Genomic DNA, 43,859 nt, shown 5'->3' on the forward strand with positions numbered 1-43,859 from the left:
TTCTTGAAGAAGGCGGGCCCCGGCCCATTGGTCCATCCGTGCCTACTTCTTGCGGCCGCGCTTCTCGCGCACCCGCACCGAGATGTGGATCGGCGTGCCGTCGAAGCCGAACTCCTCACGGAGCCTGCGCTCCACGAAGCGGCGGTAGCCGTGCTCGATGAAGCCGGAGGAGAAGAGCACGAACCGCGGCGGCTTCGTGCCCGCCTGCGTGCCGAAGAGGATGCGGGGCTGCTTGCCGCCGCGGATCGGGTGCGGGTGGGAGGCCACGAGCTCACCGAGGAAGGCGTTGAGCCGCCCGGTCGGTACGCGCGTCTCCCAGCCCGCGAGGGCCGTCTCGATCGCCGGGACGAGCTTCTCCATGTGGCGGCCGGTCTCGGCGGAGACGTTGACCCGCGGGGCCCACGCGACCTGGAGGAGCTCGGTCTCGATCTCCCGCTCCAGGTAGTAGCGGCGCTCCTCGTCGAGGGTGTCCCACTTGTTGTACGCCATGACGATGGCGCGGCCCGCCTCGACGGCCATCGTGACGATGCGCTGGTCCTGGACGCTGATCGACTCGCTCGCGTCGATCAGGATGACCGCGACCTCCGCCTTCTCGACGGCGGCGGCCGTGCGCAGCGAGGCGTAGTAGTCGGCGCCCTGCTGGAGGTGGACGCGCTTGCGGATGCCGGCGGTGTCCACGAACTTCCAGACGACGCCGCCGAGCTCGATCAGCTCGTCGACCGGGTCGCGGGTGGTGCCCGCGATCTCGTTGACGACCACGCGGTCCTCGTTCGCCACCTTGTTGAGCAGGGACGACTTGCCGACGTTCGGGCGGCCGATCAGCGCGATGCGGCGCGGGCCGCCGATGGCGGTGCCGAAGCTCGCCGCGGGCGCCTCGGGCAGGGCGTCGATGACGGCGTCCAGCATGTCGCCGGTGCCGCGGCCGTGCAGCGCGGAGACGGGGTACGGCTCGCCGAGGCCCAGGGCCCACAGGGCGGTGGCATCGGCCTCGCCGGACTGGCCGTCGACCTTGTTGGCGCACAGGACGACCGGCTTGCCGGACTTGCGGAGCAGCCGTACGACCGCTTCGTCGGTGTCGGTGGCGCCGACCGTGGCGTCCACGACGAAGACGACCGCGTCGGCCGCCTCGATCGCGTACTCCGCCTGCGCGGCCACGGACGCGTCGATGCCGAGGACGTCCTGCTCCCAGCCGCCCGTGTCGACGAGCCTGAAGCGGCGGCCCGCCCACTCGGCCTCGTACGTCACGCGGTCGCGGGTGACGCCCGGCTTGTCCTCGACGACGGCCTCGCGGCGGCCGATGATGCGGTTGACGAGGGTCGACTTGCCGACGTTCGGGCGGCCGACCACCGCGAGGGCGGGCAGCGGGCCGTGGCCGGCCTCTCCGATCGCGCCTTCGACGTCCTCGGCGTCGAAGCCTTCCTCCGCGGCGAGCTCCATGAACTCCGCGTACTCGGCATCGCCAAGCGCCCCGTGCTCGTGTGCAGCCGAGCCTTCGGGCTGGATCTGGTCGTTCATGAAGTCCGTACCTCTGTCGTATTCGTGATCGGTGGACCGCCTCGCGACGGGCCACTACTGAAAGTCTCGCTCAGTGCCCGGTCAGGCGCCTGGCGTCGTCCAGGTGAGCGGTGAGCCGCTCCTGGATGCGCACGGTCGCCTCGTCGAGCGCCTTGCGCGTGCGCCGTCCGCTGCCGTCGCCCGCTTCGAAGGGGTCTCCGAAGACGACGTCGACCCTGCTGCGCAGCGGGGGCAGCCCCTTTATCAACCGTCCGCGCTTCTCCGTGCTTCCCAGCACGGCGACCGGCACGATCGGCGCTCCGCTGCGTACGGCGAAGTAGGCGAGGCCGGAGCGCAGCGAGGCGAAGTCTCCCTCGCCCCTGGTGCCCTCGGGGAAGATCCCGAGAACGCCGCCGTCGGCGAGCACGCCGAGGGCCTTGGTGATCGCCGTGCGGTCGGCGATGTCCCGGTCCACCTTCACCTGCCCGATGCCGTGCAGGAAGCGGTCGAGGGGCCCGATGAACGCTTCCTTCTTGATGAGGAAGTGCGTCGGCCTGGGTGCCGTCCCCATCACCATCGGGCCGTCGACGTTGTGGGAGTGGTTCACGGCCAGGATCACCGGGCCGGTCGCGGGGACCTTCCAGGCGCCGAGGACGCGGGGCTTCCACAGGCCGTACATGAGGCCGACGCCGATGCGGCGGCCGACCTCCGCACCCCGTTCCGACGGCGCCGCGGTCACTTCGCCGCCCGCTTCTCCTCGACGAGGGTGACGACGCACTCGATGACCTGCTGCAGCGTGAGCTCGGTGGTGTCCACCTCGACGGCGTCGCCGGCCTTGGCCAGCGGGGACGTCTTGCGGCTCGAGTCGGCGGTGTCCCGCTTGATGAGCGCCTCACGGGTGGCGGCGACGTCCGCGCCCTTGAGCTCGCCGCTGCGGCGGGCCGCGCGGGCCTCGGGCGAGGCCGTGAGGAAGATCTTCAGGTCGGCGTCGGGCAGGACGGTCGTACCGATGTCACGCCCCTCGACGACGATGCCCTTCTCGGCGGAGGCGGCGATGGTGCGCTGCAGCTCCGTGATCCGGGAACGCACCTCGGGGACGGCGCTGACGGCGCTGACCTTCGAGGTGACCTCGGTGGTGCGGATCGGCCCGGCGACGTCCGTGCCGTCGACCGTGATGGTCGGGGCGAGCGGGTCGGTGCCGGAGATGATCTCGGGCTTGCCCGCGACCGCGGCGATGGCGGTGGGGTCCGAAAGCTCTATGCCGTTGTGGACCATCCACCAGGTGATCGCGCGGTACTGGGCGCCGGTGTCCAGGTAGCTGAGGCCGAGCTGGGCGGCGACGGCCTTCGAGGTGCTCGACTTGCCCGTGCCGGAGGGCCCGTCGATGGCGACGATCACTGCTGCGGGCGCCGAACCGGCGGTTTCCACGGTTTCCACGGGGTGCGGACACCTTTCTCAGGACGCGGGGCAGGGAAGCGGGGCGCAGACACGCCCCGCACAAGGTTACTGGCTCCCGCGCGCACCTCTTACTGCCGGATGCCCCGGGCCTTTACTGCCGGATCGCCCAGCCCCGCTCCTGCAGCGCCGCGGTGAGCACCGGGACCGCCTTCGGCTCCACCATCAGCTGCATGAGGCCCATCTGCTGGCCCGTCGCGTGCTCGATGCGCACGTCCTCGATGTTCACCCCGGCCCGGTCCGCGTCGGCGAAGATCCTCGCCAGCTGACCCGGCTGGTCGTCGATGAGCACCGCGACGACCTCGTACGTCGTCGGGGCGGCGCCGTGCTTGCCGGGCACCCGGATCTGGCCCGCGTTCCCGCGGCGCAGCATGCTCTCGACGCCCTCGGCGCCCTCGCGCCGCTTGACCTCGTCCGCCGACTGCAGGGCCCGCAGTGCCGTCACCGTCTCGTCGAGGTCGGTGGCGACGGCGGCCAGCAGGTCGGCGACGGGGCCGGGGTTGGCCGACAGGATGTCGATCCACATGCCGGGGTCCGACGCGGCGATGCGCGTGACGTCGCGGATGCCCTGTCCGCACAGGCGCACCGCCGTCTCCTCGGCGTTCTCCAGGCGGGCGGCGACCATGCTGGAGACCAGGTGCGGCATGTGCGAGACGAGCGCGACGGCGCGGTCGTGCGCGTCGGCGTCCATGACGACCGGCACGCCGCGGCAGAGGGCAACCAGCTCCAGGGCGAGGTTGAGGACCTCGGTGTCGGTGTCGCGGGTGGGCGTGAGGACCCAGGGCCGTCCCTCGAAGAGGTCGGCGGTGCCGGCGAGGGGGCCGCTGCGCTCGCGCCCGGACATGGGGTGCGTGCCGATGTACGGGGTGAGGTCGATGCCGAGGGCTTCGAGCTCCCGGCGCGGACTGCCCTTGACGCTCGCCACGTCGAGGTAGCCGCGGGCCACGTCGCGCCGCATGACGTCGGCCAGGGTCGCGGCGACATGCGCGGGCGGCACGGCGACGACGCACAGGTCGACCCGTCCCTCGGGCGCCTCGTCGGTGCCCGCGCCGAGCCCGGCCGCCGTGCGGGCCTGGTCGGGGTCGTGGTCGGCGAGGTGCACGGCCACGCCGCGCGAGGCCAGGGCCAGGGCGGCGGAGGTGCCGATCAGGCCGGTGCCGATGACGAGGGCGGTTCTCACTGGGCGATGTCCTTGCGCAGGGTGGCCGCGGCGCCGAGGTAGACGTGCGTGATCTCGGAGCGGGGCTTCTCGGACTCTATGTGCGCGAGGACGCGGACGACCCGCGGCATGGCGCCCTCGATCTGGAGCTCCTGGGCGCAGATCAGCGGGACGTCCACGATGCCGAGCCTGCGGGCCGCCGCCGCGGGGAAGTCGCTGTGCAGATCGGGCGTCGCGGTGAACCAGATGCTGATCAGGTCCTCCTGACTCAGCCCGTTCCGCTCGATGATGGCGGTGAGCAGCTCGCTGACCTGCTCGTCCATGTGGTCGGCCGCGTCCCGCTCCAGTTGGACTGCGCCCCGGACCGCTCGTACCGCCACAGTGCTGCTCCTCGCTCGCGTACGTACGACTGATGTACCGACAAGGGTAATCAGGCCCCCGGGGACGAGTGCGCGGCGCCCGCCTGCCGAGACGGACGCCGCGTGCCGCACCGTGGCGGGGTCACGGAGGGGTCAGAGCCGCTGGTCCTTGATGATGTCCTCCAGCGAGCCGGACGGGACCTGCCCTTCCGGAGTCAGCTGGTCGACGGCCTGCGGCAGCTGCTGCGCGATCTGGTCGGCGGCCTCGTCACGGCTGATGCCCGCCTCGTTCGCGACCTTGTCCAGGGTCTCGTCGGGGACGGCCTGTTTGACGTGGTCCGGGCTCAGCGACTGGTTGTCGCCCTTGCCGACCCAGGAGTCGAGCTGGTCCTGGTTGACCAGGCCCGACTTCGTGATCATGTCAAGGAGACCGCCCAGCGGATTGCTGCCGGCCGAGCCGCCCTGGCCGCTGTTCGCGCCGCCGCCGAGGAGGCCGCCCAGGAGCGAGCCGAGGATGTTGCCGCCCGCGGAGTTCCCCAGGTCTCCCTGGCCCTTCTGGCCGCCGCCGAGGAGACCGCCGAGAAGGCTTCCCAGATCGTTACCCGCCATGGTCGCGCCTTTCGAGTGAGTGGCCGGGCCGGCGCATCGGGGGCGCGGGCCTCAGACCCTGTCAATGTCACCCGAATCGCCCCCTGTCGCCACTTGGGCCGATTGGTGGGCGTTCAACTATGGACGCCGGGGCACGGGTCCGCTTGCATGGAGGGGCCGTCACGGCCCACGCCTCGGGGGAGGCCGCATGAAGCGCTCGGGACCGCTGTACACGCTTCTGGGGGGACTGCTGCTCGCCCTGTTCATGCTGTCGCTCAACGCGACGACAGGGGAGGGCAATTCGTCGTACGGGAAGGACTCGCCCGGCGCCGCGTCGCCGGCGCCGGAGCCCTCGTCCGCGAAGCCCGGCAAGAGCACGCCCGCGCCCACCGAGAGCCCGTCCGAGAGCCCGTCCAAGAGGCCGGCCGGGAAATCCGAGTACGCGGGCCGCACGGCCGACGACGCCGCCGCGGTCTCCGTCTCGATCCGTGACGACAAGGCCATCGCCTACTACTGCAACGGCCGTGACGCCGAGTCCTGGCTCAAGGGCAACGTCGAGGACGACGGCTCCATGCGCCTGACCGGCAAGAACGGCGCGAAGCTGGACGCGACCCTCGCCGACAACGCCGTCACCGGCAAGGTCGAGATCAACAAGCAGCCGCGGGACTTCACCGCCGCCAGGGCGAAGAAGCCCTCCGGCCTGTACCGCGCGACCACCGAGGTGCGCGGCGCCGAGATCGACGGCGGCTGGATCGTCCTGCCCGACGGCCGGCAGGTCGGAATCCTCAAGGAGGACGGCAAGGCGCAGCCGGCCCCCCGCCTCGACCCGGAGACCGGCGCCGTCCCGTTCGACGGCGGCGAGCTTACCGCCCGCCCCGTCGTGCCCTGACCCCGCTCCGCCCCGACCAGGGAGCCGCCATGAGCGTCGACCCGAACGCCGCAACGCAGGGCGCCTTCGGCCCGCCACCCGGTGCGGGTGACCACGGCCGCCCGCACCCCGCCCGCTACCTCGTCCCCGCTCTGGTCGCCGCGGCCGTCGCGGTGGGCCTTGGGGTGTACGGCAAGACGCACGACCCCGAGGGCACGGCCTTCAACCTCGCCGGGTTCAGCAGCACGAGCGCGGTCAAGGCCTGGCTGGGCACGACGGCGTTCGCCTTCGCCCTGGTCCAGATCGTCTCGGCGCTCATGGTGTACGGACGCCTGCCGGGACGGTCCTGGGCCTCGGTGCTGCACCGCTGGTCGGGCCGGATCGCGTTCCTGGTGTCGGTCCCCGTGGCGGTCCACTGTCTCTACGCCCTCGGCTACCAGACGTACTCGACGCGGGTGATGTGGCACTCGCTGCTCGGCTGCTTCTTCTTCGGCGCGTTCAGCGCCAAGATGCTGCTGCTGCGCTCGGAGAAGCTGCCCGGCTGGCTGCTCCCGGTCGTCGGCGGCCTGGTCTTCGTGGTCCTCACCGTCGTCTGGTGGACGTCGGCGCTGTGGTTCTTCCGTACGTTCGGGGTGACGACATGAGCGGCACACGGCCTTCCCGGCGCGTCATCCTCGCCGCGGGCGGCGCGGTCGCGCTGACCGCCGGATGCAGCAAGTACGGCGACGAGGGCGCGGACCCCGAGCCGCCGAAGTCGCAGCCGCCCGCGGCCACGTCCTCGCCGTCGAAGTCGGGCGGGAAGGACAAGGCGCCCCCCGAGGCGGAGGAGCTGGCCAGGACCTCCGACATCCCGGTCGGCGGCGGCAAGGTCATCAAGGAGAAGAAGATCGTCGTGACCCAGCCGGAGAAGGGCGAGTTCAAGGCCTTCTCGGCGGTCTGCACCCACCAGGGGTGCACGGTCAACGAAGTCGCGGACGGCACGATCAACTGTCCCTGCCACGGCAGCAAGTACAACGTGGCGGACGCTTCGGTGGCGGGCGGCCCCGCGCCACGCCCGCTCCCCCCGCAGAAGATCGCGGTCACCGGAAATTCGATCACCCTCGCCTAGTCCGTGGCCGTACGCTCCCCGCATGCACAGCCCCAGTGACCCGGACCTCGATCTCGTACGCGACCACACCGTCTATGCCTGCGTGATGGGCTCGCGCGCCTTCGGCCTGGCCACGGACGACAGCGACACCGACCGCAGGGGCGTCTTCCTGGCCCCCACCCCGCTTTTCTGGCGCTTCGAGAAGCCGCCCACGCACGTGGAAGGGCCGGCGGAGGAGCAGTTCAGCTGGGAGCTTGAGCGCTTCTGCGAGCTGGCCCTGCGCGCCAACCCGAACATCCTGGAGTGCCTGCACTCCCCTTTGGTGGAACACGTCACGGACACCGGCCGCGAACTCCTCGCCCTGCGGGACGCGTTCCTCTCCCGCCACGCGCACGACACGTTCGCCCGCTACGCGCTGGGCCAGCACAAGAAGCTCGAAGCGGACGTACGCCTGCACGGCGCGCCCCGCTGGAAGCACGCCATGCACCTTTTGCGCCTCCTGACGAGCTGCCGCGACCTCCTGCGCACCGGCAGCCTGACGATCGACGTCGGCGACGACCGCGAGCCGCTGCTCGCGGTCAGGCGGGGCGAGGTGTCCTGGCGGGAGGTCGAGTCCTGGATGCGACGCCTCGCGCAGGAGGCGGACAAGGCGGCCGCCCGCAGTCCGCTGCCCGCCGAGCCGGACCGGCAGCGGGTGGCGGACTTCCTGTTCCGCGCGCGCCGGGCGTCAGCCCTTGAGCCGCACCCGGACGACGAGATCGTGCAGGGCGTCGAACGCGCGGTGGGCCCCGGGAAGCCCTGAGCCCGCCTGCGCCTCGTCGAGGCCGGTGTGCAGCCGCTCCACGTCGGCGGCCACGCGCGCGTGCTCCACGTCGGCGCCGCCGTGCTCGGCATCGCGCTTGGCCGTGACGAGGTCCGGCAGATACGCGGGGGCCACCGAGCCGCCCGTCTCCCCCACGAGCGTGGGCAGATGGGCGATCACACGGCCGCTGCGCATCAGGTGGATCCCGGTCAGCAGTGCGCGGAAGGTGTAGAGCAGCGGCTTGAGCTCGCCGTTCTTCTCGAAGAGCCGCCACTGGGTCCTGGCGAAGCCCCGGTAGTGGTGGGCGTGATGGCTGGTGAGGACGGTGGGCGCGAGCGAGACGAGCTCCGCGTGGACGTCCGTCGTGTGCGCCACCAGGGGCGAGAGGAGCTGCTCAAGGACGTAGCCGTTGTGCCGCAGCATCAGCCGCACGAACTTGCGCAGGTCGTGCGTGACGAGGTCCATCTCCACGCCCTTGTGGTCCCACATCTGCGAGCGGGTCTCCTCCGGCTCCCCCAGTCCCACCAGGTCGTCCACCGGCAGCAGATGCACCCCGCGCAGGTCCACGTCGGAGTCGCGGGACGGGAATCCGTAGAGGTGCGCCCCGGAGACCGTCGCGAACAGCAGCGGGTCCGCCTGCTCCGCCGCGACGGAAGCGAGTTCGGCGTAGAGGTCCGGGCCCAGGTCGACAGTCATGGCCTAAGAATCCCAGAGCGCCCCGAGTTCAAGGAGCTCCGGCCGGTACTCGATCCGCTCGGCCCACTCGGCGGGCCAGACGTCGGCGCCCAGATGGGCACCCGCGAACGCGCCGGCCAGGCAGGCGATCGAGTCGGAGTCGCCCGAGGTACAGGCCGCCCGGCGCAGGGCGGTGACGGGCTCGTCGGGGAACATCAGGAAGCACAGCAGACCGGTGGCGAGCGCCTCTTCGGCTATCCAGCCCGCGCCGGTGGCCAGGCAGGGATCGGTCTCCGGGTTGGCGTCGCGCACCGCTGCCGCCAGGCGTTCCAGGATCGCGAGGCATTCGTCCCAGCCGCGCGTGATGAAGTGCTCGGGCGTCGGGTCCTGGGAGCGGGTCCACAGGTCGCCGAGCCAGTCGTGGCGGTAGCGGGTGCGGTTCTCGATGGCGTACGAGCGGAGCAGGCCGACCAGTCCCATCGGCTCCGCGCCTTCGGCGAGCAGCTTGACCGCGTACGCGGTGAGGTCGCTCGCGGCGAGCGCGGTGGGGTGGCCGTGGGTGAGGGCGGACTGCAGCTGGGCGGCGCCGGACCGCTGGTCGTCGCCGAGGCCGGGGACGAGCCCGACGGGCGCGACGCGCATGTTGGCGCCGCATCCCTTGGAGTGCACCTGGCTGGCCTCCTCCCACGGCTTGCCCGTCTTGAGGAGATAGCAGGCCTTCATGCAGGTGTTGCCGGGCGCGCGGTTGTTCTCCGGCGACTGGTACCACTCCACGAACTCCTCGCGCACCGGCCGCTCCAGCCGCTTGGGCACGAGCAGCCCTCGCCCCATGGCGGTACGCAGGCCGCGGCCGAGCGCCAGCGTCATCTGGGTGTCGTCCGTGACGATCGCGGGCCGGGGCAGCTCCATCTCGCGCCAGGGCCCGCACTTGGCGAGGATCGACGGCACGTCGTTGAACTCGGTCGGGAAACCGAGCGCGTCCCCGAGGGCGAGACCGATCAGGGATCCGGTGGCGGCACGCTTCATGAGGGCTGTCCTTCCGAGGAGGGCTTCGAGACGGCTGCGGGGCGGAGCAGGGGCGGGTGCAGGGCGGTGGCCGGGCCCGCCCGGTAGAGGGCCGCCGGTTTGCCCCGGCCGCCGGTCAGGCGCGCGGCGCCGGGGATCGCCTCGACGAAGCCGGGGGTGCCGAGCACCTTGCGCCGGAAGTTGGCCGGGTCGAGATCGGCGGCCCACACCGTCTCGTAGACCTGCCGGAGCTCGCCGAGCGTGAACTCGGGCGGGCAGAAGGCAGTGGCCAGGCCGGTGTACTCGAACTTGGCGCAGACCCGGTCGTGGGCGTCGGCCAGGATCAGGTCGTGGTCGAAGGCGAGCGGCCCCCGGCTGCCGTACGGCAGCCACTCCGCGCGGGCGGCGTCACTGCCGGCGTGCACCGCGGGCGGATCGGGGACGAGCGCGGCGAAGGCGACCGAGACGACGCGCATCCGCGGATCGCGGTCCGGTGCGCTGTAGGTGCGCAGCTGCTCCAGGTGGAGCCCCGCGCTGTCCGTGAGCCCGGTCTCCTCGGCGAGCTCGCGTCCCGCCGCGGTCTCGGCGGACTCGTCGGGCAGCACGAATCCGCCGGGCAGCGCCCAGTGTCCCGCGTACGGCTCCTGGCCGCGCTCGACGAGCAGCACGTGCAGGCGGCCCGCGCGGACGGTGAAGACGGCCAGGTCGACGGTGACGGCGAACGGCTCGAACGCGTACTTGTCGTAGCCCTGCATGACCCCCCCTCCCTTTATGGTCAGCACGACTATAAATGTGGCGGGACGAGCTCCGCAAGGCGCAAAAAGGCGGCCGGCCCCTGCGGAAACAGGGACCGGCCGCCTTCGCCGGGCTCAGACCCGGACTTGAAACTCGGACTCGCCTAGAGGTCGACTTCCTGCATCAGCATGCCGACCTCGGTGTTGGACAGCCTGCGCAGCCATCCCGACTTCTGGTCGCCCAGCGTGATCGGCCCGAAGGACGTCCGCACCAGCTTGTCGACCGGGAAACCGGCCTCGGCGAGCATGCGGCGCACGATGTGCTTGCGGCCCTCGTGCAGCGTCACCTCGACCAGGTAGTTCTTGCCGGTCTGCTCGACGACGCGGAAGTGGTCCGCGCGGGCGTACCCGTCCTCGAGCTGGATGCCGTCCTTGAGCTGCTTGCCCAGGTCACGCGGGATCGGGCCGACGATGTGCGCGAGGTAGACCTTCTTCACGCCGTACTTCGGGTGCGTGAGGCGGTGGGCCAGCTCACCGTGGTTGGTGAGCAGGATGACGCCCTCGGTCTCGGTGTCCAGACGCCCCACGTGGAAGAGCCGCGTCTCGCGGTTGGTCACGTAGTCGCCCAGGCACTGGCGTCCCTCGTTGTCCTCCATGGTGGAGACGACACCGGCGGGCTTGTTCAGCGAGAAGAACTGGTACGACTGGGTGGCGACCGTCAGGCCGTCGACCTTGATCTCGTCCTTCTCGGGGTCGACACGCAGCCCCTGCTCCATGACGATCTCGCCGTTGACCTCGACACGCGCCTCGTCGACCAGCTCCTCGCAGGCGCGGCGCGAGCCGTAGCCCGCACGGGCGAGGATCTTCTGCAGGCGCTCGCCCTCCTGCTCGGCGCCGGGGAAGGTCTTGGGCGTGCTCACCTTCGGCTTGCCCGCGTAACGCTCGCGGTTGCGCTCTTCCTGCCGCGCGTCGTACTCACGGGACGTCGCGGGAGCTCCCGCACCGCGCCGGGCGCCCTTGGCCTGACCCTGGGGCGCCCTGGGGCCGCCCTTGGCACCGCCGCGCGCGGAGGCGCCGCGTCCGGACTTCGGGCCGTCCTGGTTGCCGCCGGGGCCCACGTCGTAGCGACGCTCCTCGGGGCGCGGATTCTTCGGCCTGCTCGGCCTGTCGTCGCGCTTGTCGTCGCGCCGGTCGTCGCGCCGGTCGTCCCGGCTGTTGCCGGAACCCCGGTAGTCGCGGCCACCGCCGCTGCCGCGACCGCCGCCGCTGCCACGACCACCGCTGCCGCTGCGACCACCGCTGCTGCCACGGCTGCCGCTGTTGCCACCACGGCTCCCGCCGTTGTTTCCGCTGCTGTTCCTGCCGTTGCTGCTTCGCATCAAATTTCCGTTAGTCGGCTGTGTCCTGTGTGTACTCGTAACCCGGCGCATCGGGTGCGTCCGGATCGAACGACGGTACGCCTTCCAGCGTGTCGGCCTCGATCGCCTCCGCCTCGGGGAGGAAGGGCGCGAGCTCCGGGAGCTCGTCCAGGCCGCGCAGGCCCATCCGCTCCAGAAAGTAGTTCGTCGTCCTGTACAGGATCGCACCTGTTTCGGGTTCCGCGCCCGCCTCCTCCACCAGACCCCTCTGGAGAAGCGTCCGCATCACCCCGTCACAGTTCACTCCGCGCACCGCGGAGACCCGCGACCGGCTGACCGGCTGGCGGTACGAGACGACCGCGAGGGTCTCCAGGGCCGCCTGGGTGAGGCGCGCCTGCTGCCCGTCGAGGACGAAGCGCTCGACGGCGGCGGAGTACTCGGGCCGCGTGTAGAACCGCCAGCCGCCCGCCACGAGCCGCAGCTCGAAGCCCCTGCGCTGCACGGTGTACTCGTCGGCCAGCTCCCGCACGGCGTCGGCGATCTGCCGCCGGGGCCGGTCGAGGATCTTGGCGAGGTGCTCCTCGGTCGCCGGTTCGTCGACGACCATGAGGACGGCCTCCAGGGCGGGCCGCAGCTCCAGATCGGCGACGGCGCCCGCCAGGTCTCCCGCAGGGCTCTCCACGCTCATGTGGCCTTCTCCTCACTCACCGGCTCCGGGGCGCGGTCGAACTCGTCGGTCACCGTCGGCTGCCCGTCACCGTCCGCGCCGGTCCACCGCACCATGAGCTCGCCCAGGGCCTCGTCCTGGTCCAGCTCCACGGCCTTCTCGCGGTACAGCTCCAGGAGCGCCAGGAAGCGGGCGACGACGGTGAGGGTGTCCCCCGCGTCCTCGACGAGCACCTGGAAGCTGGCCTCGCCCCGCTCCCGGAGCCGGGCCACGACCACCCCGGCCTGCTCCTGCACGGAGACCAGCGGGGCATGGATGTGATCGACGTACACCTGGGGCTTGGCCCGCGGCTGCATCGCCTTCACGGCGAGCGCGGCGAACCCCGCGGCGCCGATGCTGATGACGACCTCGGGAAGGAGTTCGGCGTGGTGGGCCTCCAGGCCCACCGTGCGCGGATAGCGCCGCGCCTCCTCGTCGAGCCGCCCGCTGAAGATGTCGGCGATCTGCTTGTACGCGCGGTACTGCAGCAGCCGCGCGAAGAGCAGGTCCCGCGCTTCGAGCAGCGCCAGATCCGCCTCGTCCTCGACCTCGGCGGAGGGCAGGAGCCGGGCCGCCTTGAGGTCGAGCAGGGTGGCGGCGACCACGAGGAACTCGGTGGTCTGATCCAGGTCCCAGTCGGGCCCCATGGCGCGGATGTGCGCCATGAACTCGTCGGTCACCGTGGACAGCGCGACTTCGGTGACGTCCATCTTGTGCTTCGAGATGAGCTGGAGCAGCAGATCGAAGGGGCCTTCGAAGTTCGCGAGACGGACCTTGAACCTGCCGTCGTCAGCTTCGGGCGGCGCCTCGGCCCCGGACGGCGACTCCGCCTCGGGCTCAGGGTCGCGGACCGGTTCCGGTTCCGGTTCCGGCTCACGGATCGGCTCCGGTTCCGGCTCGCGGATCGGCTCCGGCTCCGGCGCGGGCTCCGCGCCGGGCCCGCGCCCCAGCGCACGCCGACGGGCGGCCGGTGCGGAATCGTCGTTCAGGGGCATCGGCGGGAACGCTACCGCTACCGCCCGCGCAGCCGTCGTACGAGAATGCTCGCGTCCCCGCGGGACTCAAGATCCGCGAGTACGACGGCCACCGCCTCGCGGACGATGCGTCCTCGGTCGACCGCGAGACCGTGCTCGCCCCGCAGGACGAGACGCGCGTGCTCGAGGTCCATCAGCTCCTCGGCGGAGACGTACACGGTGATCTTCTCGTCGTGCCGCTCGCGCCCGCTGGGCCGCCGGTTGGCCGCCCGCGCGCGCCGCCGTGCCTGTGCCGTGGAGGAGGAGTTCGCGGACCGGCCGCCGCCGCTCTGTGCCGCGGCGCCTTCCTGGCCCCGGCCGGGACCGCGCCCGTCCTTCTCCGCGTCGGCGGCGGCCGACCGGCTGCGGGACTCGCCCGACTCCGCGTCGGCGGCGCCGTGTTCGGCGGTGTCCCCGCCGTCCTGCGGCGTGACTTTGCCGTGCGCGTCGACGGCGGCGGCGTCGTCGCTCTCACCCGCGGGCGCGGGCACCCGTGCCTCGCCGTTGGTCTGGCGTCGCGGGGACGACGACTGCAGCGCCATCCCCCCGGTCGTACGGAACAGTTCGTCGGCCCCCGGCAGACTCACTCGGCGTGACACCGGGCGAGCACCTCCCTGGCGAGCTGGCGATAAGCGGCAGCGCCGACCGAGTTCGATGCGTACGTCGTGATCGGCTCACCGGCGACCGTGGTCTCCGGGAAGCGGACCGTGCGTCCGATCACCGTGTGGTAGACGTGATCGTCGAAGGCCTCGACCACCCGCGCGAGCACCTCACGGCTGTGCACCGTGCGGGAGTCGTACATGGTGGCCAGGATGCCGTCGAGCTCCAGGTCGGGGTTGAGCCGCTCCTGGACCTTCTCGATGGTCTCCGTCAGCAGGGCCACACCGCGCAGCGCGAAGAACTCGCACTCGAGCGGCACTATCACCTTGTGAGCCGCCGTCAGGGCGTTCACGGTGAGCAGGCCGAGCGAGGGCTGACAGTCGATCACGATGTAGTCGTAGTCCTGCATCAGCGGCTTCAGCGCCCGCTGCAGCGTGGACTCGCGCGCGACCTCGCTCACCAGCTGCACCTCGGCGGCCGACAAGTCGATGTTGCTGGGCAGCAGGTCCATGTTCGGGACCGCCGTCTTCAGCAGCACCTCGTCCGCGGACATGCCCCGCTCCATGAGCAGGTTGTAGACCGTGAGGTCCAGCTCCATCGGGTTCACCCCGAGGCCCACGGAAAGGGCGCCCTGCGGGTCGAAGTCGACGAGCAGGACCCGGCGTCCGTACTCCGCGAGCGCGGCACCCAGGTTGATGGTCGACGTCGTCTTGCCCACGCCGCCCTTCTGGTTGCACATCGCGATGATCTTCGCGGGACCGTGATCGGTCAGCGGACCCGGGATCGGGAAGTACGGCAGCGGGCGTCCCGTGGGACCGATGCGCTCACGGCGCTGACGGGCCGCGTCCGGGGCCAGCGTGGCCGCGTACTCGGGATCGGGCTCGTACTCGGCGTCAGGGTCGTAGAAGTGCCCCTGGGGCAGTTCCTCGTAGTCGGCGAGTTGGGTGTGGGTGGTGTTCTCGCCACTCCGGTCGCCGGCCATGGCGTTCACGTGATGGCCATCCATGCTCTGGGGTGCAGACGTTGTCGGCTGTGTCTGCGGGGGGTTCTGGCGGGCTGCGAAGGTGCGGACAGCGACGGAGCCGACGGCCTCGAGCCCCACGGGTCCTTGGCCGCGCTCAGACATTCCTGGTTGACCACCCCCGGGAGCAAATGTCGACTCATTCACAAGTCGTCTTACCTCCTTGGTGACCAGGAAATTTCTCGATAGGTCAGCGTGGCACCATGCCGACGATTGGCGACTCTATGGCGTGTCACCGCTCCGCAGCAACACAATCCGCCGGACCCGGCCCGATGTGTCGGCAATCGAACGCCCCCATGTCAAGGGTGTCCGAGGTGCCGTCGGCATAATTCAGGGGGGCGCGAATCGGTTAAAGGGTTACGTTCAAGGCGAGTTGACCATGTCCACGGACATACACATACGGCCGGACCTCTCTCAAGGTCCGGCCGTGGGCGTGAGATTGACGACTTTCGTTGACGAAAGCGGTCGGGATCAGCCGATGAGCGCCTCGAGCTCGACGTGCTCCAGGCCGTGCGACTCGGCGACCTCCTTGTAAACGACCTTGCCGTCATGGGTGTTGAGACCCAGGGCGAGCGCCTTGTCACGGCGCAGCGCCTCGGCCCAGCCGCGGTTCGCCAGCTCGACGATGTACGGCATGGTCGCGTTGGTCAGCGCGAACGTCGAGGTGTTGGGCACCGCGCCGGGCATGTTGGCGACGCAGTAGAACACGGAGTTGTGGACCGGGAAGGTCGGCTCGGCGTGCGTCGTCGGGTGCGAGTCCTCGAAGCAGCCGCCCTGGTCGATCGCGATGTCGACAAGGACACTTCCCGGCTTCATCCGCGAGACGAGCTCGTTGGTGACCAGCTTGGGGGCCTTGGCACCCGGGATGAGGACGGCGCCGATGACGAGGTCGGCCTCGATGCAGGCCTTCTCGAGCTCGAAGGCGTTGGAGACGACGGTCTGGATCTTCGTGCCGAAGATCTTGTCCGCCTCCTTGAGCTTGTTGATGTCCTTGTCGAGCAGGGTCACGTGGAAGCCCATGCCGATGGCGATCTGCATGGCGTTCCAGCCGGAGACGCCGCCGCCGATGACGACGGCCTTGCCGGCCGCGACACCGGGGACACCGCCGGGCAGGACACCGCGGCCGCCGTTGGCGGCCATCAGGTGGTAGGCGCCGACCTGCGGGGCGAGGCGGCCCGCGACCTCGGACATCGGGGCGAGCAGCGGGAGCGCGCGGTTGGCGGTCTCGACGGTCTCGTACGCGATGGCGGTGGTGCCGGACTCCAGGAGCGCGTCCGTGCACTCCTTGGAGGCGGCCAGGTGCAGGTAGGTGAAGAGGGTCTGGTCCTTGCGGAGGCGGTGGTACTCCTCCGCGATGGGCTCCTTGACCTTCAGGAGGAGGTCGGCGGTGGCCCAGACCTCGTCGGCGGTGTCCAGGATGACGGCGCCCGCGGAGACGTACTCCGCGTCCGTGATCGAGGAGCCGACACCGGCATCACGCTCGATGACGACCTGGTGGCCGTGGCGCACCAGCTCGTGCACACCGGCGGGGGTGATGGCCACCCGGAACTCGTTGTTCTTGACCTCGCGGGGGATGCCGACCTTCACGTCGATCACGGTCCTCTTGGCTCAGGGATTTTACGGGCAATGCGTTACATACCGATACACAAGAGGGCGCATCGGAGACACCACGGAAGTACGCGGCGGAGCCAGTCTAATGAAGGACTTCTCGCTGTCTAGCCTTTCAATGCATCAATCTTCTGCGGAAGCGCTACGGATTTCGCAGGCGGAAGACCCTGCTCCATCTTTCGATGCCAGCCCTGTGACCTCGGCGAGCTCCGTTCCCAGCATCCGCTCGGCGGCGCTGCGGTGCAGCCGGGCGGCCACCGGGTCGCCGAGCCGGTCCAGGGTGTCGGCAAGCCTGAGCTGCAGCGCCGCCTGGAGACGTACGTCATCGGCCTGCCGCGCCAACTCGACGGCCTCCTGGCAGGTGCGCAGCGACTCCTCCGGCCGCCCCGCGTACTCCTGCACCCGCGCCAGTTCGCTCAACGCCCTTGCCCGGCCCGCCACATCACCGGCCTTGCGGTGCCCGGTGACGGCCGAGCTCCAGTTGCGCAGCGCCTCGCCGTAGCGGCCCGCGTAGGTGTGCACCATGGCGATGCGGCCGTAGAGGCGGGCGGCGTCGGTGCGCTCGTCGCGAGCGAGCCGGTGGGCGAGGGCCCGCCCGAACCAGTCGGAGGCCCGCGACCAGTCCCCGAGCTCCTGGTAGGCGCCGCCTACGGATTCCATCGCGCGGCCGGTCGCGTAGGGATCATTTGCTTCCCGTCCGGCGTCCAGAGCGAGGCGGTATCGCACCAGCGCCCCTTGCGTGCGTCCCGTCCTGGCGTCCAGATCGGCGAGGTTCAGGAGGGCCGCCGCCTTCTCGCGGGGCAGCTTCCTGCGCTCGGCCACGTCCAGGACGAGGCGGTGGATGCCGTACAGGTCGACGGCCGCGTCCTCCGTGCCCCGGTGCGCGACCAGGGCCCGCGTCAGGGCCGCCATCAGGCGCCGGGCGAGGGTGTCGAGCTCACCGTCGGCCACCGCGAGGCGGGCGGAGGCGAGCAGGGCGGTCCTGCGGATGTGCAGCCACTCGGAGGCGGCGCCGGGGTTGGGGAAGCGCAGGGCGCGCGGCATCCCGGCGAGCTTCTTGCGGGACGCCGATCCGTCCGGCTCCGTGATCGCCCGGCAGGACTGCAGGAGGCGTACGGTCCGCTCCAGCATCCTGGCCCGCGCCAGCTGGATCTCCGCGGGCCGGTCCTGGCTCTCGGTGCGGGCGCGAAGGAGCGGCACCAGGCAGGCGGGCAGCTCGTACTGCGGAAGCGGCGACTGCACGGCCCTGATCAGGCCGAGCTTCACGAAGTCGTCCAGGGTCGTGCGGGCGGCGGAGACCGAGCAGCCCGCGAGCGCGGACGCGGTGTGCGGGTCGACGTGCCCGGCGGGGGCCAGGGAAAGGAGTCGCAGTATCCGGGCGGCGGCCCCCGGCAGCGAGGTGTACGAGAGCTCGAACATCCGCGAGAGGGCGCCGGAGGCGGACTCGTCCCCTGGCCGGTCGTGCACCTGCTTGGCCAGGTCGGCGACGGCCGCCTTGGGCCGCCCGCAGAGCCAGCCGCCGGCCAGGACGAGCGCGGCGGGATGCGCGGCGCACGCCTCGACCAGGCTCTCCGCGGACCGCGGGTCGACGGTGATGCGCACCGGGCCCGCGGCCCGGGAGAGCAGTTCGACGGCGGCCGGGGTGTCCAGGCCGCCCAGCGTGCACGGCCGCACGTCCGGGATGCCGGTGAGCGGGCCCTCGGAGACGGCGACGGCCAGGCAGTCCGGCGCGTCCGGGATCAGCGGGTCGACCTGCTCGGCGTCCGCGGCACCGTCCAGGAGCAGCAGGGCCCTGCGTTCCGAGAGTGCGTCCCGGAGCACTTCGGCGAGCTCGTCCTCGTCGGCCCCCGCGGGTGCCGCGACGCCGAGGGCGTCCAGAAGTTCACGGGCGGTGCGTTCGGTGGGCACGCGCGTGCCGTCGGGTTCGGTGAGGTGGGCGCGGAGCACCCCGTCGGGGTAGTCGGCGGCGACCTGCCGTGCGAGTTCCTCGGCGAGCGAGGTGCGGCCCGATCCGGGGCGGCCCGCGATGAGCAGCACGCGTGCGCGTGGCGCCTTGCGGCCCGAGATGGTGTCGAGCCCCGCCCGGTCGATGTCGGCGCGGAGCTCTTTCAACTCCCTGCGCCTGCCGACGAATCGGCCGTCGTCGGGAGTCCGGTCCGAAGCGGGCCGCGGCACCGCGCCGCCCGCTGCCGATCCGTCCGTGTCGACCGCCTGATCCGTCACGGGCCATGCTCCGTCCGCCTGCGCGCGAACCCGCCGGGACTCCGGTCGGGACGCTTCCAGAGCCTAGTTCAGGCCCTGGTCGCTCCCCCGACGAGCGGCGCGCACAAGTCCCCCGATCGGATCAGTAGATCGTCGTACCGGAGAGCTCCAATGGCCCCCTGCGAGCTCCCTCAGGCCTCGAAGGGGCGCGCGGGCCAGGGCGCGTCGGCCGGGCGCAGCGCGTCCACGCCGTCGCCGCCGAGCGCGGCGGTCAGCGAAAGGGCGCCCACCACCAGGCAGTTGTTGTGCAGCTCACCGGCGAGCACCCCGCGTACGAGCTCTTCGAGCGGTACCCGCGCCAGCTCCATGTCGGCCTCCTCCTCGGAGACTTCGAAGCGCTCGCCCTCGGCCTCGGAGAGATCGCGGGCGAGGAAGATGCGCACGGCCTCGTCGCAGCCGCCGGGCGTGGTGTAGACGTCGGTGAGGACACGCCAGTTCTCGGCCTTGACGTGCGCCTCTTCGTAGAGCTCGCGCTGGGCGGCGTGCAGGGGGTTCTCGCCGGGGATGTCGAGAAGACCGGCCGGGATCTCCCAGAGCTTGTGGCGCACGGGGTGGCGGTACTGGCGCAGGACCAGGACGCGGCCCGCGTCGTCCAGGGCGAGGACGGCGACCGATCCGGGGTGCACCTGGTAGTCACGGTGGACGACGGTTCCGTCGGGCATGACCACGTCGTCCGTCCGGACGGAGGTCTTGTTCCCCACGAAGGGCGTCTGCGTGGCCGTGACCTGCCACTCCTCGGCGGTGTCCTTGATCGTCATGTCGCCCTGTCCTCCCACACGTGCAAACAGAAACCGGGGCACGCGCCCCATAAGGCTCGTACCCCGGCAACCGTATCGCTCTTGTGTTACTTACCCGTCTGGCACTCCACGGCGGCCTTCACCAGACCCGCGAAGAGCGGGTGCGGGCGGGTCGGGCGCGAGCGCAGCTCCGGGTGCGCCTGGGTGGCGACCAGGTAGGGGTGGACCTCGCGCGGGTACTCGACGTACTCGACGAGCTTGCCGTCCGGGGACGTGCCGGAGAAGAGGATGCCGGCCTTCTTCTCCAGCTCGGCGCGGTAGGAGTTGTTCACCTCGTAGCGGTGACGGTGGCGCTCCTCGACGTACTCCTTGCCGTCGTACACCTCACGGGCGATGGAGCCCTCGGCGAGCTTGGCGGGGTACATGCCCAGGCGCATCGTGCCGCCCATGTCGCCCTCGCCGGCGACGATGTCCAGCTGCTCCGCCATGGTCGAGATGACCGGGTGGGCGGTGGCGGCGTCGAACTCCGTGGAGTTGGCGTCGGGGATGTCCGCGAGGTTGCGGGCGGCCTCGATCACGATGCACTGCAGGCCCAGGCAGAGGCCGAGCAGCGGGATCTTGTTCTCGCGGGCGAAGGTGATGGCGCCGACCTTGCCGGTCACGCCGCGGTCGCCGAAGCCGCCGGGGATGCAGATCGCGTCGACGTCGCCGAGCTGCTTGGCGGCGCCCGCGGCGGTCTTGCAGTCGTCGGAGGTGACCCACTTGACCTTGACGCGGGCGCGGTTGGCGAAGCCGCCCGCGCGCAGCGCCTCGGTCACCGAGAGGTAGGCGTCGGGCAGGTCGATGTACTTGCCGACCAGCGCGATCGTGACCTCGTGGTCCGGGTTGTGCACCCGGTCCAGGAGGTCCTCCCACTGGGTCCAGTTCACGTCGCGGAACGGCAGGTCCAGCTTGCGGACCACGTAGGCGTCCAGGCCCTCGGTGTGCAGGACCTTGGGGATGTCGTAGATCGACTTGGCGTCGACACAGGCGACGACCGCGTCCTCGTCCACGTCGCACATCAGCGAGATCTTGCGCTTGATGGCGGTCGGCACGTCGCGGTCGGCACGCAGCACGATGGCGTCCGGCTGGATACCGATGTTGCGCAGGGCCGCGACCGAGTGCTGGGTCGGCTTGGTCTTCAGCTCACCGGACGGGCCGATGTAGGGAAGCAGCGAGATGTGCACGACGAAGACGTTGTCGCGGCCGACCTCGTGGCGGACCTGGCGGACGGTCTCCAGGAACGGCAGGGACTCGATGTCGCCGACCGTGCCGCCGACCTCGGTGATGACGACGTCGACGTCCTCGGTCGCCATGCGCCGGATGCGGTGCTTGATCTCGTTGGTGATGTGCGGGATGACCTGGACGGTGTCGCCGAGGTACTCGCCGCGCCGCTCCTTGGCGATGACCTGCGAGTAGACCTGGCCGGTGGTGACGTTGGCCGTGCCGTCGAGGTCGACGTCGAGGAAGCGCTCGTAGTGGCCGATGTCCAGGTCGGTCTCGGCGCCGTCGTTCGTGACGAACACCTCGCCGTGCTGGAAGGGGTTCATCGTGCCGGGGTCGACGTTCAGGTACGGGTCGAGCTTCTGCATGGTGACCCGGAGGCCCCGCGCTTTGAGCAGCGCGCCGAGGCTGGAGGCAGTCAGACCCTTGCCGAGGGAAGAGGCGACACCCCCGGTGACGAAGATGTGCTTGGTCGTCGTGGATTTGGGCTGCATGGCCAAGAGGGGGCTCCCGTGGTCGCGGTCTGGAGGGTGCGTACCGGCGTCGTCCAAGGGGTCTGGAGGAGGTGCCGTCGCTGCGGTTCGGGGGTTCTATGACCACCGGCTCACGGGCTACCAGGGTATCAGCGACGAAGGGAGGCTGCTTCCGGCCACGCTCGGCCACCCACGTCACACCTTCCTCACCAGGTGCTCACCCGTTCGGCGCAGCCCCGTTGCCGGGAGCGGCAAGCAGATCGCCGAGGTGCGTCGTATCCTGCTCGGACACTCGCTGCCGAGCCGACCGAATCAACGGCACCACCCCCGACCGTTCTCCCGGAACACAAGGCTCGCGCAGTTCGTTTTACAGCGAACCCTTGACCGTAGAGCGAGCGCCCCCGAGAGGGCGACGTGGCCGTTTGACTGGGAGATGCACGTGGCCGGGCGCATCGAGGATTACGCACTCATCGGAGACATGCAGACCGCTGCCCTGGTCTGCCGGGACGGCACAGTCGACTGGCTGTGCCTGCCCCGCTTCGACTCGCACGCCATCTTCGCCGGATTGCTCGGCACGGAGGAGCACGGATTCTGGCGCCTTGGGCCCGCACACAGCCCCGACGCACCACCGCCGACCGCCGCGCGGCGCACGTACCGCGGCGACTCGCTGATCCTGGAATCCGAGTGGGACACCCCGCGCGGCACGGTCCGCGTGACCGATTTCATGCCGCCGCGCGACACGGACGCCCCCCAGCTGGTGCGGATCGTCGAGGGCGTCAGCGGCCGGGTGCCGATGCACTCCGCCCTGCGGATGCGTTTCAGTTACGGCCGCGTGGTGCCCTGGGTGCACAAGGTCGACGGGCGCACGGTGGCCGTCGCCGGACCCGACTCGGTGTGGCTCGACACGTCGGCCGAGACCTTCGGCAAGGACCTCACGACATACGCGGACTTCACGGTCTCGCCCGGTGAACGCATCGCGTTCACCATCTCGTGGCAGCCCTCGCACAAGGAGCCGCCCGCGCCCGCCGAGCCCGAGAACGCCCTCGTGGCCACGCAGGACTTCTGGCGCGAGTGGGTGGACCACTGCACGTACCACGGCCCCTACCGCGAGGCCGTGGTCCGCTCGCTGATCACGCTGAAGGCCCTGACGTACGCCCCCACGGGCGGCATCGTCGCGGCGCCCACGACCTCGCTGCCCGAGGACATCGGCGGCTCCCGGAACTGGGACTACCGCTACACCTGGCTGCGTGACGCCGCCATCACGCTCTCCTCGCTCCTGCGCACCGGATACCGCGAGGAGGCCCGCGCCTGGCGCGAGTGGCTCCTTCGGGCGGTGGCAGGCGACCCCGAGAACCTGCAGATCATGTACGGCATCGCGGGCGAGCGCGAGCTCGGCGAGGCCGAGCTCGACTGGCTGCCGGGATACGAGGGTTCGACCCCGGTCCGGGCCGGCAACGGCGCCGCGCACCAGCTCCAGCTCGACGTGTACGGCGAGGTCACCGAGGCCCTGCACCTGGCGCACATGACGGGCCTGGCCCGCAGCGACTACGCCTCGCTGCTCCAGCTCAAGCTGATCCGGTACCTGGAGACGAACTGGGACCAGCCGGACGAGGGCATCTGGGAGGTGCGCGGCCCGCGCCGCCACTTCGTGCACTCCAAGGTGATGTGCTGGGTCGCCGTCGACCGCACGATCAAGCTCATCGAGTCCGGCGACGCGGACGGCCCCCTGGAGAAGTGGCGCGAGCTGCGCGACGACATCCACCGGGACGTCTGCGAGAAGGGCTACGACAAGGAGCGCAACACGTTCACGCAGTCGTACGGCTCCAAGGAGCTGGACGCCTCGCTGCTGCTCATCCCGCAGATGGGCTTCCTGCCGCCCGACGACAAGCGCGTGATCGGCACGATCGAGGCGATCCAGCGGGAGCTCTCGACGCCGGACGGCTTCATCCTGCGCTACCCCACCACGGGCGACGACGCGGGCGTGGACGGGCTCGAAGGTGACGAAGGTGCCTTCCTGGCCTGTTCGTTCTGGATGGCGGACGACCTGGCGATGATCGGCCGCGTCGACGAGGCCCGCAAGCTCTTCGAGAAGCTGCTCGCCCTGCGCAACGACCTGGGGCTGCTCGCCGAGGAGTGGGATCCGCGCCTGCAGCGCCAGGTCGGCAACTTCCCGCAGGCGTTCAGCCACGTGCCGCTGATCGACACGGCACTGCGGCTCACGGCCAGCGGGGCGTACGGCGGCTAGCCCGGCCCTCTGGTCCGAGTCCGGACGGCGACGGGTTGCCCGTCGCCGTCCGTTTTCATGTTCGGGCGGAACAGATCACTCCCGTAACCGATCGGAGATGTTCCCGAGGCGTATGCCCAGGTAGCGTCCGCCCCATGGAAAGTCAGGGCACGCAGGGCACACAGGGCGGGATCACCGTGCAGCGGGCCCTGGAACTTCCGGGTCTGCGCGGCGGGCTCCCCGAGGTGGTCGCCGGCGCGGAACGGCTGCAGCGCACGGTGCGGTGGGTGCACGCGGGCGAGGTGCCGAACATCGCCTCGCTCCTCAAGGGCGGCGAACTGCTCCTGACCACGGGCCTGGGCCTTGGCGCACGCCCCGCCGAGCAGCGTGTCTTCGTACGGAAGCTCGCCGAGCGCGGCATCGCGGCCCTCGTCGTCGAACTGGGCCCGCGCTTCACGCGCCTGCCCGCGGCGATAGTGGAGACGGCGCGCTCGGCGGGCCTTCCGCTGGTGCAGCTGCACCGCGAGGTGCCCTTCGTGACGGTCACGGAGGAGGTCCACACCGAGATCGTCAACGGCCATTACGCGCTGCTCCAGCGCGCCGAGGAGGTCCACCGGCGCTGCACGGAGGCGCTGCTCGGCGGGGGCGGCGTACCCCAGGTCCTGAACGTTCTCGCGGACTTCAGCGGCAACCCGGTGTTCCTGGAGACGGCGGACGGGCAGCTCCTGTACGCCGCCGGGGCGGGCACCGAGTGCGCCGACCCTTTGCAGGTGTGGGAGGGGCTGCGGGGCCAGCACAAGGACGGGCCGCCCGCGGGCGCGCTGCTCGTGGACGTGCCGGGCGGCGGTCCCGGCTCGGGCTCGGTGCGTGCCCGCCTTGTGCTGCTCGCCGTGGAGTCGGCGCTGCTTCCGGTGCACCGGATCGCGGCGGAGCGGGCCGCGGGCTCGCTCGCGGTGGTCCTGATGCAGGCCCGGCAGGAGGAGGAGCTCGCCGCACGCGGCCGTGGTGACTTCCTGACCGATCTGGCCGAGGGACGGATCCAGCCCGACGACGCGCCCGCCCAGGCGCGGGTGCTCGGCTTCAAGCCCGGCGAGAGTCCCCTGCTGCCGGTCGTGATGCGGCTCGCGGACGGCCTTCCGCCCGGCGGGGGCTGGGCCGTGCTCGCGCGGGCGGTGGCGGAGGAGCTCGCGGCGGTCGGCGTGCCGGTGCTGCTCGGCGTACGTCCGGTCGAGGGGCGCGTCCCGCTGCTCCTCGGGCTGCGCTCCGAATCCGAACGCACCGCGGTGGCCGACCGGGTCGCCACCGCGCTGCGGGCGGGCGTCGAGCGGGCGGGGATGCAGCGGGCCGGGGCGCTGCCGCCGGTCGTGGTGGTCGGCGTCGCGGGCGGCTGGGCGGCGGCCTCGGCGGGGCTGCGGCACGCGGCGGAGACGGCGACGGCCGCGCAGGGCCTGTCGGACCGCCCCTGGTACGACGCGCGGCGCCTGGACATCGACCTGCTGCTCTGGCGTCTGCACAACTACGACGATTCGGCGCTCGCGGCGTTCGTGGACCGCGCGATCGGCCCGCTGCGGGCCCACGACCAGCGTTCGAAGCCGCCGCTGCTTCCCACCCTGCAGACGTATCTGGCCCATGCGGGACGCAAGGCGGAGACGGCGCGCGAACTGCACCTGAACCGTCAGACGCTCTACAACCGCCTCGCCAGGATCAGCGAACTCCTGGGCACGGACCTGGACGACCCGCAGACGGTGCTCGCGCTGAGCCTGGCGCTGCGGGCGCGCAGACACGTGGCGTAGGGGCAGGCGGCAGCCGCGTGCCGGCTACAGGGTCAGCGGCTGCGTCAACTCGTCGTAGACACTGAGCACTTGCGCGACCGTCTCGTCCTCGGTCGGCCATGTCGCGGCCTGGGCCGTTCCCTTGTCCTTGAGCCGCTCCCTGAGATCGGGGTCGGCGAGGAGGCGGGCGACCGCGGTGGCCAGGGCCCCGGCGTCGCCGTACGGGACGAGTACGGCGGCGTCGCCGACCAGTTCGGGGATGCCGCCGACAGCGGTCGCGACGAGCGGCACGCGCGCGTGCAGTGCCTCCTGGGCGAGCACGGAGCGCGACTCCCAACTGCTGGGCAGCACCACGAGGTCGGCCGCGGCGAGCATGTCGGGGATGTCGTCGCGCCGCCCGACGAGCCGGGCCGGCAGGCCTTCGCCCTCGATACGACGCTGCAGGGCACCCCGCTCGGGCCCTTCGCCCGCGATGACGAGGAGCGGCAGGGGGTCGAGATGGCGCCACGCGCGTGCGGCCTCCAGGAGGACGTCGTAGCCCCGCTGCCGGTCGAGCGTGCCGACCGTGACGACCAGCGGCCGGTCGACGGCGCCGATCTCGGCGCGGGCCTTGTGTCGCAGCCCTTCGGCTTCCTCGGCCCCGTCGGCCGCCGCGCGCGGCGCGGGGAACGTGACGGGGGCGAGGCGGGCGTCTCGCGCGCCCCTGCTGCGGGCACGGTCGACGAGGTCGGACGAGGTGCCGAGGACCACGGCGGCGGCCTTGGCGACGCGCCGCTCCAGAAGGTGCAGGAGGCGGGCGCGGGCCCCTTCCGCGTGCGCGCGGGTGTGCCAGGTGACGACCAGGGGGATACGGCGGCCGGTGAGCGCGAGGGCGGCGCGGAGTGCGGCATGCAGTCCGTGCGCGTGCACGAGGTCGGCGTCGGCGCAGGCCATGCGCAAGGAAGCGACGGAGGCGGGGTCGCTGCTGCGGGGTACGTGGACGTGCCGGGCGCCGGTGCCCGTCAGGTCGTAGGCGCCTGCCGCCTCACTGGGGGCGCAGACCGTGACCCGCACGCCCCGCGCGGCGAGGCCCGCGGCGAGCGACCTGACGTGGGCGCTGCTTCCCGCGCTGCCACCGCCCAGTACTTGCACGGTGTGCAGCGGGGGCTGGCCGTGCGGCGACTGGCTGCTCACGTGGCTCACGTAGCCGGGGCTCCTGGGTTCGGCGTCGGGGGATGCGCCAAGGATGCCAGCCCGCACGGACGTTCCGGCACCACTGAAAGGCCTCTTCCGTGTCACGACGGACAACTCACTGACCCGGTTCACCCACATGGGTGATGACAAAGTGGTTTCAACGCCGCGGATACCCTGATCGCCCCGCATCTCCGGAAAGAGAACATAACGCGACGAGGGCCCCGTAAGGGGCGCGGGTGAACGGCGCGAGAGCCCCGCAGACGAGAGCCCCGTAAGGGGCGCGGGGAACTGCGCGAGCAACCCAAAAGAACCCGCACCCGCCAACGCACCGCCGCAGGCAGACGCACCCGCGAAGTCAGCCGCCCGCAGGGCAGTGCAGCCCCGGAGCAGAACGCCGCTCGCCCCATACAGCCGCCACCACAAGCGCCGCCGCATGAGCGACCAGCCCCACCCGCCCGTTGCCCGCAACGATCGCGCCCCCGAGCCCCGCGCCCAACGCATGCGCCCCCGCATCACCGATCATGGCCCGCTCCCCCACATCCTCCGGAAGGACGGCCCCCGCGGCCCCCACGGAGGCGGCGGAGAGAACCCCGGCGGCGCCCCCGCGCAACAACCCCGGCGCGGCCAGCGCCACCACAGCTCCGGCCGCCCTCCCCGGGCGTACGTCCACGAGGTTGACGAAGTGCGCCGAGCCCGCGATCACGACGCCCGCAAGGACCTTGTCCACAGGCCGCTCCTTGAGCAGCGCACCCGCGGCGAGGCCCGCCGCGGAGATCCCGAACAACTTCACGGCCCCACTGGTCACTTCACCGCCCCTCAGGGCCCCCAGGTGCGCGCGGAAGCCCCGGCGCGGATCGCCCTCGCCCGCCACGTCGTCGTACGCCCCGCAGGCCCCCGCGCCGAGCACGGCGAGCGCGAAGGCGCCACGGGCCCTGACCGGCAGCGCCACGGCACCCGCCGCAGCACCGAGAGCGGCGGCGGGCCCGGCGTACAACTCCACCGTCCGCCCCGCGTAGTTCTTCCGCTCCCAGCGTCCTGGCCCGCCCGGGGCACGCGAACGCAAGGCAGCGGTGGCCGCGCGGGTGACGGCGGCTGCGGCGAACAGGGCGGTAGGGCGTCGGGCAGGCTTGCGGTTGACCATGCAGGTCAGGCTACGGGGCAGCCCGTCCGGCGTTTGAGGACGAACTCGGCGGAGCCGGTGATGACAGTACGCAGCAAGCCGCCCCCTCGAAGGCACCCCCTTAGGCGCCCCCGCCCGCAAAAGGCGCCCCCGCCCGCTACCCGTCTCCCCGAGCCGTCGCCAGCAACTCCTCCGCATGCGCCCGCGCGGTCTCCGAGTCCTCCTGCCCGGCCAGCATCCGGGACAACTCCCGCACCCGGTCCTCCCCTTCGAGCACGAGCACCCCGGACCGCGTCACGGACCCGTCGTTCGTCTTCTCGACAAGCAGCTGCCGGTCGGCGAACGCCGCGACCTGCGGCAGGTGCGTCACGACCACGACCTGCGCCGCCTTGGCGAGCCTGGCGAGCCTACGGCCGATCTCGACCGCGGCCTTGCCGCCGACGCCCGCGTCGACCTCGTCGAAGAGGTACGTGGGAACCGGGTCCGTACCCGCGAAGACGACCTCGACGGCCAGCATCACGCGCGACAGCTCACCACCGGACGCACCCTTGGCGATCGGCCGCGGCGGGGCACCCGGATGCGGGGCGAGGAGGAGCTCCACCTCGTCCACACCGGCCGGGCCGTACGCGACGAGGCGTCCGTCGACCGGCACACCGTCCGCGCCCTCCGGCACCTCCGTGGCGGTGATGTCGATCGTCACGCGCGCGTGCGGCATCGCGAGCGAGGCCAGCTCCTCGGTGACGGCCGCCGCGAACCGCGACGCCGCCTCCTGACGCGCGTCGGTCAACGCCTGCGCGAGCCCGGCAAGTTCGCTCCGGAGCGCGTCACGCTCGGCGGTCAGCTCCTCCAGACGGTCGTCGTCACCCTCGAGTTCGGTGAGCCGCGCGGCCCCCTCCTGGGCCCAGGCGAGCACGGAGTCGATGTCGGCCCCGTACTTCCGGGTCAGCTGGGTCAGCGCGGCCCGCCGCTCCTCCACCGCCGCGAGGCGCAGCGGATCGGCGTCGAGGTCGTCGGCGTACCCGGCGAGTTCCCCCGCCACATCGCCGAGCAGGATCCCGATCTCGCCGATCCGCTCGGCGAGCCCGGCCAGGGCGGGGTCGTGGGAGCGCACGGCCTCCAGAGCCCGGTGGGCGCCCGCCACGAGCGTCGTGGCGTCGACCCCCTCCGGGTCCTCGGGGATGCCCGCGAGCGCGGCGTGCGCGGCCGTGGCGGCGGAGGCGAGTGCCTCCGCGTGGCCGAGCCGCTCGGCCTCGGCGGCCAGTTCGGTGTCCTCGCCCTCGCGCGGCTCGACGGCCGCGACCTCTTCGAGGCCGAAGCGCAGCAGATCGGCCTCCTGGGCCCGCTCACGCCCGCGCGTGGTGATCTCGTCGACCTCGGTCGTCACGGCCCGCAGCCTGCGGTACGCCGCCGTGTACTTGGCCAGCGGCACGGTGACCGCGTCGCCCGCGTACCGGTCGAGCGCCCCGCGCTGCCGGGCCGGCTTGAGCAGGCCCTGCTGGTCCGTCTGTCCGTGCACCGCCACGAGGTCGTCGGCGAGTTCGGCAAGGAGACCCACCGGGACCGACCGACCGCCCAGATGCGCCCGGGATCTCCCCTCCGCCGAGACGGTACGGCTGATCAGCAGCGCTCCGTCGTCGAGTTCGGCACCCGCTTCCTCCGCACGCACGGCGGCCGAGGCGCCCGCGGGCACGGTGATGCGCCCCTCCACCACTGCCGCCTTCGCGCCGATCCGCACCAAAGCGGGATCCGCGCGTCCGCCGAGCAGCAGGCCAAGGCTGGTGACCACCATCGTCTTGCCCGCACCGGTCTCGCCGGTCACCGCGGTGAATCCCGGCGACAGCTCGACCACCGCGTCGTCGATGACTCCGAGCGACCGTATCCGCATCTCCTCCAACACGGACACGACCTTACGAGGTCATGGGCCTGGTGTGCGACGGGCCCTGGCCTCCTTCCCCCTCCCGGGCACGAAGACGCTGGTGGCAAAGGCGGACCGAACGGACGCTGTCACCCGCGGGGGTGGGGTTTCCCGGGGTGGGGATTACCCCCGCACGATCTTCCTGACAGCCTCCTGGTGCACGGGTGACCAAGGGCCCCACCATGATCGGTATGGGAACGGGACTGGCACGGGCGGCGCTGCGAGCGCATCGCCCGGCATTCGTGGGCACGGCGGTGGCGGCGCTCTTCGCGGCGACCGTGGTGAGCGCCTCGACGATGATGCTCGGCGCGACGGGCACGGACGGACTCTCCGCGCGGGCCCGCAGGCAGATCACGGCGAACGGCGTCGGCGACATGGCGCTCGTCCTGCTGATCGGTTCGATCTACATGTCGATATTCGTGGTCGCGTCGACCATGGGCACGGCCGTCACCCAGCAGCACCGCGAGCTGGCCCTGGTGCGCTCCATCGGCGCCAGGCCCCGCCAGATCCGCCGCGCGGTGGCCGTCCAGGCCCTCACCGCGTCGATCCCGGCAGCGCTCGCGGGCTTCGTCCTGGGCGGCTTCGTCGCCCGGTGGTGGCACGCGGGCATGGTCTCGCACGGGCTGCTGCCTTCCGAGGCGGGCTTCCGGTTCGGCTGGGTCGCCCTGCCGGTGTGCCTGGGCGTGGCGGTGGTGACGACGACGCTCGCCGCCCTCCTCTCGGCGCTGCGGTTCTCGCTGCTCCGCCCGGCCCGCGCCCTGAGCGAGGCGGCGACCGGGCGGCGGGGGCTGGGCATGCTCAGGGCGCCGCTCGGCGTGATCGCGGTCGTGGGGGCCTGCGCGGTCTCCGTGCTGCTGTCGAAGCAGCCGGCGGACGAGGCGGGCGAGGGGGCGTTCCTCGTCCTGATCCTCTTCTGCGTCGGCGCGGGGCTGCTCGGGCCGCGGATCATCGGGCCCGCGGCCTGGCTGGTCTCCGCGCTCGTGGGCCGGTTCGGCGGCAGCGCGCGTCTGGCGATGCTGAACGTGCGCTCGCAGCCCCGCCGCTTCTCCGCCGCGGTGGTACCGCTCGTCCTGGTCGTGGGCTTCGGCCTGACCAAGATCGGCATACACACCACGGCGCGGCATCACACGGGTTCGGCGGGCAGCACGGGCGAGGTCTGGCTCGACTACGTGGGCACGGGGCTCTACGCGGGCTTCGCCGCGATCGCCGCGACGAACACCCTCGCCATGATCTCCTTCGAGCGCCGCCGCGACGTCGCCCTGCTGCGCGTGGTCGGCAGCCAACGGGCCCAGGTGCGGGCCATGGCCGCCTGGGAAGCCGTGGTCGTGGCGGGGACGGCACTGCTGCTTGGCGCAGCGATAGCACTCGGCACGCTGGCCCCCATCCTCAGCACGGCCTTCGGCTCATCGGTCCCGTACCTCCCGTGGACGGTCCCGACGGGGATCGCGACGGGCACGCTGCTCCTGACACTCCTGGCGACGGGCCTGCCGGTGGCGTCGGTGATGCGAAAGAGGGCAATCTCAGTGGTCTGCTCGACGTAGCGGCGCCCGAACAACGGCAGGGGCTGCGGCCCCGTCAGGGGCGCGGGGAACTGCGCGCCCAGCCCCCACGGACCCGCAGCGTTCAAGCAGCCCGGCCCGCTCGGACCGCACCCCCGCTCAAGCCGAACGCTAGTGAGGTGCCCCGCGCCACCCCGACACCGGCAAGGCGAACTTGGCGACAAGCCGATCGGTGAAAGAAGCGTGATGCAGCCGCGCAAGCCGCACCGGCACCCCACCCCTGCGCACCTCGACCCGCGCCCCCGGCGGCAGCTCCACGGTCCGCCGCCCGTCGCACCACAGCACCCCGTGCGGGGTATGCGGCTGGACCTCGACGGCGAGCACCGAGTCCGGCGAGGTCACCAGGGGCTTGGCGAACAGCGCGTGGGCGCTGATCGGCACCATCAGGAGCGCCTCCACCTCCGGCCACACCACGGGCCCGCCCGCGGAGAAGGCGTACGCGGTGGAGCCGGTCGGCGTCGCGCAGACGATGCCGTCGCAGCCGAAGCCGGTGACCGGACGTCCGTCGATCTCCAGGACGACTTCCAGCATCCGCTCGGCCGACATCTTCTGCACGGCCGCTTCGTTGAGCGCCCAGTCGCGGTGCACGACGTCGCCGTTGCTGTGCACGACGACGTCGATGGTCATCCGCTCCTCGACCTCGTACGCCTTGGTGACCACCCGGTCGACGACCTTGTCGAGGTCGTCGCGCTCGGCCTCGGCGAGGAAGCCGACGCGCCCCAGGTTCACCCCGAGCATCGGTACCCCGGAGGCCCGGGCGAACTCGGCGCCGCGCAGCAGCGTGCCGTCGCCGCCGAGCACCACGAGCAGCTCACAGCCGTCGAGGCACTGGGGGGTGGCCTCCTTCACGGTGCCGACCTCGGGCGGCAGCGGCAGATCGGCCGCCTCCGCCTCCAGGACGCGTACGCCGATACCGCTGCGCAGCAGTCCCTGGACGACGAGTTCGGCACTGCGGATGGCGGCAGGCCGTCCGGTGTGCGCGAGCAGGAAAACGGTACGAGCTCGGGTCTGGGTCACTCGGGTCTGAGTCAACGGGGCCCCTCCGCCACGGCACGGTCAACGTCCGCCGGGTCGAGTTCGGGCGCCCCGGCACGCAGCCACAGAAAGTACTCGACATTTCCGGAAGGTCCGGGCAGCGGGCTCGCAGTCACGCCACGCACACCGAGCCCGAGCCCCCACGCCTGGCGCGCCACACCGCGTACGGCATCGGCCCGCAGCTGCGTGCTGCGCACCACGCCGCCGCTGCCCAGGCGCTCCTTGCCGACCTCGAACTGCGGCTTGACCATCAGGACCAGGTCCGCGTCGGGGGCCGCGCACCGCACGAGGGCGGGTAGGACCAGGCCGAGCGGGATGAACGAAAGGTCGCCGACGATCAGATCGACAGGGGTGCCGTCGATCAGGTCGAGCGTCAACTCGCGTACGTTGGTGCGGTCCTTGACCGTGACCCGGTCGTCGCTCTGCAGCGACCAGGCGAGCTGGCCGTACCCGACGTCCACGGCGACGACACCCGAGGCACCGGCGCGCAGCAGCACATCGGTGAAGCCTCCGGTGGACGCGCCCGCGTCGAGCGCGCGCCGCCCCTCGACGACCAGGCCCTGCGGCCCGAACGCGGCGAACGCGCCCGCCAGCTTGTGGCCGCCGCGCGACACATAGTCGGGATCGTCGTCGTCGGTCGCGACCACGATGGCGGCGGCGGTCTCCACCTGCGTCGCGGGCTTGGTCGCGGTGTTCTTGTCCACGGTCACACGGCCCGCGGCGATCAGCTGGCTGGCGTGCTCGCGCGAGCGCGCCAGCTTCCGGCGCACCAGTTCGGCGTCGAGGCGGCGGCGTGCCACTCCTGCCACGTTCTGTTCAGCTCCTGTTGTACGGGGTCGGGTGCGGGGACGAAGCCGCGGGCGTCCCCATGGGTGAAGGCGCCTGCGGTCCGGGGCGTGCGTCGAGCGCGGTCAGCGCGTCACGCAGTCCCCGGTGTACATCCTCGTACACCTCGATGTGGCCGTCCGTGGCGAGGTGGTCGGCATCGCCGAGACGCTGGAGCAGGCCGTCGACCTGGACATCTCCGGTCGGGACACGCTCCACCCCGAGGGGCGCGGGCCCTACCGGGTCGTACGCCTGCGCCTGCTCTTCGGCGGGCGCCGGCTCCACCGGCTCAGGCCCCGGGCCCGGCATCGAGTCGCTCATGCCCAGACGCTACCCCGAAGCGCTGCGGTACCGTCGATCACGATGGCGACGATCGAAGAGTGCCGCACGGCGCTCGACAAACTCAGCGACAACCTGGCGGGCGCCCAAGGCGGCGTACGCAGCGCTGCCGCGCTCAACCGCTCGCTCAGCTGCCACATCACCGATCTTGACGTGACCTTCACGGGCCGCCTGGAGAACGGCCGGATCACGGTGCTCGACACGCACCCCGGCCCTCCTCGCGAGAAGGCCGAGATCCGGCTCACCATGTCCGGCGACGATCTGGTGGCGATGGTGGACGGCGAGCTGAACTTCGCGAAGGCCTGGGCCTCCGGCCGGGTCAAGCTGGAGGCGGGCCTGCGCGACATGCTCCGCCTCAGGTCGCTGCTTTAGCCCCGGCTGCCTCGGCCCCGGCTGCTCCAGCCGCCGCCTTCGTACGCACCCGCCGGGCGGCAGGCACCACCAGCGGCGTCCCGGTCTCCGGGTCGTCGATGATCTGGCACTCCATCCCGAAGGTGTCCCGCACGAGCTCCGTCGTGACGATGTCGGACGGCGCGCCCTCGGCGACGACCTGGCCGTCGCGCAGGGCGATGAGGTGGGTGGCGTACCGGGCCGCGTGGTTGAGGTCGTGCAGGACGGCGACCAGCGTGCGGCCCTGCTCCTCGTGGAGGTCGGCGCAGAGGTCGAGCACGTCGATCTGGTGCTGGATGTCGAGGAACGTCGTCGGCTCGTCCAGGAGAAGGAGCGGGGTCTGCTGGGCGAGTGCCATCGCGATCCAGACGCGCTGGCGCTGACCGCCCGAGAGTTCGTCGACATAGCGATCGGCCAACTCGGCGACACCGGTCGACGCCATCGACTCGCCGACGATCCGCTCGTCGTCCGCCGACCACTGCCGGAGCAGCCCCTGGTGCGGATAGCGCCCGCGCGCCACCAGGTCGCCCACGGTGATCCCGTCGGGCGCGATGGACGACTGCGGGAGCAGGCCGAGGGTGCGGGCGACCTTCTTCGCGGGCATCGACTGGATGACGTTGCCGTCGAGCAGGACGCGGCCCGCCGAGGGCTTGAGCATCCGGGACAGGGCGCGCAGCAGGGTGGACTTGCCGCAGGCGTTCGGACCGACGATCACCGTGAAGGAGTTGTCGGGTATCTCGACGGACAACTTCTCCGCGATGACGCGCTGGTCATAGCCGAGGGTCACGTCGTCCGCGATGAGCCGGTTCACTGCGGCACGCTCCTGCCTGTCGGTGCTCTCAGAGGTACGGGGGTCCGTGGGCTTCTTCATATCCGCCCCGCCTTGCGTTCGATGACGAGGAGCCACAGCAGATAGATGCCGCCGAGCACGCCCGTGACCACGCCGACGGGCAACTGGTCGGCGCCGAAGGCCCGCTGCGAGGCCCAGTCCGCGACGATGAGCAGGGTGGCGCCCATGAACATCGCGGGCAGCAAATTCGGTCCCGGCGAGCGGGTGAGCCGCCTGGCCAGCTGCGGCGCGGTGAGCGCGACGAAGCTGACGGGGCCCGCCGCCGCGGTGGCGGCCGCGGTGAGGAGCACGGCCGAGCCCATCAGGACGATGCGGGTGCGCTCGACGGGCACGCCGAGCGCGTATCCGACGTCGTCGCCCATCTCCAGCATCCGCAGCGGCCTGGCGTACGTCATGACGAGCGGTACGAGGATCGCGCAGAGGACGAGCAGCGGCCAGACCTGGTCCCAGTCCCGGCCGTTGAGGGAGCCGGTCATCCAGACGACGGCACGCGCCGCGTCGACAAGGTCCGCCTTGGTGAGCAAATAGCCGTTGACGGCGGTGACGAAGGCGGAGACGCCGATGCCGACCAGGACGAACCGGAAGCCGTGCACGCCCCGCTTCCAGGCGAGCACATAGATCGCGAAGCCGGTCACCAGACCGCCCACGAGCGCACCGCCCGCGACCTGCACCGCGGTGCCCTGGAAGAGGACGATCATGATGAGCGCGCCGGCGGTGGACCCCTGGCCGAGGCCGAGGATGTCCGGGCTGCCCAGCGGGTTGCGCGAGATGGACTGGAAGATCGCGCCGCCGAGCCCGAGCGCGGCCCCCACGAGGAGGCCGACGAGGACCCTCGGGAGGCGCAGGTCGTTGATGATGAACTCCTGCCCGGCGTCTCCGTTGCCGAGCAGGGTGCGGATGACGTCGGCGGTGGGGATGTAGAAGTCGCCGGTGCCGATCAGGACGACGCTCGCAGCGAGCGCGGCCACGATGAGCACGGCGACGACCACGGCCGTGCGGACGTCGAGGCGGAAGCTGAGCCCGCCCCGGGTGCGTATCGCCTTCACAGCTGAGCCAGCCTCCGCCGTCGTACGAGAAAGATGAAGACCGGGGCGCCGATCAACGCGGTGATGATGCCGACCTGGAGCTCGGCGGGCCGCGCGACGATACGCCCGACCACGTCGGCGCCGAGAAGCAGCACCGGCGAGAGGATCGCCGCGTACGGCAGGATCCAGCGCATGTCGGGCCCGGTGAACGAGCGCACCACGTGCGGCACCATCAGGCCGACGAACATGATGGGCCCGCAGGCCGCGGTCGCGGCCCCGCAGAGCAGGGTCGCGGCGGCCATGGACAGGGCGCGGGTGCGGTTGAGGTGAGCGCCCAGCGCGCGGGCGGTGTCGTCGCCCATCGCCATGGCGTTGAGCGGCCGGGCGAGGCCGAGGGCGAGCACGATGCCGATCACGAGGAAGGGCAGGACCTGCAGGATGGTCTCGTTCTTGGCCGATGCCAGGGAGCCGACCGTCCAGAAGCGCATCTTGTTGAGCGCGGCGTTGTCCGTGATCATCACGGCCTGCAGATAGCCGTAGAGCGCGGCGCTCAGTGCGGTTCCGGCGAGCGCGAGCCGTACGGGCGTCGCGTTGCGGGTGCCGCCGAGGGCGTAGACGGCGGCGCCGACCACGGCAGCTCCGAAGAACGCGAACCACACGTAGCCGCTCAGCGAGGTGACGCCGAAGAAGCTGATGGCGGTGACGACGGCCGCAGAGGCACCGAGGTTGATGCCGAGGAGTCCGGGGTCGGCCAGCGGGTTGCGGGTCAGCGCCTGCAGGACGGCTCCGGCGAGGCCGAGGGCCACCCCGACGAGCACGCCCATCATCGTCCGCGAGAGCCGCTCTCCGACGACGACATCGCCGTACGTCCCGGTGTCGTGGAAGAGCCCGTGCCAGACCTGGTCCAGGGGCATCTGTTTGGCGCCGACCGCGATGCTCGCGACGACGACGAGCAGCAGCACGCAGAGCGAGACGAGGAGCCCGGCGCTGCGTATCGCGCGGCGTTTGGGTGGCGCGGGTGTGGTCTCCGCGCTGGCTTCGGGGGGACTGTCGACCAACACCAGGTTAGGTTAGCCTACCCTCGCACTTCACTTCGACGAGAGAAGCCCCACCTATGCGCGCCCGTCGCCCGATATCTCCCGCTCTGACCCGACGTGGCTTTCTGGGCGCGAGCGTCGCGCTCGGCGCGGGCGGACTCCTGACAGCATGCGGCTCCGGCGACGGCGATGCAAAGTCGTCAGGCAGCGACTCGGCGTGGAGTTTCAAGGACGACCGCGGCAAGACCGCCAAGGTGCCCCACACCCCGAAGAAGATCGTCGCCTTCGTCAGCACGGCCGCCGCCCTGCACGACTACGGCGTCGAATGCACCGGAATCTTCGGCCCCTCCAAGCCGGTGGACGGCAAGCCCAACCCGCAGGCCGGCGATCTCGATGTCGGCAAACTGACGAGCCTGGGCGAGTCCTGGGGCCAGTTCAACATCGAGAAGTACGCGGGCCTGGAGCCCGACCTCCTGATCAGCAACATGTTCCCGCCGCCCGCCCTCTGGTTCATCCCCGAGGAAGGCGCCAAGAAGATCGAGTCGCTTGCCCCCACCGTCGGCATCAAGGGCGCCCGCACCTCGCTCCTGGACCCGCTGAAGCGCTACACCGAGCTCGCCGAGTCGCTCGGCGGGGACCTCGGGACGGAGAAGGTACGGGCCGCCAAGGCCCGCTTCGACAAGGCCGAACGCAGGCTGCGCAAGGCGGCGAAGGACGCGAAGGCCAAGGGCGGCCTGAAGGTCCTGGCGATGACCGGCGACGCCGACCAGTTCTACGTCGCCGTGCCGGACTCCTACTGCGACCTCAACTACTTCAAGGACCTCGGCGTCGAGTTCGTCGAAGGCAAGAAGAGCGACGAATGGGGCTTCTGGGAGTTCCTCAGCTGGGAGAACGCCGACAAGCACCACGCCGACCTCATCATGATCGACAACCGTTCGAGCGCGCTGCCGCCCAAGGAACTCGCGAAGAAACCCACCTGGAAGCTGCTCCCCGCCGTCAAGGCCGGCCAGACCGTGCCCTGGTCCATGGAGGAGCGCTACAGCTACGCCGGTTACGCCCCCGTGCTCGAACAGCTCGCCACCGCCATCGAGAAGTCGAAGAGGCTCACCTGATGACTGCGTCCCCGTACCACTTCTTCGATCTCCACGTGCTGCGCACCGAGTACGTCACCCCGGCCATGATCCGCGTCGCGCTCGGCGGAGACGGCCTGGAGCGGATGGCCTCGGCAGGCCGTGACCAGCGCATCAAGGTGTTCCTGCCGCATCCGGGCCAGGACGCCCCCGTCATGCCGGACACGACGGGCGACGCGGCCAACTGGTACGCCGACTGGTGCGCCCTCGACCCCGACGTCCGGGGCATCATGCGCACCTACACCACGCGTGAACTGCGCCGCGACCCGGACGAGCTGATCGTCGACTTCGCGGTCCACGGCCCGGCCCCCTCGCCCTCTGACGGCCCGGCCACCAGCTGGGCGCGGAACGCCGGGCCCGGCGACCGGATCGGCGTGCTCGCCCCGGTCGAGGAGGAGAACGGCGCGTACGAGTTCAGGCCGCCGCAGGACACCGACTGGCTGCTCCTTGCCGCCGACGAGTCGGCGCTCCCGGCGGTGGCGGCCATCCTGGAGACGCTCCCGCCCGCCACGCCGACCCGCGTCTGGATCGAGGTCCACGACCTGGCGGACAAGCAGGAGCTGCCGACGAAGGCCGACGCCGAGATCGTCTGGCTCACGGCGGAAGGCGGCACACCGGCGGCGATCGAGGCCGCGGAGCTGCCCACGGGCACCCCGTACTCCTGGGTCGCGGGCGAGTCCGCGACGGTCAAGACGGTCCGCCGCCACCTGGTCCGCGACCGCGAATTCGACCGCAAGCGCATCTGCTTCTCCGGCTACTGGCGCAGGGGCACCACCACGGACGAACTGATAGACCGCAACGAAACGGCCTGACTCCTCCCCCGCCCGAGGTCCCGCCCGAAGCCCCGCCCGAAGCCCCGCCCACCCGTGCCCGCACCTTCACCGAGCGGGCGGGGCGAGCGGGCAGGCAACCCGACGGCGTGACGGCCGGTAGAGCACGACGATCAGGCGCCCGCAGCCGCCGGCTGAGCGAGACCGCCAGCCGAGCCAGACCGCCAGCCGAGCGTGGCCGTCAGCCCAGCGAGACCATCGGTCGACTGCGGCCGGCGGCCCGGCTCCGGCTAAAGCCCCAGCCGCGTCAACGCCTTCTCCCCGTCCAGCGCGCACTTCCCGTCCCCCGCCTCAGTCCACGCCGCAGCGCACAGCGCCCGCAGCCCGTCCATGGCGTCGCCCTCGCCGTCGAGCACCAGCTCGTGCCCCCGCGCGGACGCCGTCCACCCGCCGCAGCCGAAGCCGCCCTCTTCCGGGGTCACTTCGGGCTGGCCGGTCAGCATGCCGCGCAGATCCGCGTCCACGTACGTGGGCCGGTGCTCGGGCGGGGCCGCGAGCAGCTGGGCGCCGTCCGTGACCCCCGTCAGGACGAGCAGCGAGTCCACCTCGCCGTTGAACGCGCCCTCGATGTCCGTGTCGAGCCGGTCCCCCACGACCAGCGGACGCTCGGCGCCGGTGCGCAAAATCGTCTCGCGGTGCATCGGAGGCAGCGGCTTGCCCGCCACCTGCGGCTCCGCACCCGTCGCGATGCGTACGACCTCGACGGCCGCGCCATTGCCGGGCGCGATGCCCCGCGCACTGGGAATCGTCAGGTCCGTGTTGGACGCGAACCACGGCACCCCGCGCGCGATCGCGTAACAGGCCTCGGCGAACCGTCCCCACGCCATGTCGGGACCGCCGTACCCCTGCACGACCGCCACCGGCCCGTCGTCCGCCGAATCGACCGGCTCAAGACCCCGCTCCCGCAGCGCGACCCGCAGCCCCTCCCCGCCGATCACAAGCACCTTCGCGCCCGCGGGGACTTGCTCGCTCACGAGGCGAGCCGCCGCCTGCGCGGAGGTGATGACGTCGGCCGCCCCGGTGGGAATGCCGAGCTCCGACAGATGCCCGGCCACGGCGTCCGGCGTGCGCAGCGCGTTGTTCGTCACGTACGCGAGATGCATGCCGCCGGTGCGCGCCTTCCCGAGCGATTCGACGGCGTGCGCGATCGCCTGCCCGCCCGCGTACACCACCCCGTCCAGGTCGAGCAGCGCCGTGTCATACGCCTCGCTCAGCACATTCCGGCTGCCTTCGGGCCGTGTCCTGACGGTCTGGCTCATTACGCATCGCTCCTCGATCGATCCCACTCCCCCGATCATCGCTCATGCCACTGACACACATACGATGCAGCAATGAACACAGCGGGTCATACCGACGACCAGGGCCTCGACCTGAACCCGTTCCGAGGCGTGCGTTACGTCCCCGAACGGGTCGGCAGCCTTGCCGCGGTGACGTCCCCTCCGTACGACGTGGTCGTACGGCCCGACGGCCTGCTCCACCTGGAGTCCGCGGACCCGCACAACATCGTCCGGCTGATCCTCCCCCAGGCCACCACACCGGCGGCCCGCAACGAACAGGCAGCCGGGACCCTGCACGCTTGGCTCTCCAAGGGCATCCTCGCGCCCGACCCGGAGCCCGGCTTCTACGTCTACGAGCAGCGCGACGCCGACATCCTGCAGCGCGGCGTCATCGGCACCCTGCGCCTCTCCGAGGCGGAGGAAGGCATCGTCCTGCCCCACGAAGGCGTCATGTCCCACGTCGTGGAGGACCGGGCGGGCCTGATGCGCGCGACGAGCGCCAACCTCGAACCGCTGCTCCTGACCTACCGCTCCAACGGAGCCACCACGGGTGCGACGGCCGTCATCGAACGCACCGCGCTGACCGAGCCCCTCCTGTCGACGACCACGGAGGACGGCTTCAGTCACCGCCTTTGGGCGGTCACCGACCCCGCCGACCTCGCCGAGATCCAGTCAGATCTCGCCCGCCACCAAGCCCTGATCGCGGACGGGCACCACCGCTGGGCGACCTACCTCAGGCTGCGCTCCGAACACCCGTCGCCCAGCCCGTGGGACCACGGCCTGGTGCTCCTGGTGGACACCGCGCGCTACCCCCTCCGGGTCCGCTCCATCCACCGCTACCTGCACCGGCTCCCGGTCCACGACGCCCTCTCGGCCCTCGCCGACTCCTTCCGCGTACGCACCGTCGAGGGCCCCTTGCAGCACGCCCTCGACGCCCTGGCCGGGGCCGCAACCGAAAGCAACGCCTTCCTCCTCGCGGGCGACGGCGCCTTCCACCTCATCGACCGCCCCTCCCCGGACCTCCTCGCCCGTACGATCCCCAACGACCACCCCGAGGCCTGGCAGACCCTGGACGCGACGGTCCTGCACTCCACGCTCCTGGACCACATATGGCAGATCCCGGACGCCCCGGAGCACATCGCGTACATCCACGACACCGCGGCGACCGTGGAGAAGGCGGAACGCGACGGCGGCACGGCCGTCCTCATGCACCCGGTCCGCGAAGAGGTCGTACGCGACCTGGCCCGCCAGGGAGTCACGATGCCCCGCAAGTCCACGTCCTTCGGCCCCAAGCCGGCATCGGGCCTGGTCCTGCGCGGCCTGGACCTCTGATCTGAATCCGTCTTCTGAATACTCCGCACGCACGGCAATGGGCAGGACCCCGGAGGGGGTCCTGCCCATTGCCGTGCGACTAGCTCAGCGCTCAGCCCTTGCGGCCCTCGTCACCATCGGCGTCACTGCCACCGTCATCACTGTCACCGTCATCGTCCAGCTCGAAGTCGTCCTCGTCGTAGTACTCCTCCACGCCCTCGTCCTCGTCTTCATGGACGGGGGCGACGAAGACGACATCGGGCTGCGAGGCAGGCGCTGCGGGAGCCGCCTCCGCGACCGGGGCCTCCGCGACCGGGGCCTCCACGACCGGTGCCTGCGCGTCGTTCTGGAGGGCGTCGACGAACTCGACACCGTCCAGCTCGGCGAGACGGTCCGACGCGTCGGTGCTGCCGTCCTTGTCGGACTCGATGACCTTCGCGAACCACTCGCGCGCCTCGTCCTCACGGCCCGCGGCGAGCAGCGCGTCGGCGTACGCGTACCGCAGCCGCGCGGTCCACGGCTGAACGGAGTTCGACGCCAGCTCGGGACCCTGCAGCGTGACGATGGCGGCATCGGTCTGCCCCAGATCCTGACGCGCACCTGCGGCGACGAGACGCATCTCGACCTGCCCCGGCTTGTCCAGCTTCTGCACCTCGGGCGCACCGGCCATGTCCAGCGCCTTCTCGGGCCGGCCGAGACCGCGCTCGCAGTCCGCCATGACGGGCCAGAGCTCGACGCTGCCGGTCATCCGCCGGGCGGCCCGGAACTCGCCGAGCGCCTCGTTGTAGTTCTGGGTCGCGTACGCGGCGAAGCCCGCGGCCTCCCGTACGGCGGCGACGCGCGAGGCGAGCCGCAGCGCGATCTTCGAGTACGCGTAGGCCTGCTCGGGGTCCTCGTCGATGAGGTTGGCGACCATCACCAGGTTCCTGGCGACGTCCTCAGCGAGCCCCTTGGGAAGGCTCTGCAGCTCCTGCTGTACGTCCTTGTCGATCTCGTGCCCCGTGACGTCGTCGGGGATCGGCAGCCGCTTGATGGGCTCGCGGTCACGGTCGTCGCGCCCGCGGTAGCCACCACGGTCGCCGTCACGCCTGTCGTCGCGCCCGCGGAACCCGCCGGGCCGCCCACCGCGGTCGTCACGCCGCGGCCCACGGTCATCGCGCCCACCGCGGTAACCGCCACCGCGGTTGTCATCGCGACGGAACCCGCCGCGGTCACCACCGCGGTCGTCACGACGGTCACCGCCCCGGTTGTCATCGCGACGGAAGCCACCGCGGTCACCGCCCCGGTCGTCACGCCGGTCGCCACCGCGATCGTCACGCCGGAACCCACCACGATCACCGCCACCACGGTTGTCATCACGACGGTCATCACGCTGGAAAGCGGGACGGTCGCCACCACGGGGCCGATCGTCACGGCGATCATCGCGACGGAAGCCGCCACGGTCACCCCCGCGGTCGTCACGCCGGTCGCCACCGCGGTCATCACGGCGGAACCCACCACGGTCACCGCCGCCACGGTCGTCATCACGACGGTCGTCACGGCGGAACCCCGGACGGTCCCCGTCACGACGGAACCCGGGACGCTCGCCGCCGCCACGGTTGTCGTCACGACGGAACCCACCGCGGTCACCACCGCCACGGTTGTCGTCGCGACGGAACCCACCACGGTCACCGCCCCGGTCGTCACGCCGGTCATCCCTGCGGTCATCACGACGGAACGGGGGGCGATCGCCACCGGAACGGTCATCACGACGCGGGGCACCGGACGTCGAACGGTCATCACGACGGAACTGGGGGCGGTCACCGTCACGCCGGTCGTCACGACGCGGGCCGCCGGAGGTGGAGCGGTCGTCACGACGGAACGGCGGACGCCCACCGCCGGAACGGTCATCACGGCCGCGGAAGCCGCCACCGCCGCCGCCGCCACGGTTGTCGTCGCGACGGAAGCCACCGCGGTCGTCACGCCGGTCATCACGACGGAACGGGGGACGGTCGCCGCCGGAGCGGTCATCACGACGCGGGGCGCCGGACGTCGAACGGTCATCGCGACGGAACCCGCCGCGATCTCCGCCACCACGGTTGTCGTCACGTCGGAAGCCACCGCGCTCCCCACCGCGGTCGTTGTCGCGGCGCGGAGCGCCCCGATCACGGTCGTCACGGCGGGGGCCGCCGGAGGTGGAGCGGTCGTCACGACGGAACGGAGGACGCCCACCGCCACTGCGGTCGTTGTCGCGGCGCGGTGCGCCGCCACGGTATCCGCCCCGGTCGCCACCGTCCCGGCTGCGCTGGTCGCGCTCCGGTCGCTCGTCGGGAGAGTTGGTGGACATCGGTGGACTCCTAGTCTTCGGTACCGCAGTCATTCTTGCGCAGCCGGGTAGCCGGCGCGCTTCGACAAAACAAAAAGGACCCCTGGTCCCAGCGTGGACGCTGGGACCAGGGGTCCTCCAAAGATTGTTCGGCGGCGTCCTACTCTCCCACAGGGTCCCCCCTGCAGTACCATCGGCGCTATGAGGCTTAGCTTCCGGGTTCGGAATGTAACCGGGCGTTTCCCTCATGCTATGACCACCGAAACCCTATGAAATATCCCGCCGCAAAGCGGGATCTCAAACAGGGCAGCGAACAAGCACACTCTTCAATTAAGTGGTGTAGCCGTTCAGCCGACACAACTGTTCGTTGTTTCAGAACTAACACAGTGGACGCGAGCAACTGAGGACAAGCCCTCGGCCTATTAGTACCAGTCACCTCCACCCGTTACCGGGCTTCCAGATCTGGCCTATCAAC

The 43,859-nt window shown here is 71.4% G+C and carries 40 protein-coding genes, 1 rRNA gene and 1 pseudogene; 11 read left to right on the forward strand and 31 right to left on the reverse strand.

Annotated elements, in window-relative coordinates:
- Positions 1–42: 42 nt before the first annotated feature.
- The 6 genes from der to ACWFR3_RS37430 all read right to left on the reverse strand — a co-directional run bounded on the left by der (position 43) and on the right by ACWFR3_RS37430 (position 5,076).
- The gene (gene der, locus ACWFR3_RS37405) at positions 43–1,515 is read right to left on the reverse strand and encodes a ribosome biogenesis GTPase Der (RefSeq protein WP_453739158.1); all 1,473 of its coding nucleotides are present in this window, start codon (positions 1,513–1,515) and stop codon (positions 43–45) included.
- A gap of 70 nt (positions 1,516–1,585) precedes the next feature.
- Positions 1,586–2,272: a lysophospholipid acyltransferase family protein gene (locus tag ACWFR3_RS37410; RefSeq protein WP_453739159.1), complete on the reverse strand. Its 687-nt coding sequence runs from the start codon at positions 2,270–2,272 to the stop codon at positions 1,586–1,588.
- Positions 2,230–2,931, reverse strand: a complete 702-nt coding sequence (gene cmk, locus ACWFR3_RS37415; RefSeq protein ID WP_453739160.1) for a (d)CMP kinase — start codon at positions 2,929–2,931, stop codon at positions 2,230–2,232. The genes ACWFR3_RS37410 and cmk overlap by 43 nt, the downstream gene beginning before the upstream one ends.
- A gap of 112 nt (positions 2,932–3,043) precedes the next feature.
- Positions 3,044–4,129: a prephenate dehydrogenase gene (locus ACWFR3_RS37420; RefSeq protein WP_453739161.1), complete on the reverse strand. Its 1,086-nt coding sequence runs from the start codon at positions 4,127–4,129 to the stop codon at positions 3,044–3,046.
- The gene (gene aroH, locus ACWFR3_RS37425; RefSeq protein WP_453739162.1) at positions 4,126–4,488 is read right to left on the reverse strand and encodes a chorismate mutase; all 363 of its coding nucleotides are present in this window, start codon (positions 4,486–4,488) and stop codon (positions 4,126–4,128) included. The genes ACWFR3_RS37420 and aroH overlap by 4 nt, the downstream gene beginning before the upstream one ends.
- A 132-nt stretch (positions 4,489–4,620) precedes the next feature.
- Complete coding sequence (locus tag ACWFR3_RS37430) at positions 4,621–5,076, reverse strand: YidB family protein (protein ID WP_453739163.1); 456 nt, start codon at positions 5,074–5,076, stop codon at positions 4,621–4,623.
- A 187-nt stretch (positions 5,077–5,263) separates the two neighbouring features.
- Here ACWFR3_RS37430 and ACWFR3_RS37435 point away from each other — a divergent pair, with 187 nt between their 5' ends.
- From ACWFR3_RS37435 to ACWFR3_RS37450, 4 genes are read left to right on the forward strand one after another with little or no spacing between them, the layout of a single operon-like run.
- Positions 5,264–5,944 (forward strand): hypothetical protein, encoded by a 681-nt coding sequence (locus ACWFR3_RS37435; protein WP_453739164.1) that lies wholly within the window; start codon positions 5,264–5,266, stop codon positions 5,942–5,944.
- Positions 5,945–5,973: 29 nt separating this feature from the next.
- Positions 5,974–6,567 carry a DUF6529 family protein gene (locus ACWFR3_RS37440; protein ID WP_453739165.1) on the forward strand — a complete coding sequence of 198 codons (594 nt, stop codon included), beginning with the start codon at positions 5,974–5,976 and terminating at the stop codon, positions 6,565–6,567.
- A complete protein-coding gene (locus ACWFR3_RS37445; protein ID WP_453739166.1) occupies positions 6,564–7,031 on the forward strand; it encodes a Rieske (2Fe-2S) protein in 468 nt (155 codons plus the stop codon). Before ACWFR3_RS37440 ends, ACWFR3_RS37445 begins: the two co-directional genes overlap by 4 nt.
- A 22-nt stretch (positions 7,032–7,053) precedes the next feature.
- Positions 7,054–7,812: a nucleotidyltransferase domain-containing protein gene (locus ACWFR3_RS37450; protein WP_453739167.1), complete on the forward strand. Its 759-nt coding sequence runs from the start codon at positions 7,054–7,056 to the stop codon at positions 7,810–7,812.
- On the opposite strand, the gene ACWFR3_RS37455 is transcribed toward ACWFR3_RS37450, so the two are convergent.
- From ACWFR3_RS37455 to ACWFR3_RS37510, 12 genes are all read right to left on the reverse strand, one after another.
- Complete coding sequence (locus tag ACWFR3_RS37455) at positions 7,738–8,508, reverse strand: nucleotidyltransferase domain-containing protein (RefSeq protein WP_453739168.1); 771 nt, start codon at positions 8,506–8,508, stop codon at positions 7,738–7,740. The genes ACWFR3_RS37450 and ACWFR3_RS37455 overlap by 75 nt on opposite strands.
- A gap of 3 nt (positions 8,509–8,511) precedes the next feature.
- Positions 8,512–9,513, reverse strand: coding sequence for an ADP-ribosylglycohydrolase family protein (locus ACWFR3_RS37460; RefSeq protein ID WP_453739169.1), 1,002 nt, complete (start codon positions 9,511–9,513; stop codon positions 8,512–8,514).
- Positions 9,510–10,247 (reverse strand): NUDIX hydrolase, encoded by a 738-nt coding sequence (locus tag ACWFR3_RS37465; RefSeq protein WP_453739170.1) that lies wholly within the window; start codon positions 10,245–10,247, stop codon positions 9,510–9,512. The genes ACWFR3_RS37460 and ACWFR3_RS37465 overlap by 4 nt, the downstream gene beginning before the upstream one ends.
- A gap of 143 nt (positions 10,248–10,390) precedes the next feature.
- Positions 10,391–11,605: a pseudouridine synthase gene (locus tag ACWFR3_RS37470; protein ID WP_453739171.1), complete on the reverse strand. Its 1,215-nt coding sequence runs from the start codon at positions 11,603–11,605 to the stop codon at positions 10,391–10,393.
- A gap of 10 nt (positions 11,606–11,615) precedes the next feature.
- Complete coding sequence (scpB, locus tag ACWFR3_RS37475) at positions 11,616–12,272, reverse strand: SMC-Scp complex subunit ScpB (RefSeq protein WP_453739172.1); 657 nt, start codon at positions 12,270–12,272, stop codon at positions 11,616–11,618.
- Entirely contained in the window at positions 12,269–13,285 is a 1,017-nt protein-coding gene (locus ACWFR3_RS37480) for a segregation and condensation protein A (protein ID WP_453739173.1), read from the reverse strand. The genes scpB and ACWFR3_RS37480 overlap by 4 nt, the downstream gene beginning before the upstream one ends.
- A 17-nt stretch (positions 13,286–13,302) precedes the next feature.
- A complete protein-coding gene (locus ACWFR3_RS37485) occupies positions 13,303–13,902 on the reverse strand; it encodes a hypothetical protein (RefSeq protein WP_453739174.1) in 600 nt (199 codons plus the stop codon).
- A complete protein-coding gene (locus ACWFR3_RS37490; RefSeq protein ID WP_453739175.1) occupies positions 13,887–15,029 on the reverse strand; it encodes a ParA family protein in 1,143 nt (380 codons plus the stop codon). Before ACWFR3_RS37490 ends, ACWFR3_RS37485 begins: the two co-directional genes overlap by 16 nt.
- A 366-nt stretch (positions 15,030–15,395) precedes the next feature.
- The gene (gene ald / locus ACWFR3_RS37495; RefSeq protein ID WP_453739194.1) at positions 15,396–16,511 is read right to left on the reverse strand and encodes an alanine dehydrogenase; all 1,116 of its coding nucleotides are present in this window, start codon (positions 16,509–16,511) and stop codon (positions 15,396–15,398) included.
- Positions 16,512–16,655: 144 nt separating this feature from the next.
- Entirely contained in the window at positions 16,656–18,755 is a 2,100-nt protein-coding gene (locus ACWFR3_RS37500; protein ID WP_453739176.1) for a tetratricopeptide repeat protein, read from the reverse strand.
- 170 nt (positions 18,756–18,925) lie between these two features.
- Positions 18,926–19,552, reverse strand: coding sequence for an NUDIX domain-containing protein (locus ACWFR3_RS37505; RefSeq protein ID WP_453739177.1), 627 nt, complete (start codon positions 19,550–19,552; stop codon positions 18,926–18,928).
- Positions 19,553–19,638: 86 nt separating this feature from the next.
- The gene (locus tag ACWFR3_RS37510; RefSeq protein WP_453739178.1) at positions 19,639–21,288 is read right to left on the reverse strand and encodes a CTP synthase; all 1,650 of its coding nucleotides are present in this window, start codon (positions 21,286–21,288) and stop codon (positions 19,639–19,641) included.
- Between the two features lie 412 nt (positions 21,289–21,700).
- Between ACWFR3_RS37510 and ACWFR3_RS37515 the strand changes: the two genes are divergently transcribed.
- Together ACWFR3_RS37515 and ACWFR3_RS37520 are read left to right on the forward strand one after the other, a co-directional pair.
- Positions 21,701–23,512, forward strand: a complete 1,812-nt coding sequence (locus ACWFR3_RS37515) for a glycoside hydrolase family 15 protein (RefSeq protein ID WP_453739179.1) — start codon at positions 21,701–21,703, stop codon at positions 23,510–23,512.
- 134 nt (positions 23,513–23,646) lie between these two features.
- Entirely contained in the window at positions 23,647–25,284 is a 1,638-nt protein-coding gene (locus tag ACWFR3_RS37520; protein ID WP_453739180.1) for a PucR family transcriptional regulator, read from the forward strand.
- A gap of 24 nt (positions 25,285–25,308) precedes the next feature.
- Here the strand turns inward: ACWFR3_RS37520 and ACWFR3_RS37525 are convergent, their stop codons facing one another.
- The 3 genes from ACWFR3_RS37525 to recN form a co-directional block, all read right to left on the reverse strand.
- Positions 25,309–26,445, reverse strand: coding sequence for a glycosyltransferase family 4 protein (locus ACWFR3_RS37525; RefSeq protein ID WP_453739181.1), 1,137 nt, complete (start codon positions 26,443–26,445; stop codon positions 25,309–25,311).
- 346 nt (positions 26,446–26,791) lie between these two features.
- Positions 26,792–27,577 (reverse strand): hypothetical protein, encoded by a 786-nt coding sequence (locus tag ACWFR3_RS37530; protein ID WP_453739182.1) that lies wholly within the window; start codon positions 27,575–27,577, stop codon positions 26,792–26,794.
- A gap of 136 nt (positions 27,578–27,713) precedes the next feature.
- A complete protein-coding gene (recN, locus tag ACWFR3_RS37535) occupies positions 27,714–29,441 on the reverse strand; it encodes a DNA repair protein RecN (protein ID WP_453739195.1) in 1,728 nt (575 codons plus the stop codon).
- A gap of 221 nt (positions 29,442–29,662) precedes the next feature.
- On the opposite strand from recN, the gene ACWFR3_RS37540 reads away from it, so the two are divergent.
- A complete protein-coding gene (locus tag ACWFR3_RS37540; RefSeq protein WP_453739183.1) occupies positions 29,663–31,012 on the forward strand; it encodes an FtsX-like permease family protein in 1,350 nt (449 codons plus the stop codon).
- A gap of 129 nt (positions 31,013–31,141) precedes the next feature.
- On the opposite strand, the gene ACWFR3_RS37545 is transcribed toward ACWFR3_RS37540, so the two are convergent.
- Genes ACWFR3_RS37545 through ACWFR3_RS37555 form a run of 3 tightly spaced genes read right to left on the reverse strand, consistent with a single transcriptional unit; the run spans position 31,142 to position 33,211 of the window.
- Entirely contained in the window at positions 31,142–32,047 is a 906-nt protein-coding gene (locus ACWFR3_RS37545) for an NAD kinase (RefSeq protein ID WP_365859883.1), read from the reverse strand.
- 11 nt (positions 32,048–32,058) lie between these two features.
- Complete coding sequence (locus tag ACWFR3_RS37550) at positions 32,059–32,874, reverse strand: TlyA family RNA methyltransferase (RefSeq protein ID WP_453739184.1); 816 nt, start codon at positions 32,872–32,874, stop codon at positions 32,059–32,061.
- A 7-nt stretch (positions 32,875–32,881) separates the two neighbouring features.
- Positions 32,882–33,211, reverse strand: a complete 330-nt coding sequence (locus ACWFR3_RS37555) for a hypothetical protein (protein ID WP_453739185.1) — start codon at positions 33,209–33,211, stop codon at positions 32,882–32,884.
- Positions 33,212–33,253: 42 nt separating this feature from the next.
- On the opposite strand from ACWFR3_RS37555, the gene ACWFR3_RS37560 reads away from it, so the two are divergent.
- Positions 33,254–33,601, forward strand: coding sequence for an alkyl sulfatase C-terminal domain-containing protein (locus tag ACWFR3_RS37560; RefSeq protein ID WP_453739186.1), 348 nt, complete (start codon positions 33,254–33,256; stop codon positions 33,599–33,601).
- On the opposite strand, the gene ACWFR3_RS37565 is transcribed toward ACWFR3_RS37560, so the two are convergent.
- Genes ACWFR3_RS37565 through ACWFR3_RS37575 form a run of 3 tightly spaced genes read right to left on the reverse strand, consistent with a single transcriptional unit; the run spans position 33,585 to position 36,555 of the window.
- Positions 33,585–34,490, reverse strand: a complete 906-nt coding sequence (locus tag ACWFR3_RS37565) for an ABC transporter ATP-binding protein (RefSeq protein WP_453739187.1) — start codon at positions 34,488–34,490, stop codon at positions 33,585–33,587. The genes ACWFR3_RS37560 and ACWFR3_RS37565 overlap by 17 nt on opposite strands.
- On the reverse strand, positions 34,487–35,515 hold the full coding sequence (locus ACWFR3_RS37570) for a FecCD family ABC transporter permease (RefSeq protein WP_453739188.1): 1,029 nt from the start codon (positions 35,513–35,515) through the stop codon (positions 34,487–34,489). The genes ACWFR3_RS37565 and ACWFR3_RS37570 overlap by 4 nt, the downstream gene beginning before the upstream one ends.
- Positions 35,512–36,555 carry a FecCD family ABC transporter permease gene (locus ACWFR3_RS37575; RefSeq protein ID WP_453739189.1) on the reverse strand — a complete coding sequence of 348 codons (1,044 nt, stop codon included), beginning with the start codon at positions 36,553–36,555 and terminating at the stop codon, positions 35,512–35,514. The genes ACWFR3_RS37570 and ACWFR3_RS37575 overlap by 4 nt, the downstream gene beginning before the upstream one ends.
- A gap of 53 nt (positions 36,556–36,608) precedes the next feature.
- On the opposite strand from ACWFR3_RS37575, the gene ACWFR3_RS37580 reads away from it, so the two are divergent.
- On the forward strand, positions 36,609–37,643 hold the full coding sequence (locus tag ACWFR3_RS37580) for an ABC transporter substrate-binding protein (protein WP_453739190.1): 1,035 nt from the start codon (positions 36,609–36,611) through the stop codon (positions 37,641–37,643).
- Positions 37,643–38,473 carry a siderophore-interacting protein gene (locus tag ACWFR3_RS37585; RefSeq protein WP_453739191.1) on the forward strand — a complete coding sequence of 277 codons (831 nt, stop codon included), beginning with the start codon at positions 37,643–37,645 and terminating at the stop codon, positions 38,471–38,473. Before ACWFR3_RS37580 ends, ACWFR3_RS37585 begins: the two co-directional genes overlap by 1 nt.
- A 248-nt stretch (positions 38,474–38,721) precedes the next feature.
- Here ACWFR3_RS37585 and ACWFR3_RS37590 read toward each other — a convergent pair whose 3' ends face one another.
- Positions 38,722–39,750: an HAD hydrolase-like protein gene (locus ACWFR3_RS37590; protein ID WP_453739192.1), complete on the reverse strand. Its 1,029-nt coding sequence runs from the start codon at positions 39,748–39,750 to the stop codon at positions 38,722–38,724.
- A gap of 72 nt (positions 39,751–39,822) precedes the next feature.
- On the opposite strand from ACWFR3_RS37590, the gene ACWFR3_RS37595 reads away from it, so the two are divergent.
- Entirely contained in the window at positions 39,823–41,100 is a 1,278-nt protein-coding gene (locus tag ACWFR3_RS37595) for a DUF1015 family protein (RefSeq protein WP_453739193.1), read from the forward strand.
- A gap of 91 nt (positions 41,101–41,191) precedes the next feature.
- On the opposite strand, the gene ACWFR3_RS37600 is transcribed toward ACWFR3_RS37595, so the two are convergent.
- The 3 genes and pseudogenes from ACWFR3_RS37600 to rrf form a co-directional block, all read right to left on the reverse strand.
- Positions 41,192–41,995, reverse strand: a complete 804-nt coding sequence (locus tag ACWFR3_RS37600; protein WP_453739196.1) for a hypothetical protein — start codon at positions 41,993–41,995, stop codon at positions 41,192–41,194.
- Positions 41,996–42,127: 132 nt separating this feature from the next.
- Positions 42,128–42,748 (reverse strand): annotated as a pseudogene (locus tag ACWFR3_RS37605) (hypothetical protein); the annotation flags it as partial.
- 783 nt (positions 42,749–43,531) lie between these two features.
- Positions 43,532–43,648 (reverse strand): 5S ribosomal RNA (rrf, locus tag ACWFR3_RS37610).
- Between the last annotated feature and the right edge of the window lie 211 nt (positions 43,649–43,859).

Source organism: Streptomyces sp. NPDC055189, from assembly GCF_053606765.1.

What these genes read in the sequence shown, in the direction of transcription:
- der (WP_453739158.1), bottom strand. Translation starts at nt 1,515, where the DNA reads ATGAACGACCAGATCCAGCCCGAAGGCTCGGCTGCACACGAGCACGGG.
- ACWFR3_RS37430 (WP_453739163.1), bottom strand. Translation starts at nt 5,076, where the DNA reads ATGGCGGGTAACGATCTGGGAAGCCTTCTCGGCGGTCTCCTCGGCGGC.
- ACWFR3_RS37435 (WP_453739164.1), top strand. Translation starts at nt 5,264, where the DNA reads ATGAAGCGCTCGGGACCGCTGTACACGCTTCTGGGGGGACTGCTGCTC.
- ACWFR3_RS37440 (WP_453739165.1), top strand. Translation starts at nt 5,974, where the DNA reads ATGAGCGTCGACCCGAACGCCGCAACGCAGGGCGCCTTCGGCCCGCCA.
- ACWFR3_RS37445 (WP_453739166.1), top strand. Translation starts at nt 6,564, where the DNA reads ATGAGCGGCACACGGCCTTCCCGGCGCGTCATCCTCGCCGCGGGCGGC.
- ACWFR3_RS37450 (WP_453739167.1), top strand. Translation starts at nt 7,054, where the DNA reads ATGCACAGCCCCAGTGACCCGGACCTCGATCTCGTACGCGACCACACC.
- ACWFR3_RS37455 (WP_453739168.1), bottom strand. Translation starts at nt 8,508, where the DNA reads ATGACTGTCGACCTGGGCCCGGACCTCTACGCCGAACTCGCTTCCGTC.
- ACWFR3_RS37460 (WP_453739169.1), bottom strand. Translation starts at nt 9,513, where the DNA reads ATGAAGCGTGCCGCCACCGGATCCCTGATCGGTCTCGCCCTCGGGGAC.
- ACWFR3_RS37465 (WP_453739170.1), bottom strand. Translation starts at nt 10,247, where the DNA reads ATGCAGGGCTACGACAAGTACGCGTTCGAGCCGTTCGCCGTCACCGTC.
- ACWFR3_RS37470 (WP_453739171.1), bottom strand. Translation starts at nt 11,605, where the DNA reads ATGCGAAGCAGCAACGGCAGGAACAGCAGCGGAAACAACGGCGGGAGC.
- scpB (WP_453739172.1), bottom strand. Translation starts at nt 12,272, where the DNA reads ATGAGCGTGGAGAGCCCTGCGGGAGACCTGGCGGGCGCCGTCGCCGAT.
- ACWFR3_RS37480 (WP_453739173.1), bottom strand. Translation starts at nt 13,285, where the DNA reads ATGCCCCTGAACGACGATTCCGCACCGGCCGCCCGTCGGCGTGCGCTG.
- ACWFR3_RS37490 (WP_453739175.1), bottom strand. Translation starts at nt 15,029, where the DNA reads ATGTCTGAGCGCGGCCAAGGACCCGTGGGGCTCGAGGCCGTCGGCTCC.
- ACWFR3_RS37505 (WP_453739177.1), bottom strand. Translation starts at nt 19,552, where the DNA reads ATGACGATCAAGGACACCGCCGAGGAGTGGCAGGTCACGGCCACGCAG.
- ACWFR3_RS37510 (WP_453739178.1), bottom strand. Translation starts at nt 21,288, where the DNA reads ATGCAGCCCAAATCCACGACGACCAAGCACATCTTCGTCACCGGGGGT.
- ACWFR3_RS37515 (WP_453739179.1), top strand. Translation starts at nt 21,701, where the DNA reads ATGCACGTGGCCGGGCGCATCGAGGATTACGCACTCATCGGAGACATG.
- ACWFR3_RS37520 (WP_453739180.1), top strand. Translation starts at nt 23,647, where the DNA reads ATGGAAAGTCAGGGCACGCAGGGCACACAGGGCGGGATCACCGTGCAG.
- ACWFR3_RS37530 (WP_453739182.1), bottom strand. Translation starts at nt 27,577, where the DNA reads ATGGTCAACCGCAAGCCTGCCCGACGCCCTACCGCCCTGTTCGCCGCA.
- recN (WP_453739195.1), bottom strand. Translation starts at nt 29,441, where the DNA reads ATGCGGATACGGTCGCTCGGAGTCATCGACGACGCGGTGGTCGAGCTG.
- ACWFR3_RS37540 (WP_453739183.1), top strand. Translation starts at nt 29,663, where the DNA reads ATGGGAACGGGACTGGCACGGGCGGCGCTGCGAGCGCATCGCCCGGCA.
- ACWFR3_RS37555 (WP_453739185.1), bottom strand. Translation starts at nt 33,211, where the DNA reads ATGAGCGACTCGATGCCGGGCCCGGGGCCTGAGCCGGTGGAGCCGGCG.
- ACWFR3_RS37560 (WP_453739186.1), top strand. Translation starts at nt 33,254, where the DNA reads ATGGCGACGATCGAAGAGTGCCGCACGGCGCTCGACAAACTCAGCGAC.
- ACWFR3_RS37565 (WP_453739187.1), bottom strand. Translation starts at nt 34,490, where the DNA reads ATGAAGAAGCCCACGGACCCCCGTACCTCTGAGAGCACCGACAGGCAG.
- ACWFR3_RS37580 (WP_453739190.1), top strand. Translation starts at nt 36,609, where the DNA reads ATGCGCGCCCGTCGCCCGATATCTCCCGCTCTGACCCGACGTGGCTTT.
- ACWFR3_RS37585 (WP_453739191.1), top strand. Translation starts at nt 37,643, where the DNA reads ATGACTGCGTCCCCGTACCACTTCTTCGATCTCCACGTGCTGCGCACC.
- ACWFR3_RS37590 (WP_453739192.1), bottom strand. Translation starts at nt 39,750, where the DNA reads ATGAGCCAGACCGTCAGGACACGGCCCGAAGGCAGCCGGAATGTGCTG.
- ACWFR3_RS37595 (WP_453739193.1), top strand. Translation starts at nt 39,823, where the DNA reads ATGAACACAGCGGGTCATACCGACGACCAGGGCCTCGACCTGAACCCG.
- ACWFR3_RS37600 (WP_453739196.1), bottom strand. Translation starts at nt 41,995, where the DNA reads ATGGTCGCCAACCTCATCGACGAGGACCCCGAGCAGGCCTACGCGTAC.